Source organism: Streptomyces sp. NPDC030245, from assembly GCF_055572995.1.
In genome coordinates this window covers 57,672-112,160 of the sequence record NZ_JBVICF010000003.1, presented here as the reverse complement: position 1 = coordinate 112,160, position 54,489 = coordinate 57,672, and the positions used below count along the sequence as shown (strand labels likewise).

Annotated in this window: 33 protein-coding genes (1 of these 33 cut by a window edge); 8 read left to right on the top strand and 25 right to left on the bottom strand. The window is 70.7% G+C overall.

Annotated features, from left to right (window positions below; translation table 11 throughout):
* Positions 1-209 precede the first annotated feature (209 nt).
* From ACZ4Z4_RS09090 to ACZ4Z4_RS09055, 8 genes are all read right to left on the bottom strand, one after another.
* Positions 210-1,937, bottom strand: coding sequence for an ABC transporter ATP-binding protein (locus ACZ4Z4_RS09090; protein WP_468324392.1), 1,728 nt, complete (start codon positions 1,935-1,937; stop codon positions 210-212).
* The gene (locus ACZ4Z4_RS09085; RefSeq protein WP_468324389.1) at positions 1,927-12,894 is read right to left on the bottom strand and encodes an amino acid adenylation domain-containing protein; all 10,968 of its coding nucleotides are present in this window, start codon (positions 12,892-12,894) and stop codon (positions 1,927-1,929) included. Before ACZ4Z4_RS09085 ends, ACZ4Z4_RS09090 begins: the two co-directional genes overlap by 11 nt.
* Before the next feature lie 58 nt (positions 12,895-12,952).
* Complete coding sequence (locus tag ACZ4Z4_RS09080; RefSeq protein ID WP_468324386.1) at positions 12,953-14,755, bottom strand: ABC transporter ATP-binding protein; 1,803 nt, start codon at positions 14,753-14,755, stop codon at positions 12,953-12,955.
* A gap of 46 nt (positions 14,756-14,801) precedes the next feature.
* Positions 14,802-15,854 carry an iron-siderophore ABC transporter substrate-binding protein gene (locus ACZ4Z4_RS09075; RefSeq protein WP_468324383.1) on the bottom strand — a complete coding sequence of 351 codons (1,053 nt, stop codon included), beginning with the start codon at positions 15,852-15,854 and terminating at the stop codon, positions 14,802-14,804.
* 147 nt (positions 15,855-16,001) lie between these two features.
* Positions 16,002-16,826 carry an ABC transporter ATP-binding protein gene (locus ACZ4Z4_RS09070; RefSeq protein ID WP_468325731.1) on the bottom strand — a complete coding sequence of 275 codons (825 nt, stop codon included), beginning with the start codon at positions 16,824-16,826 and terminating at the stop codon, positions 16,002-16,004.
* Between the two features lie 173 nt (positions 16,827-16,999).
* Positions 17,000-18,070: a FecCD family ABC transporter permease gene (locus ACZ4Z4_RS09065; protein ID WP_468325728.1), complete on the bottom strand. Its 1,071-nt coding sequence runs from the start codon at positions 18,068-18,070 to the stop codon at positions 17,000-17,002.
* 62 nt (positions 18,071-18,132) lie between these two features.
* Positions 18,133-19,191, bottom strand: coding sequence for a FecCD family ABC transporter permease (locus ACZ4Z4_RS09060; RefSeq protein WP_468324380.1), 1,059 nt, complete (start codon positions 19,189-19,191; stop codon positions 18,133-18,135).
* 73 nt (positions 19,192-19,264) lie between these two features.
* Positions 19,265-20,629, bottom strand: coding sequence for a lysine N(6)-hydroxylase/L-ornithine N(5)-oxygenase family protein (locus tag ACZ4Z4_RS09055; RefSeq protein WP_468324378.1), 1,365 nt, complete (start codon positions 20,627-20,629; stop codon positions 19,265-19,267).
* Between the two features lie 259 nt (positions 20,630-20,888).
* On the opposite strand from ACZ4Z4_RS09055, the gene ACZ4Z4_RS09050 reads away from it, so the two are divergent.
* Positions 20,889-21,836, top strand: a complete 948-nt coding sequence (locus ACZ4Z4_RS09050) for a methionyl-tRNA formyltransferase (RefSeq protein WP_362992659.1) — start codon at positions 20,889-20,891, stop codon at positions 21,834-21,836.
* Positions 21,837-21,941: 105 nt separating this feature from the next.
* Here the strand turns inward: ACZ4Z4_RS09050 and ACZ4Z4_RS09045 are convergent, their stop codons facing one another.
* Positions 21,942-24,101 carry a RecQ family ATP-dependent DNA helicase gene (locus ACZ4Z4_RS09045; protein ID WP_468324375.1) on the bottom strand — a complete coding sequence of 720 codons (2,160 nt, stop codon included), beginning with the start codon at positions 24,099-24,101 and terminating at the stop codon, positions 21,942-21,944.
* A gap of 338 nt (positions 24,102-24,439) precedes the next feature.
* On the opposite strand from ACZ4Z4_RS09045, the gene ACZ4Z4_RS09040 reads away from it, so the two are divergent.
* On the top strand, positions 24,440-25,078 hold the full coding sequence (locus ACZ4Z4_RS09040; protein WP_468324373.1) for a hypothetical protein: 639 nt from the start codon (positions 24,440-24,442) through the stop codon (positions 25,076-25,078).
* A 252-nt stretch (positions 25,079-25,330) separates the two neighbouring features.
* Here ACZ4Z4_RS09040 and ACZ4Z4_RS09035 read toward each other — a convergent pair whose 3' ends face one another.
* The 3 genes from ACZ4Z4_RS09035 to ACZ4Z4_RS09025 all read right to left on the bottom strand — a co-directional run bounded on the left by ACZ4Z4_RS09035 (position 25,331) and on the right by ACZ4Z4_RS09025 (position 27,424).
* Entirely contained in the window at positions 25,331-25,960 is a 630-nt protein-coding gene (locus ACZ4Z4_RS09035; RefSeq protein WP_468324370.1) for a hypothetical protein, read from the bottom strand.
* Positions 25,961-26,039: 79 nt separating this feature from the next.
* A complete protein-coding gene (locus ACZ4Z4_RS09030) occupies positions 26,040-26,741 on the bottom strand; it encodes a ribonuclease HII (RefSeq protein WP_362992651.1) in 702 nt (233 codons plus the stop codon).
* Between the two features lie 68 nt (positions 26,742-26,809).
* On the bottom strand, positions 26,810-27,424 hold the full coding sequence (locus tag ACZ4Z4_RS09025; RefSeq protein WP_468325725.1) for a TetR/AcrR family transcriptional regulator: 615 nt from the start codon (positions 27,422-27,424) through the stop codon (positions 26,810-26,812).
* A 138-nt stretch (positions 27,425-27,562) separates the two neighbouring features.
* Here ACZ4Z4_RS09025 and ACZ4Z4_RS09020 point away from each other — a divergent pair, with 138 nt between their 5' ends.
* A complete protein-coding gene (locus ACZ4Z4_RS09020) occupies positions 27,563-29,122 on the top strand; it encodes an MFS transporter (RefSeq protein WP_468324367.1) in 1,560 nt (519 codons plus the stop codon).
* Positions 29,123-29,805: 683 nt separating this feature from the next.
* Here ACZ4Z4_RS09020 and ACZ4Z4_RS09015 read toward each other — a convergent pair.
* Genes ACZ4Z4_RS09015 through ACZ4Z4_RS09005 form a run of 3 tightly spaced genes read right to left on the bottom strand, consistent with a single transcriptional unit; the run spans position 29,806 to position 33,032 of the window.
* Positions 29,806-30,714, bottom strand: a complete 909-nt coding sequence (locus ACZ4Z4_RS09015) for an ADP-ribosylglycohydrolase family protein (protein ID WP_468324365.1) — start codon at positions 30,712-30,714, stop codon at positions 29,806-29,808.
* 13 nt (positions 30,715-30,727) lie between these two features.
* On the bottom strand, positions 30,728-31,387 hold the full coding sequence (locus ACZ4Z4_RS09010; RefSeq protein WP_468324362.1) for a histidine phosphatase family protein: 660 nt from the start codon (positions 31,385-31,387) through the stop codon (positions 30,728-30,730).
* 34 nt (positions 31,388-31,421) lie between these two features.
* Positions 31,422-33,032 (bottom strand): ABC-F family ATP-binding cassette domain-containing protein, encoded by a 1,611-nt coding sequence (locus tag ACZ4Z4_RS09005; RefSeq protein ID WP_468324359.1) that lies wholly within the window; start codon positions 33,030-33,032, stop codon positions 31,422-31,424.
* 284 nt (positions 33,033-33,316) lie between these two features.
* On the opposite strand from ACZ4Z4_RS09005, the gene ACZ4Z4_RS09000 reads away from it, so the two are divergent.
* Positions 33,317-34,024, top strand: coding sequence for a TetR/AcrR family transcriptional regulator (locus ACZ4Z4_RS09000; protein WP_468324357.1), 708 nt, complete (start codon positions 33,317-33,319; stop codon positions 34,022-34,024).
* A gap of 132 nt (positions 34,025-34,156) precedes the next feature.
* Here ACZ4Z4_RS09000 and ACZ4Z4_RS08995 read toward each other — a convergent pair whose 3' ends face one another.
* Complete coding sequence (locus tag ACZ4Z4_RS08995; RefSeq protein ID WP_468324354.1) at positions 34,157-34,762, bottom strand: YdbC family protein; 606 nt, start codon at positions 34,760-34,762, stop codon at positions 34,157-34,159.
* A 33-nt stretch (positions 34,763-34,795) separates the two neighbouring features.
* Positions 34,796-35,617 carry an arylamine N-acetyltransferase family protein gene (locus ACZ4Z4_RS08990; protein WP_468324351.1) on the bottom strand — a complete coding sequence of 274 codons (822 nt, stop codon included), beginning with the start codon at positions 35,615-35,617 and terminating at the stop codon, positions 34,796-34,798.
* A 120-nt stretch (positions 35,618-35,737) separates the two neighbouring features.
* On the opposite strand from ACZ4Z4_RS08990, the gene ACZ4Z4_RS08985 reads away from it, so the two are divergent.
* Positions 35,738-36,313: a TerD family protein gene (locus ACZ4Z4_RS08985; protein ID WP_468324349.1), complete on the top strand. Its 576-nt coding sequence runs from the start codon at positions 35,738-35,740 to the stop codon at positions 36,311-36,313.
* A 130-nt stretch (positions 36,314-36,443) separates the two neighbouring features.
* Here ACZ4Z4_RS08985 and ACZ4Z4_RS08980 read toward each other — a convergent pair whose 3' ends face one another.
* Positions 36,444-39,341 carry a vitamin B12-dependent ribonucleotide reductase gene (locus ACZ4Z4_RS08980; protein WP_468324347.1) on the bottom strand — a complete coding sequence of 966 codons (2,898 nt, stop codon included), beginning with the start codon at positions 39,339-39,341 and terminating at the stop codon, positions 36,444-36,446.
* Between the two features lie 137 nt (positions 39,342-39,478).
* Complete coding sequence (nrdR, locus tag ACZ4Z4_RS08975) at positions 39,479-40,024, bottom strand: transcriptional regulator NrdR (RefSeq protein ID WP_362992630.1); 546 nt, start codon at positions 40,022-40,024, stop codon at positions 39,479-39,481.
* A gap of 495 nt (positions 40,025-40,519) precedes the next feature.
* Here nrdR and lexA point away from each other — a divergent pair, with 495 nt between their 5' ends.
* Entirely contained in the window at positions 40,520-41,305 is a 786-nt protein-coding gene (gene lexA / locus ACZ4Z4_RS08970; protein ID WP_030778599.1) for a transcriptional repressor LexA, read from the top strand.
* Between the two features lie 155 nt (positions 41,306-41,460).
* On the opposite strand, the gene ACZ4Z4_RS08965 is transcribed toward lexA, so the two are convergent.
* From ACZ4Z4_RS08965 to ACZ4Z4_RS08945, 5 genes are all read right to left on the bottom strand, one after another.
* The gene (locus ACZ4Z4_RS08965) at positions 41,461-43,431 is read right to left on the bottom strand and encodes an ATP-dependent DNA helicase (protein ID WP_468324345.1); all 1,971 of its coding nucleotides are present in this window, start codon (positions 43,429-43,431) and stop codon (positions 41,461-41,463) included.
* Positions 43,432-43,471: 40 nt separating this feature from the next.
* The gene (locus ACZ4Z4_RS08960) at positions 43,472-45,418 is read right to left on the bottom strand and encodes an IucA/IucC family protein (protein ID WP_468324342.1); all 1,947 of its coding nucleotides are present in this window, start codon (positions 45,416-45,418) and stop codon (positions 43,472-43,474) included.
* Between the two features lie 57 nt (positions 45,419-45,475).
* Positions 45,476-46,189 (bottom strand): GNAT family N-acetyltransferase, encoded by a 714-nt coding sequence (locus tag ACZ4Z4_RS08955; RefSeq protein ID WP_468324339.1) that lies wholly within the window; start codon positions 46,187-46,189, stop codon positions 45,476-45,478.
* 36 nt (positions 46,190-46,225) lie between these two features.
* Positions 46,226-48,235 carry an IucA/IucC family protein gene (locus tag ACZ4Z4_RS08950; protein ID WP_468324336.1) on the bottom strand — a complete coding sequence of 670 codons (2,010 nt, stop codon included), beginning with the start codon at positions 48,233-48,235 and terminating at the stop codon, positions 46,226-46,228.
* Positions 48,236-48,334: 99 nt separating this feature from the next.
* A complete protein-coding gene (locus ACZ4Z4_RS08945) occupies positions 48,335-49,966 on the bottom strand; it encodes a diaminobutyrate--2-oxoglutarate transaminase family protein (protein ID WP_468324333.1) in 1,632 nt (543 codons plus the stop codon).
* 470 nt (positions 49,967-50,436) lie between these two features.
* On the opposite strand from ACZ4Z4_RS08945, the gene ACZ4Z4_RS08940 reads away from it, so the two are divergent.
* On the top strand, positions 50,437-51,666 hold the full coding sequence (locus ACZ4Z4_RS08940) for a trypsin-like serine peptidase (protein ID WP_468324330.1): 1,230 nt from the start codon (positions 50,437-50,439) through the stop codon (positions 51,664-51,666).
* 239 nt (positions 51,667-51,905) lie between these two features.
* Positions 51,906-53,117: a trypsin-like serine peptidase gene (locus ACZ4Z4_RS08935; RefSeq protein WP_468324327.1), complete on the top strand. Its 1,212-nt coding sequence runs from the start codon at positions 51,906-51,908 to the stop codon at positions 53,115-53,117.
* 111 nt (positions 53,118-53,228) lie between these two features.
* On the opposite strand, the gene hflX is transcribed toward ACZ4Z4_RS08935, so the two are convergent.
* A protein-coding gene (hflX, locus tag ACZ4Z4_RS08930) for a GTPase HflX (RefSeq protein WP_468324324.1) crosses the window boundary here: on the bottom strand, positions 53,229-54,489 show its 3' portion. 230 nt of this gene lie beyond the right edge of the window; the window shows 1,261 of its 1,491 coding nt (coding positions 231-1,491); the start codon falls outside the window, past its right edge; its stop codon occupies positions 53,229-53,231.

Sequence of the window (54,489 nt, the reverse complement as noted above, 5' to 3'; positions counted from 1 at the left end):
CCCGCGCCCCTGAAAGCGCGCCCCACCGCCGTTGCCCGCCTGCGGGCCCGTGGGGGTTGTTCGCGCAGTTCCCCGCGCCCCTGAAAGCGCGCCCCACCGCCGTTGCCCGCCTGCGGGCCGGTGGGGGTTGTTCGCGCAGTTCCCCGCGCCCCTAAAAGCACACCCCCCCTGCCGTCACCCCCCCCCGCAGGGCCAGAAGACGGCCCCCCCTAGCGCGCCACCGCCGCGCAATACGACTCGTTCGTCGCGAGTAGGTTTCTGTGGGTGTCTTCGGCTGTGATCGTGCCGTCCGTCAGGATCAGGACTCGGTCGGCGGCGTCCAGGAGGGCCGGGCTGCTGGTGATGACCAGGGTGGTGCGGCCCTTGCGGAGCTTTGCGATGTTGCGGGCGATGAGTTGTTCCGTGACCGCGTCGACGGCCGTCGTCGGGTTGTGCAGGACGAGGATGTCCGTGTCCGCGGCCAGGGCGCGGGCCAACGAGAGGCGTTGGCGCTGGCCGCCGGAGAGGTTCGCGCCGCGGTCGCGGACCGCGTAGTCGAGGCCCTCGCGGTGCAGGGCGACGACATCCGTGAGCATGGACGCCTCGACCGCCTCGGGCACCGAGACACTCGTGCCCGACGGGTCGATGTTCGTGCGCAGGGTGCCGGCGAAGATCTCCGCGTCGTACGGGTTGACCAGCATGTGCTCGCGGACCGCCTCGACGGAGAGCGCGGCGAGCTCCTGGCCGCTGACCCGCACCACTCCCTCGTACGCGTCCGGCGGCACGTTCACCGCGAGGATCGACGCCAGGTCGGCCACCGCGCGCGGCTGGTAGCCGGCGATCGCCACGAACTCGCCGGCCGCCACCGTGAACTTCAGGTCGCGCAGGGAGCCGTAGCGGACGTGGTCGATCTCAAGGTCGCCGCCTGCCGACGGGCGTTCGGGGCCGGGGGCGGTGACCGGGGGCGCCGAGAGGACGAGTGCCATGCGCTCCGCCGACGCCCGCGCGATCATCACGTACTTGGGCATCTCCGAGAACATCTTGAGGGGTTCCATGATGAACTGCGCCAGGCCGACGGCCATGACCAGTTCGCCGATGGTGATCCGGCCCTCGAAGGCCAGCCAGCCCGCCGTCAGGGTCACCGCGGCCGCGAGGACCGCGTTGAGGGCCTGCGCGGTGCCCGCGTACACGCCGTTCACCTTGGCGACGGTGATCGCCTGGTGCTTCGCCTCCGTGCTGACCGTCCGGTAGGAGCGGAACGCCGCGTGGTTGCCGCCGAAGCCGTGCAGCGGGCGCAGGCCGCTGATCAGGTCGGCGACCTTCGCCCCGGCCCGCGCCACCCGGGCCTGCTGTTCGCGCGTGCTGGAACCGATCCGCTTGGACAGCACGCTGAGGACGGAGAGGATCGCGACGGTTCCGACGATCACGAGCAGGCCGAGCCGGTAGTCGGCCATGCCCAGCGCGACCGCCGCGACGAGCACCGCGACCATCGAGCTGATGAGCAGCGGCACCACCTCGATGATGTCGGCGGTCTGGTCGGCGTCCTCGGTGGCGATGGTGAGGACTTCACCGGACTTGAGGTCGACGTCCCTGGCCACCGGCTGGAGGCCGCAGCCCGCGACCTTCACCCGCCAGCGGTGCGCCTCCGTCGTGTTGGCCTTCTGGAGGATGCGCATGCCGAACCGCCACGACAGCGAGACCGTCGTGATGATCACGGCCAGCGCGCCGATGGAGAGGGCGAGCGCGCCGAGCGTGCGGTCGTCCCGCATCGTGTGCTCGACGATCATGCCGAGCGCGATGGGGAAGGCCGTCTCACCCGCTTGGTAGAGGCCCATGAGGACGGTGCCCCAGACCATGGCGCCGATGTTGCGGCGCAGGGCGGTCCGGAGGATCTCGGATCCCGGGTGCGGCCGCTTCGCGGCGGGGCTGTTCGTGGGTGTCGGGGTTTCAGTCTTCATCGAGGTGGCGGGCAATCGCTTCCGGGGTTCGCAGGGTGAACAGGTCTCGGATCGTGATCACGGGACCGTACTCGCGGCGGAGCAGGCCGATGAGCCGTACCGCCAGCATGGAGTGTCCGCCGAGGGACACGAAATCGCTCACCGCGCTCACCTCGTCGTCGTCGAGGTCCAGGGCTTCGGCGAAGAACTCGCAGACCACCGTCTCCGTCTCGGTCTCGGGGCCGCGCTCCCCCGCCGTGGTCAGCGCGCCGAGGGGCTTGGCCTCCGGCAGCGCCTTGGTGTCGGCCTTCCCGTTCACGGTGAGCGGGATGCCGTCCACCTGGGCGTAGTGCGTGGGGCGCAGGAAGTCGGGCAGTCCGGTGCCGACCTCGGCGGCGACGGCGGCCAGGTCGGCGCCGTCGAGGACGAGGTAGGCGGCGAGGCGGTACGCCCCGTCGACCTGCGGGTCGGGCTGGGCGACCGCGGCGGCGAACCGCACCGCCGGGTGGGCGGCGAACGCGGCCTCGACCTCGCCCAGTTCGACCCGGTGGCCGCGGATCTTGACCTGCTGGTCGGTGCGGCCCAGGTAGGTGAGGTTCCCGTCGGGGCGGCGGGTCACCAGGTCCCCGGTGCGGTACATGCGCTCGCCCGGCGCGCCGAACGGGCAGGCGACGAAGCGGTGCGCGGTCTGCGCGGCCTGGCCGAGGTAGCCGCGGGCGATGCCGATGCCCGACACGTACAGCTCGCCGGGGACGCCGTCCGGCAGCGGCCGCAGCCAGGGGTCGAGGACGTACACGTCGGTGTTGTCGATGGCGACGCCCACCACCGGGTCCTGGCACTCGAAGGTGCCGACGCCGAGGGTGTTGATCGTGTACTCGGTGGGGCCGTAGAGGTTGTAGCCGACGGTCCCCTCGGTCTCGGCGAGCCGCTGCCACAGCGTCGGGGTGACGGCCTCGCCGCCGAGGAGGACCAGCGCCGGGCGCCGCTCCGGGTCGGCGAGCAGGCCTTCGGACACCAGCTGCTGGGCGTAGGTCGGCGTCACGTTGATGACGTCGATCGCGTGCTCCAGGCAGTACTCGACGAGGCCGGGCGCGTCGCGGCGCAGTTCCTCGTCGCAGATGTGCACCTCATGGCCGTCGGCGAGCCACAGCAGCTCCTCCCACGACATGTCGAAGGCGAACGACACGGTGTGCGCGATCCGGAAGGTCCGGTGTCCGTGCTCGGCGAGGACCGGCTCGAAGATCCGGCGCTGGTGGTTGATCAGCATGTTGGTGAGTCCGGCGTACTCGGTCACCACGCCCTTGGGCTTACCGGTCGAACCGGAGGTGTAGATCGTGTACGCCGGGTGGCGCAGCCGGTCCGGGTCGTCCGGCGCGAACGTCACGAACGGCGCGGCCTCGGGCAGCGGACGGTCCAGCTCGATCAGGTCGCCGGACCCGACGAGGCCGCCGGTCAGCCGGGGCGACACCGCGCTCACGGTGAGGATCACGTCCGGGCGGGCGTCCGCGACGATCGCCGCGATCCGCTCGTCGGGGTGGTCCAGTTCGAGGGGTACGTAGGCGGCGCCGACGCGCAGCACCGCGAACAGCGCCACGATCGAGTCGAGGGAGCGGGGGATCGCGAGGCCGACGGTCGTCTCGGGGCCGAGGCCCCGCCGGGCGAGCACCCCGGCCACCGCGCGGCTGCGGTCCCGGAGCTCGGCGAAGGTCATCGTCGCGCCGTGGGCGACCAGGGCGACCCGCTCGGGGTCACGGTCGGCCGCCCGGTCGAAGCGGTCGACGACGGTGTCCGTGCCGATGTCCGTGCGTTCGGCGGGCTCGGGGTGCCGGCCGAGGCCGGGCAGCGCGCCGACCGGGCCGGTGGCGCGGGCCAGGTCCTCCAGGACGCGGATGTAGTCGTCGAGGAGGCGGCGGGCGTCGTCGGTGCCGCCGTGGCGGTGCTCCAGCTTGACGGTGAGCCGGTCGCCGGGGGTGACGACCCAGGTGAAGGGGTAGTGGGTGGAGTCGTCGGCCTGCACGGACGTGATGCCGTGCCGGGCGTTCATCTCGGCGAACGCGTCCAAGTCCAGGAAGTTCTGGAGTACGAACAGGTTGTCGAAGAGCGTGTCGTGGCCGCTGGCGCGCTGGATCTCGCCCAACCCGAGGTGCTCGTGCTCCATCGCCTCGACGCGAGCCTCCTGGACGGCCGTCAGGTACTCGGCGACGGTCTGGTCCGGCCTGGCCTTCGTCCACTGCGGAACGGTGTTGAGCAGCACGCCGACGATGTCGGACAGGCCCTCGCCGTCGCGGCCGGAGACGGTCACGCCGAACACGGCGTCACCGCGGCCCGTGTGCGCGCCGAGCAGGAGGCCGAACGCGCCGGTCAGCACCGAGTTGAGCGTCACGCCGTGCGCCTTGGCCGCGTCCCGCAGCAGCTCCGACTGTTCGGCGGAGAGGGTGTGGACGAGCGCGGGCGGCAGGTCTTGCGAGAGGGTGGGGGCCGGTCCCGCGAGCAGGGTCGGGCCGGGGAGTCCGGCCAGGTGCTCCGCCCAGAAGCGTTCCGACACGCCCGCGTTCTCGGTGTTCCTGGCGTCGAGCGCCCTGGCGTACTCCTCGAAGCTCGGCGTGGCCGGGGCGTCGTCGAGCGGCTCGCCCGCGACGACGGCCTCGTAGGCGTCGAAGAGGTCCCGCAGCACGATCTCGCGGGACCAGCCGTCCCACAGCAGCAGGTGGTAGCTGAGCAGCAGGCCGTCGCGGCCGTCCGGCAGGCGGACCACCGTGAGGCGGATCAGCGGCGGCTCGGCCGGGTCGAAGCCGGTGTCGCGGTCGCGGGTGCGCAGGGCGTCGATGTCCGCCTCGTCGGTCACCTCGACCGTGCGGACGCCGACGCGGCGGCCCGCCTTGAGGACCTGGACGGGGTTGCCGTCGTCGTCGGTGGTGAAGCCGGCGCCGACGACCGGGTGCCGTGCAATGACGTGCGCCATCGCCTCGGCCAGCGCGTCCGTTTCCAGACGCCGGTCGAAGGTGAACCAGCTCTGCGCGACGTAGTGCCCGGCCTCGCCCGCCAGCTGCGCCTGGAAGAACAGGCCCCGCTGGAGGGGGGTGACCGGCGCGGTGCGCTCGGCGGTCGCGGAGGCGTCCGCGATCTGCTCCAGGGCGCGTCGCCAGTGCTCGGTGATCGCGTCGGGGACGCCGTCGGCGAGGGTGAAGGCCGCGTGCAGGCTGCCGGTGGCGTCGTCGACCCAGGCGTTGACCTCGACGGCGTACGGGCTGCCCTGGTCGCCGCCGGTGATGTGCACCGCCTGGGACTCGCTGCCCCGGCCGAGGTAGTTGAACAGGACCTGCGGGCGGCCGGTCAGCAGCGGCGCGGTCTGCGGGTTGAGATACCTCAGCCGGCCGTACGCGACGTGCCCGCGCTCGTCGGGCTGGCGCTCGGCGACCTCGCGCGCGGCGGCGACGGGGTCGGTGTGCGCGGTGAGGCGTACGGGCGCGATGGAGGTGAACCAGCCGACGGTACGGCTGTAGTCGTGCTGTTCGAGGACCGGGACGCGGCCGTGCCGCTCCAGCTCGACCGCGAGGTCGGTGGGTGTCTCCTGCACCTGGGTCAGCGCGGTGCGCAGCGCGCCGCACAGCAGCTCGGTGAGGCCGACGCCGAGCGCGGCGGGCGCGGTGCGGGTCACGCGGTCGCTGGTCCCTGGCGTGAGGACGACGGTGGTCTCGCGCAGGCCCGCGGCCGTGGGCGTCTCCGCCGACGGCAGCAGGCCGGGCGCCTGGAGCGTGGTGATCCAGTGCCCGAGGTCGTCGACCGCCTCGTCGGACCCGAGCGTGAGCGCCTCGGCGTACTCGGCGTAGGACGTGGTCGGCGGCGCGAGCTCCGCGCCGCGCAGGGCGGTGGCGAGGTCGTCGAGGAGGATCAGCCAGGACACCGCGTCGACGGCGAGGTGGTGCACGACGACGACCAGGGTGCGGCTCGCCGCCAGCCAGGAGAACGCGACGACGTCCCCGGACTCGGGGTCGAGCCGTCCGGCGGCCTCGTTCGCGGCGGCGGTCGCGTCGGTCGCGTCGCTGTGTACGACGGTGATCTCGCGCGCGGGTTCGGTGCGCAGCGTCCACACGCCGTGCGTCACGCGCAGCCGCAGCCGGAGCGCCGGGTGGGCGGCCACGACGGCGTTCGCGGCGCGCTCCGCGTCGGCGAACCCGGTGCCCTCGGGCGCCACCAGCGTCCGGGCCTGGGCGAACCGGTCGAGCGAGCCGCCCAGTTCGCGCTGGCGCAGGACGATCGGCGTCGGTGCGAGGGGGCCGTCCTCGCGGCGGGCGGGGGCGGCGGGCGCCGCGGCCTGCGGTGCGCTCGCTTCCAGGTGTTCGGCGAGCGCGCGGGGCGTCCTGAACAGGAACACGTCGCGCGGCGCGATGCGGAGGCCGAGCGCCCTGGCCCGGTTGATCACGGTGATGGCGACGATGCTGTCGCCGCCGGCGGCGAAGAAGTCGGTGTCGGCGTCCGCGGTGGTGCCACCGGGCAGCGTCTCCGAGAAGATGTCCACCAACTGGCCGAGTACCGAGGCGTCTTCGCCCGTGGTCGCGCCGTGTCCGGTGGCGGCGGTCTCCGGGGCGGCGGCCGCACGCGCGGCCAGCGCCTTGCGGTCCAGCTTGCCGTTGACCGTCAGCGGCAGGGCGTCGACCGGCAGGACCCGGCCCGGCACCATGTGCACGGGCAGCTTGGCGCCGAGCAGTTCCGTGAGGTCCTCGGGCGCGCTGCCCACGACGTGCGCGATCAGGTGGTCGCCGCTGTCCGCGACGGTGACGGCCACGTCGACGACGCCATCGAGCTCGCGGACCGCGGCCTCGACCTCGCCGAGCTCGATGCGGAACCCCTTGAGCTGCACCTGGTCGTCGGCGCGTCCGGCGAACTCCAGCTCGCCGTCGAGCGTCCGGCGGGCGAGGTCGCCCGTGTGGTACATGCGGGAGCCGTCGTCCGCGAACGGGTTGGCCACGAACCGGCCCGCGGTCAGGCCCGGCCTGCCCAGGTAGCCGAGCGACACCTGGTCACCGGCGACGTAGATGGCGCCGGTCCGGCCCGGCGGCACCGGCCGCAGCCGGTCGTCGAGGAGGTAGGTGACCAGGCCCGGGATCGGCCCGCCGATGGGGCTGACGTCCTCGCCGCGGGCGAAGTCGGCGTCGGTCAGGACGCGGTGGGTGACGTGGACGGTGGTCTCGGTGATGCCGTACATGTTGACCAGCTCGGGCGCCGCGGTGCCGTGCCGCTCGACCCAGCCGCGCAGTCGCCCGAGGTCGAGCGCCTCGCCGCCGAAGATGATCCGGCGCAGCGCGGGCAGCGGCTCGCCGGCGTGCCGGTCGGCCTCGATGAACTGGTAGAACGCCGACGGCGTCTGGTTGAGCACGGTGACGCCGCGCTCGCGGACAAGGCGAAGGAAGTCGACCGGGGAGCGGGTCAGGCCGTACTCGGGCACCAGCAGCTCACCGCCGTGCGCCAGCGCGCCCCACAGCTCCCAGACCGCGAAGTCGAAGGAGAAGGAGTGGAACTGGACCCACACGTCGTGCGGTCCGAAGTCCATGTCGGGCCGGGTGTTGGCGAGCAGCGTCACCACGCTGGAGTGCGGGACGACGACGCCCTTGGGGCGGCCGGTCGAGCCCGAGGTGTAGATGACGTACGCGGGATCGTGCCAGCCCGCGCCGGGCGCGGGCGCGGTGGTCTCCGCCTGCGGCTCTTCTCCTTGGACGAGGACGCGGGCCGGTATGCCCGTGCGGTCGAGGAGCGCGGTGAAGCGGTCCCGCTGCTCGCGGTCGACGAGCACGACCTGCGGGGCGGCGTCGGCGAGGATGTACTCCAGGCGCTCGTCCGGGTACGCGAGGTCCAGCGGTACGTAGGCGCCGCCCGCGGCGACGATCGCGACCAGGGCGACGACCTGCTCCACGGAGCGCGGCACGGCGACGGCGACGCGCTTGCCGGGGCCGACGCCTGCCGCGCGCAGCGCCGAGGCCAACTCTTCCTTGGCGGCGGCGAGTTCGCCGTACGTCAGGGACCGGGTGGTGCCGTCGAGTGCGCACTGGGTGACGGCGGTGGCCGCCGGATCGCGCCGGGCGGCGGCGTCGAACAGGCCGCCCAGGGTGGTGCGTTCGACGGCTGCGGGGCGGCGGGCGGCCGCGGGTGCCAGGTCGGCGACCGGGGCGTCGGGCCGGGTGAGCAGGCCGGTGAGGGCCGTGGTGAACGTGCGCAGGATCTCGCGGGCGGTGGTCTCGCCGAGGAGTTCGCCGTCGTAGATCAGGTTGAAGCGCGGGCGGCCGTCGGGCGTGCGCTCGACGACGAGCGTCAACGGGTAGTGCGGGGCACCTTCGTTGACGACGTCGGCGATGACGAGTTCGGCGTCGGCGCTGCGCAGGTCGGCCAGGTCGGTGGCGACGTCGAAGACGACGAGGGTGTCGAAGAGCGAGCCGACGCCCGCCTGGCGGCCGATGCGCGCGAGCGACACGTGCTGGTGGGGCAGGACGGCGCTCTGGTGCTCCCGCACCGACGCGAGGAGTTCGCGGGCCGTGGTCGTACCGCTCCAACGGGCGCGCACGGGAACGGTGTTGATGAACAAGCCCACCATGTCGCCGATGCCGGGCACGTCGGCGTCCCGGCCGGACACGGTGGAGCCGAAGACGACGTCGTCGCCGTGCAGGATGCCGCCGAGCGTCACCGCCCAGGCGCTGTGCACGGCCACGCTCAGGGGCACCCCGGCCGTCCGCACGGCCGCGTCGATGTCGTCCTCCGCCTCGACGGCGGTGTCGGCGAACCGGTCGGAGGGGGTGTGGCCCTCGGCGACCAGCGAGGGCCCGGGCAGCCCGGCGAGCTCCTCGCGCCACACCCGGTCGCTCTCGTCGTCGTCGCGCCCGGCGAGCCAGTGCACGTAGTCGGAGAAGCCGCCGATCGGGTACACGGTGCCCGGCGCGTGGTACTCGGCGAGGAGCGCGCGGAGCATCGGCGGGACCGACCAGCCGTCGGCGATGATGTGGTGCACGGTCTGCACCAGGACATTGCGGCCGTCGCCGGCGCGGACGAGCGTGTACCGCATCAGCGGCCCGGTGGCCAGGTCGAACCCGGCGCGGCGGTCCCGCTCGGCGAGGTCGCGTATCTCCTCGTCGGTGATGCCGGGGCGGTCCACGGTGGTGAAGGGCGCCTGGACGCCGTTCTCCAGGACGGAGACGACGCGGCCGTCGGCGAGGGCGGTGAACCGCGCGGCCAGGTTCGGGTACAGCGCGAGCAGCCGGGTCGCCGCGGCCGCGAGCCGGTCGGCGTCGACCTCGCCGTCCGGCGCGTCCAGCGTGAGGAGCTGCTGCTCGACGTACGCGCCCGCCGAGTCGTCGTCGAAGACCGAGTGGAAGTAGAGGCCTTCCTGCAACGGCGTCAGCGGCAGTACGTCCCGCAGCGCGGGGCCGTCCAGGGCGTCGACGTCGGCCTGGGTGAGCGGGACCAGCGGGAAGTCGCTGGGCGTGTGGCCGCCCTCGTCGAGTGCGGCGAGCCCGGCGAGGGCCACGCGGAAGTAGCCGCCGAGCGTCGCGATGTCCTCGTCGGTGAACATGCCGTCGGGCCAGGAGACGGTGGTGACCAGCTCGTACTCGCCGCCGGTGGCCGCCGGTTCGGCGATCGCGTTGAACTCCAGGGCGCGCGGCAGACACATGTCCGGGTCGCGCTTCTCGCCCAACTGGCCCGTGGTGCCCGCCAGTTGCCAGTCCCCGGCGGCGCCCGCGTCGAAGCGGCCCAGGTAGTTGAAGAGCACCTGCGGCGCGGGGATGTCGAATTCGGTGCCGGTGAGGTAGCGCAGGGCTCCGTACGAGATGCCGTTGCCCGGCACCCGCGCAAGGTCCTCCTTGACCGCCTTGAGGGCGGCGGCGAGGTACGCGGGGGCGGTGAGGTCGGGGGCGGTGCCGGGGTCCACGGTCACCGGGAACAGGGTGGTGAACCAGCCGACGGTGCGGGACAGGTCCGGCTCGAAGCCGGCGGAGTCCGCCACGAAGCCGGCCTCGCGGCCGTGGCCCTCCAGCTCGATGTGCGCGAACGTCTGGTCCTGTCCGAGGTCGCGGCGGAACCGGGCGAGGGCGACGGCGAGCGCGGTGAGGAGGACGTCGTTGACGCCCGCGTGGAACTTCGCGGGGAGCTCGCCGAGGAGCGCGGCGGTGATCTCGGGGCCGACCGTGAAGGTCTGGAGCCGCTCGCGGGCGACGGTGTCGGCGGCGGTCAGGGCGCGCCGGCCCACGGGCCGGTCCGGGCCGGGCAGGGGGCGCTGGAAGTACGCGAGGTCGGCGTCGAAGCCCGCGCGCTCCAGGAGCTGCGTCCAGCGGCGGAACGACGTGCCCACCGGGGGCAGTTCGACGCTCGCGCCCGAGGTGACCTGGCGCCACGCCGTGGCAAGGTCCTCCATCAGGACCCGCCAGGACACGCCGTCGACCACCACGTGGTGGGCGACCATGACCAGCTGGCGCGCCTCGCGGCGCCAGACGGCGCGCAGCATCACGCCGTTGTCGGGGTCGAGCCCGTCGGTGGCGAGCGCGACGCAGTCGTCGAGCGGCAGGTCGCTCTCCTGCCACGCCGGGGCGGCCGGGGCCGCGGCCGGTATGTCGAAGCTCCAGCGGTCGCCGCGGACCAGCTTGGCGCGCAGCATGTCGTGCCGTGCGAGGACGGCGCCGAGCATCCGGTCGAGCGCTTCGGCGGTCAGCTCCGCGGGGGTGTTCAGGACGACCGACTGCACGAAGCCGTCGATGGCGTCCGTGGTCTCGCCGAGCCACTGCACGATGGGCGATCCCACGACGGCGCCGGTGGCGACGTCGCCGTGGTCCACCGTGGACACGTCCTCGCGGCTCGCCACCGCGGCGAGCGCGCCCACGACGCTGTTGGTGAAGATCTGCCGCGCCGTGACGTAGAGACCGGCTTCGCGCAACGCGCTGAGCAGCGAGATCGTCAGGATGCTGTCGCCGCCGAGCTGGAAGAAGTCCTGGTCGACGCCGACCTCGTCGAGCTGAAGCACTGCCGCGACCGCCGCGCAGACCACGCGTTCGTTCTCGGTGGCGGGCGGGGTGACGGTGCCCTTCGGGGTGGTGGGTTCCGGCAGCGCGTTCCGGTCGAGCTTGCCGTTCGCCGTGAGCGGGAACGCGTCGAGGACGACGATGTGCGTGGGCACCATGTACTCGACCATGTGGTCGGTGGCCCACGCCTTGACCTCGTCGGCGCGCAGCCCCTCGTGGCCCGCGGCGGGGATGACGTAGCCCACGAGGTAGGTGCCGCCCGCCGTGTTCTTCTTGGCGACGACGCAGGTGTGGCGGACGCCGGGGTGTTCGGCGAGGCCGACCTCGACGTCCTCGATCTCCAGGCGCATGCCGCGGATCTTGATCTGGTTGTCGGCGCGGCCGAGGAAGTCGAGGGATCCGTCGGGCGCGAACCGCGCGAGGTCACCGGTCCGGTAGAGCCGGGACCCGTCCGAGGCGAAGGGGTTGGCGACGAACCGGGAGGCGGTCAGGCCGGGCGCGTTGACGTAGCCGCGTCCCAGGAGGAAGCCGCCGACGTACAGCTCGCCGCCGACGCCGACCGGGACGGGGCGCAGTTCGTCGTCGAGGACGTACAGCTGGGTGTTGGGGTTGGCCTTGCCGATCGACGTCGACAGGCGTTCGGCCTCGCCGCGGTAGATGACGTGCGAGACGCCGATCGTCGTCTCGGCCGGGCCGTAGCCGTGGTACATGGGGATGTCGAGCCGGTTGCGGAACCGCTCGTACAGCTCGGGGGTGAGCACCTCGCCGCCGCACCAGACGTGCCGCAGGCTGTCAAGCCTGCCGGAGTCGCCCGCCATCTCCAGGAGCACATCCAGCATGGACGAGACCAGGTACGTGAAGGTGACGCGCTGCTCGGCGATCACGCCGAGCAGGTGGTGCGGGTCGCGCTCGCCGCCGGTCCGCAGGACCACCACGCGGCCGCCGCAGACCAGCGGCAGGAAGATCTCGTTGATGGAGATGTCGAAGGAGAGCGGCGCCTTGAACAGCGACGCGTCGTCGGGGCCGAAGCCGAGGATCTCGTCGACCTGCCAGAGCAGGCGCTCACTGATCGCCTCATGGCGGATCATCGCGCCCTTGGGCCGCCCGGTCGAGCCGGAGGTGAAGATCACGTACGCGAGGGCGTTGCCCGGGACGGTGATCCCTGTCCCCTCGGTGGGGAGGGCGCCGAACCGCCAGTCGCCGAGGTCGACGGCGACGGCCTCCGGCTCCTGCGGGTCGTGCTCGCCCGAGGCGTTGAGCTGGAGGACGACGCGGGCGTCCTCGATGACGACGGACCGGCGTGCGGCGGGCCACTGCGGGTCGAGCGGCACGAACGCGCAGCCCGCCTGGAGCACGGCGAGCAGGCCGACGACCATGTCGGCGGAGCGGGCGAGTGAGATGCCGACGACCTGTTCGGCGGTGAGGCCGCGCGCGACGAGGTGGTGGGCCAGCTGGGCGGAGCGCTCGGCCGCCTCACGGTAGGTGAGGGAGCGGTGCTCGTCGACGATGGCGACGGCGTCCGGCCTGAGCCGCGCCTGCTCGCGGAACATCTCGACGATGGTCGGGCGGACCCGGTCGGCGTGGGTGTCGTTCCACTGGGCGAGGGCCTTGAGCCTGGCCGCCGGGGTGGACGGGCCGATGGTGCCGAGCGGCCGGTCGGGGAAGTCGGCGAGGTCGTCGAGCGCGAGCTGCGCGTCGGCCGGGTCGACGCCGTCGGGGACGGCGATGTACCGGCCGTCCGCGCCGGCGTCCGAACTGCCGGGCCCGCTGCCGCCGTTGTCGACCCAGCCGAGGACGTCGGCGAAGAGGGTGCCGGGGGTGAGCTCGATGCCTTCGGGGCTCCGGCCGGTGGCCCAGTACGCGAGGCCGATGGCACACGCCTCGGCGACGGTCCGGTCGGAGTAGTCGCCGGTGCGCCGACGTACGTCGGCCAGGCGGGCGGGGGAAAGCAGCACGAGGCCGGCGCTCGGTTCCATCATCGAAGACTCAGCGTCCCTTCCAGGTAATCGCAGTAAGGCTAACCTAAATTAGGCTTGCCTAACTACCCTCTCGCCAGGCCCGCCACAGGCGCGCGTACCGGCCGCCGAGCGCCACCAACTCGTCGTGCGTGCCCAGCTCCACCACACGCCCCGCGTCCAGCACGGCGATCCGGTCGGCCGCCATCGCCTGTGTCAGCCGGTGCGCCACGAACAGCGTGGTACGGCCCGCGCACGCGGCAAGCACGGCGCGCTCCAGCTCGGCGGCGCCCTCGCTGCCCGCCTCCGCGGTCGACTCGTCGAGCACCACCACCGGCGTGCGGCTCAACACGAGCCGGGCCAGGGCGATCTGGGCGATCTTGGTGACGTCCAACCGCTCGCCGCCCTCGCCGACCACGGTGTGCAGACCCTCGGGAAGGTGCTCCACCCACCCGTCGGCGCCCACCGTGCGCAGGGCGTCGAGCAGTTCGGCATCGGTCACCTCCGGCGCGGCGAGCCGCAGGTCGTCGGCGAGCGGACCGGAGAACACATGGGTCTCCTGCGTCAGGATGCTCACCAAGGCCCGCGCCCCCGCCTCGTCCAGGCCGCCGAGGTCGTGCTCCCCCACGCGCACCGAGCCGGCCTGCGGCGTCCCGATGCCCGCGATCAGCGCGGCAAGGGTCGACTTGCCCGCGCCCGTCGCGCCCACCAGGGCCAGCGAACCGCCCGCCGGAATCGTCAGGTCGACGTCCCGCAGCACCGGTTCGTCGGCGCCGGGATAGCTGAACGTCAGCCCCTCCACCGTCACCTGGTGCGGCACGGCGTCCGCCGCCTGCACCGCCGTGTCGCCCACCAGACGCTCGTCCCCGGACTCCCCGAGGACACCGACGAGACGGGTCAGGCTCGCGCCCGACTTCTGCGCCTCGTCGAAGGTGAACATGATGGCGCCGAGCGGCGTGAAGAGGCGGTGGAACATGAGCGGGGCCGCCGACACCTCGCCCAGGCTGGCGGCGTCGGCCTCCAACAGGGCGTATCCGACCACCAGGATGAGGACGAGCCCGATGAACTCGGCGCGGTTCTCCCGGCCCACGAACCGGCCGAAGAACCGGAACACGTCGATACCGAGATTGCGCACCCGCCACGACTCCTGCGTGACCTTCTCCCGGACCGAGTCCTCCAGGCGGTACGCCCGGACCGTGTCGATCCCGTTCAGGCCGCTGATCAGCGCCTGCGCGCGGTCCGCCTGCGCCACGCGCTGCTTGCGGTAGAGCGGGGCGGACCTGGGCAGGTACCAGCGCAGGGCCAGCGCGTACGCGGGCAGCGCGCCGGCGCCCGCGAGGCCGAGGCGCCAGTCGAGGCCGAACATGCCGACCGTGGCGATGAAGACCAGCACGCCCGCCGAGAACACCGTGGGGATGGCCGTCCGGATTCCCTTGGACAGCACGGCCACGTCGTCACCGACCCGGGAGAGCACGTCACCCCGGCCGACCTGCTCGATCCGCGCGCTCGGCATTCCGAGTACGGCGCGGACGGCGCCCTCGCGCAGCCGCGCGAGGAGGTCGGCACCGAGCCGGCCGATCAGATAGGTCGACGCCGCGGTGGCCGCCGCGCCGAGCAGCGCGGCGACCCCCATCAGGACCCCGACGGTGACCAGGACGGACCGCGGATCGCCCTCGACCACCCCGTCGACCACCCGGCCGAGCAGGAGTACCGGGAGGATCTGGAGCGCCGCCCCGGCCACCGTCGTGGCGACGGTGGCCGTGGTCAGCCAGGGCACTTCGCGGCAGTGCGCCGAGACCCACCTGGTGGCCTCACGTCCGGTCGCCGTGCGCAGTGTCGCCGGGGCGACGCCGTTGTCGGTGGTGGGTGTTTCGGTGGTGCTCACGCGGTGGCCAAGTCGGGACGGGGACGGGACGGGTTGAACGGCATCTCTATTCGACCGACTTGACGAGCTCGTCGATCGCGTACGGGAGGGAGAGCGCGGTGCCCTGCGACATCGCGGCGCCCACCGCCGGGCCCTCGCTGTCCAGCAGGTAGGACACGTTGCCCTTCTTCACGGCGTCCAGGTTGTTGAACAGCTTGAACTTCTTCAACGCCACCGTGTCCGCCTTGTCGTTGATGACGACGATGCGGTCCACGTCGATGAGGTCCGTGCGCTCGGGGGAGAGCTCGGTGGAGAACTTGCCGCCCGCGATCTTGTCGATCTTGGTCTGGTACTTGAAGCCCATGCCCGTCAGGAGCCGGCCGCGCACGTCGGTGGAGGTGAACGGGTTGATGGCGTCCTTGTACCAGGACAGCGCGACGGAAGTCTGCTTCGCGAACTTCGGGTGAGCCTTCTTGGCCTCGGTCAGCTTGTCCTCGACGCCCTGGACGATCTTCTTGCCCTCGTCCTCCTTGCCCAGCGCCTTGGAGATGTGCACCACGTTGTCCTGCCACGGGGCGCTGAAGAGCTCCTTCTCACCCTTGGTGCGGCCCACGGTCGGGGCGAGCTTGGAGAGCTTGTCGTAGGCGGCCTTGTCGATCTCGGAGTAGACCGCGATGATCAGGTCCGGCCGCAGCGAGGCGATCTTCTCGTAGTTCGGGCCGCTGTCGCCGTTCTTCATGACGACCTCGGGCTTGGTGTCGCCCCACTTGTCCTTCACCCAGGGCCACTGGGTGTTGATGTCGGGGGACTTGCCCTCCGGGTTCGGGTACTGGTCGACCATGCCGACCGGCTTGGTGCCGAGCGCCAGGACGGTCTGGTCGTCGGTGTAGCCGACGGTCACGACGCGCTTGGGAGCCTTGGTGATCTTCGTCGACCCGAACGCGTGGTCCACGGTGACCGGGAACGTGCCGCCGCCGGCGGCCGCCGGGGTCTCCTCGCCCGCCTTGTCTTCCGAGTCGGAACCGCATCCCGAGAGGAGGCCGACGCCGAGGGTCGCGGCGGTCAGTACGGCCGCCAGCCGCCGCCGTGGCGTCGTGAGCTTCGTTCGGTTGAGGAGCATCCGGATTCCCTTGCTTTCGCGCTGACCGCTGCGCCCCATGTCTAAGGGCAGCCAAACCTTAACCTGCGGAGATGAGGTTAGCCTAGCCTTACCCATGTATTGGACGGCGGGTACGCCGAGTTGCGCCCCGCACACCTCGAACTGACGTCAGTCGAGCTGTACGTGCGTACGACCGATCGGCACGATGAGCGGCCGGTCCCCCACCGGATCGTCGACGACCCTGGCACGCAGCCCGAACGCCTCGTGCAGCAGTTCCGCGGTGATCACGTCACGCGGGTGCCCCTGCGCAAGGATCGAACCGTCCTTCATCACCACGAGGTTGTCGCTGTACCGCGTGGCGAGGTTCAGGTCGTGCAGGACCATGACCACGGTGCGCCCCGACTCGTGCAGGTCGTCCACCAGGTCCAGCACGTCGATGGCGTGCGCCAGGTCCAGATAGGTGGTCGGCTCGTCGAGGAGCAGCAGGTCGGTGCCCTGGGCCAGGGTCATCGAGATCCAGACGCGCTGCCGCTGTCCGCCGGAGAGCGAGTCGACCGGCCGGTCGGCGAGGTCGGAGACCCCGGTCATGGCCAGCGCGCGCTCCACGACGCCCGCGTCGTCCGACGACCACTGGCGCAGCCAGCTCTGGTGCGGGTGGCGCCCCCGCGCGACCAGGTCGGCCACGGTCAGGCCCTCCGGCGCGACGGGCGTCTGCGGCAGCAGGCCGAGCTTCTTCGCCACGTCCCGGGTCCTGAGCTTGTCGATGTCCTTGCCGTCGAGCACGACGGAGCCCTTGACCGGCTTGAGCAGCCGCGTCAGGGTGCGCAACAGGGTCGATTTGCCGCAGCCGTTGGGGCCGATGATCGTGGTGATCACCCCGGGCGGGATGGTCACGTCGAGGCCGTCGATGACGGACCGGCCGCCGTAGCCGACCGAGACGCCCTTGGCGGCCAGCCGTGCGGTGCTGTCGGTGTCCGCGGCCTGCGACTCGATGTCCCCGACCTTCGGCTCGATCTCGGTGATGTACTGAGCGACCACAAGCCCCCCTAATATTAGGTTTGCCTCACCTTTGTACCAGCTCTTCGATCCGTACCCACCATCGAGTGCCCCGTGGTTACTTGAAGTGGCTGCTTGAAGTGGCCGCTTGAGGTGGTTACTTGACGTGGTTACTTGAGGTTCTTGAGGTTCGCCCGCACCAACAGGTAGACGAGGAAGGGGCCGCCGATCGCGGCGGTGACCACGCCGACGGGCAGGCTGTCCGGCAGCACCGCACGCGTCGCCAGGTCGGCGCCGATCAGCAGCACCGCTCCGGCCAGGCCGGACGCCACCATCGGCGGCGTCGGACGCCGCGTCAGACGCATCGCCACCTGTGGCGCCACCAGTGCGACGAACGGCACCGGGCCCGCCGCGCTCACCGCCACCGCGGCCAGCAGCACCGCGCACAGCAGCAGGACGGCGCGTACGCGCGTGTAACGGACGCCGAGTCCCGCGGCGACGTCGTCGCCGAGGTGCATCGGCTTGAACTGGAAGGCGGCGCAGGCCACCACGGCCAGGAGGGCGAGCGAGCACCAGAGCGCGATCCACACCTCGTCCCACGACCGGTTGTCCAGCGAACCGACCAGCCACGCCTGGGCGCGGGCCACATCCCTCATCTCGGCCGAGACGAGCAGCCAGGTCGTGATCGCCTCCATCACGGCGCTCACCGAGATGCCGATGAGGATCAGCCGGAAGCCGTCGACGCCGCGGCGCCACGCCAGGAAGTACACGAGCAGTCCGGTGCCGAGACCGCCGGCGAGCGCCGCCGCGGACAGGCCCACGGAGTCGACGACCGCCGCTGCGGTGCCGCCCGACACCGTCACCGAGAACACCGCGACCGCGCTGGCGCCCCCGGTGATCCCCAGGATGTCCGGGCTCGCCAAGGGGTTGCGCGCGACCGACTGGGTGATCGCGCCGGAGACGCCGAGCGCGATCCCCACGACGAGTCCGGCCAGCGCCCGCGGCATCCGCAGATCCATGATGACGAACTCGTCGACCTGCTCGCCGTTGCCGACGAGCGTGGCCATCACGCGCGACAGGCCGATGGAGAAGTCCCCGACGCTGATGGAGAGGCAGAACAGCAGGAAGGTCGCCGCCGCGAGGAGCAGCGTGACGAGGACGAGCCAGGGCCGCCAGACGAACGACATCCGCCCGAGCCGCACGCCCGGCGTCACGGAGGGCTTCACTTCCGTCGCGTCCACTTCTGTCGCGTTCGCTTCCGTCGCGTCGGCCTCTGTCGCGTTCATGTGCCCTCGCGTCCCGCTCATGCGTTCTTGAACTTCCCTCGCCACACCAGGACCGCGAAGAACGGCGCCCCGAGCAGCGCCACGACGACGCCCGCCTCCAACTCGCCGGGCCGCACCACCAGTCGCCCCACGATGTCGCAGACCAGCAGGACGACGGCGCCGAGCAGACCCGCGTACGGCACGAGCCAGCGGTAGTCGGGGCCGGTCCAGTACCGGGCCACGTGGGCCACCATGAGGCCGAGGAAAGCGATGGGGCCGCAGGCCGCCGTCGCCGCGCCCGCGAGCAGCGTGATGGCGAGGATGCCGACGGTCCGGCTGAACGCGATGTTCACGCCGAGTCCGCGCGCCACGTCCTCGCCCAGGTTGAGCAGGTTGAGGGCGGGCAGCGTCGTCATGGCGAGGACGAGGCCGACCGCGATGAACGCGGCCACCGGCCAGATGACGTCGAAGCCGACACCCGCCACGGAGCCCGCGTTCCAGAACCGCAGCGCGTTCAGGGACTTCTGGTCCGAGAGCGCGACCGCCGTCGTCATCGCCGCGAGGAACACCGTGATGCCCTGCCCGGCGAGTGCGAGCGTCAGGGGGTTGCCGGCCCCGCGGCCGATGCTCGCGAGGCCGAAGACGACGACACCCGCCACGGCCGCCCCGAGGAAGGCGAACCATACGTACTGGAACGGGTTGGAGAGCCCGAACACGGCGATCACCGACACCACGGCGAACGACGCGCCCGCGTTCACCCCCAGCAGGCCGGTGTCCGCGATCGGGTTGCGCGTGTACCCCTGGATCAGCGCCCCGCCGACACCGAGGGCGACGCCCGCGACCAGCGCGAGCACCGTCCGCGGCACCCGCACGGTCTGCACGATGAGCCGGATCTCGGTGAGCCGCTGGTCGGATTCCGGCGCCGCGAACAGCCCGTGCCACACCTCGGCGGGGCTCAGTGCGCGCGCGCCCACGGCCAGCGACACCGCCGCCGCGACCACCAGGACCACGGCGAGCAGGCCAAGGCCGAGAACCCGACGCCGTCGGGCCTCCGTTGCGCCCTTCGGCACGGGGCGCTCCAGTGCAGTCGTGCTCATGTCGACGTACGTTATCCCTTTGATCGGCCCGCGCCGCACGGCCGGGTGGGGCGCTCCCGGTGTGCGGGCGGCGCTAGCGGGCGGCGCTGCCGGTTTCGCCGGCGACCGGGCGGGCCTCGGCGGACGCAGACCCGGCCGCCTCGGTGCCCCGGGCGCGGACCGAGTCCAGGATCTCGCCGACGCGGATCGCGATGTTGGAGAGCAGCGACGAGGTGATGCCGTGCGTGTGCTCCGTGCCGCCCTGGAGGTAGATGCCGCAGCGCAGGTCGGGGTCGGTGGTGATGCGGTAGTCGCGCTCGACGCGGACGCGGCCCTGCTCGTCGCGGAGGCAGCGGTCGGCGACCTCGCCGAGGAGGCCGACGGGGTCGGCGGGGCTGTAGCCGGTGGCGAATACGACGACGTCGGCGTCGACGAGGTTCTCCTCGCCCGTGACGAGCGACTTCACCGCGGCCTGGACACCGTCGGCCGTCTCCTTGACGCCGGTGAGGCGGGAGACGTTGAGGAAGCGCAGCCGCTGGGTGCCGAGGACCTTCTCCTGGTACATCTGCCGGTACAGGTCGTCGATCAGGTCGATGTCCACCACGGAGTAGTTGGTGTTGCCGTGGTAGTCCATCAGCCGTCGCTTGACGTCCTCGGGCGCCTCGAAGTACTCGTCGACGGCGTCCGGGTCGAAGATCCGGTTGGCGAAGCTGCTGTCGTCGGCGGGGCTGTAACCGTAGCGGGAGAAGACGGCGCAGACCTCGGCCTCGGGGAAGCGGCGGTGCAGGTAGGCGACGTTCTCGGCGGCGCTCTGGCCGGCGCCCACGACGACGAAGCGGGAGGGCGATGTGCCCTCCAACTGCTCGACCTTGGTGAGCAGTTCGGAGTTGTGCCAGACGCGGTCGCCGCGCTCCACGCCCTCCGGCATGAGGGGGCGCAGGCCGGTGCCTATGACGAGGTTGCGGGCGCGGTGGACCGCGAGCCCCTCCGCCGAACGGACCGTCACGTCCAGGTACTCCACGACTCCGTCACGGACATGCGGCGTGACGCCGACGACCTCGTGGCCGTAGGAGACCATGTCGTCGACCTTGGCCGCGGACCACTCCAGGTAGTCGTGGAACTCAACCCGCAGCGGGAAGAGGTTCTTGTGGTTGATGAAGTCGGTCAGCCTCCCCTTGCTCTTCAGATAGCAGAGGAAGCTGAACTCGCTGGTGGGGTTCCGCTGTGTCACCAGGTCCTTGAGGAAGGACACCTGCATGGTCGCGTCGTCGATCAGCATGCCGCGGTGCCAGCCGAAGCTCGGCTGCTGCTCGAAGAAGTGAGCGGTGACCGTCTCCTCCCTGCCGACGCTTGCGTTGTGCTCGCTGAGCGCGATCGCCATCGCCACATTGGACGGGCCGAAGCCGATGCCAATGAGGTCGTGGACCAGTGGTGCGTCGCCAGGAAGAACCTGTGACATGTCACTCCCATCGTGCGGGGAAGCCGCCTGTCAGGCGTGGGGACGGTACAGATGGTGGGCACGTCGACAGAGCGACCCACTCGAACTTAGGTGAGCCTAAGCTAATCACACGCGACTGTCGACCGGGCAAAACGGGCAACCAGCCCTTTGATGCGGGTATCCGGCCCCGTCAACTGAGGCGCAAAGTAGACTCGTTGCATACTAAGGTAAGCCTTGCTTTACTTATCGTCAGTCGTTCCCTGCTCTGAGGAGGAACCCCATGCGGGTCGTCATGTTCGGTTACCAGACCTGGGGGCACCGCACCCTGCAAGCCCTCCTGGACTCCGAACACGACGTGGCACTGGTCGTGACGCACCCCAAGAGCGAGCACGCGTACGAGAAGATCTGGAGCGACTCCGTCGCCGACCTCGCCGAGGAGCACGGCGTACCGGTCCTGATCCGCAACCGCCCCGACGACGAGGAGCTGTTCGAGCGCCTCAAGGAGGCGGACGCGGACATCATCGTCGCCAACAACTGGCGCACCTGGATTCCCCCGCGCATCTTCGGCCTCCCCCGCCACGGCACGCTGAACGTCCACGACTCGCTGCTGCCGAAGTACGCGGGCTTCTCCCCGATCATCTGGGCGATGATCAACGGCGAGTCCGAAGTCGGCGTGACCGCGCACATGATGGACGACGAACTCGACGCCGGTGACATCGTCCGCCAGGAGTCCGTCCCGGTCGGCCCGAAGGACACCGCGACCGACCTCTTCCACAAGACGGTCGACCTGATCGCCCCGGTCACCATCGGCGCCCTCGACCTCATAGCGAGCGGCCAGACGGAGTTCACCAAGCAGGACCGCTCACAGGCGAGCTTCTTCCACAAGCGGTCCGCCGAGGACATCCGCATCGACTGGACCTGGCCGGCCGAGGACCTGGAGCGCCTGATCCGCGCCCAGTCCGCGCCGTACCCGAGCGCCTTCGCCTTCCACAAGGGCAAGCGACTGGAGATCGTCTCCGCGGTGGTCTCCGAGGGCCGTTACGGCGGTACGCCCGGACGCATCTTCTACCGCGAGGGCGAAGGCGTGGTCATCGTCGCCGGAGCCGACGCCCGGCACGGCCGCAACCACGGCCTGGCCATCACGCGCGTCCGCACCGAGGACGGCCGCGAGCTGCCCGCGACGGAGTACTTCACCTCCATGGGCGGCTACTTGACCAGCCGCCCCTGAGCCCCGGAGCCCCGCGCCCCGGAGCGCGGGAGCGCTGGAGCGCCGAATCGCTCCACCGAAGTGAAGTGAAGTGCTGAGTCCCCGGGCCGCTCCCGTCCCGGGGACTCAGCCCGCCGCGGCGAGGACCAGGGGCAGCACCTGCTCGGCGCCCGCGCGGCGCAGCAGGCGGGCGGCGACCGCGAGCGTCCAGCCGGAGTCGGTGTAGTCGTCCACCAACAGCACCGGTCCCGGTGCGTCCGCCAGGGCGGCGGCCAGCTCGCCCTCGACGCTGAAGGCACCGGACAGCGCCCGGAGCCGCTGGGCGGAATTGCTGCGGCGCGCCGCGTGCGCGCCGTCCGGGCTCGTGTACGTCAGCGTGCCCAGGAAGGGCAGTCGGCCGACGGACGCGATGCCCTGTGCGAGGGAGCCGCCGAGCTGCGGTCGGGTCAGGGACGGCACGGCCACGACACCCACCGGCCGGGCGGCGGCATCGGCGGCGTCCGACGCCCATCCCCCGGGCGAGCGCGCCCAGTCGGCGAGGACCGCCACCGCGGCGCGCAGGACGTCGTCGGGGACCGGGCCGTCCGGCGCGCCCTCCGCGAGGAGCGGGCGCAGGCGGTTGCCCCAGCCGATGTCCGAGAGCCGGCCGAGGGCGCGCCCGGTGGAGCACTGCTCCTTCGCCGGGATGCGGCCCTTGAGGTCGACGCCGAGCGCGGGCATGCCCGTCGGCCACATTCTGCGTGGCTCGATCTCGACGCCGGGGCGGTCCAGCTCCTTCGTCGCGCCCGTGAGCGCCTCCGCCGACACGGATGAATCGGTCCAGGGGCCCGCGCAGTTGTCGCAGCGTCCGCACGGCACCGCCCCCTCATCGTCCAGCTGGCGGCGGAGGAACTCCATGCGGCACTGGCCCGTGCTCACGTACTCCCGCATGGCCTGCTGCTCGGACTGACGCTGCCTGGCGACCCATGCGTACCGCTCGGCGTCGTAGACCCAGGGCTCGCCGGTGGAGATCCAGCCGCCCTTGACGCGCTTGACCGCGCCGTCCACGTCGAGCACCTTCAGCATGGTCTCCAGCCGGGTGCGACGCAGCTCGACCAAGGCCTCCAGAGCGGGCACGGACAGCGGCCGGCCTGCGTCGGCGAGGGCCGTGAGGGTCTGGCGGACCTGTGCCTCGGGCGGGAACGCCGTATCGGCGAAGTAGCGCCAGATGGCCTCGTCCTCCTTGCCGGGCAGCAGCAGCACGTCGGCGTGCTCGACGCCGCGGCCCGCACGGCCGACCTGCTGGTAGTACGCGATCGGGGAGGACGGCGACCCGAGGTGGACGACGAATCCGAGGTCCGGCTTGTCGAAGCCCATGCCGAGCGCCGAGGTGGCGACGAGCGCCTTGACCCGGTTCTCCTGGAGGTCGGTCTCGGCCTGGAGCCGGTCGGCGTTCTCCGTGCGGCCCGTGTACGAGGCCACCTTGAAGCCGCGCTGGCGCAGGAAGGCGGTGGCCTCCTCGGCCGCGGCGACCGTCAGTGCGTAGATGATGCCGGAGCCCGGCAGCTCGTCCAGGTGCTCGGCGAGCCAGGCCAGCCGGTGTGCCGCGTCCGGGAGTTGCACCACGCCGAGGCGCAGGCTCTCCCTGTCCAGCGGGCCGCGCAGCACCAGGGCCTCACCGGCGCCGGTGCCCAGCTGCTCGGCGACGTCCGCGGTGACGCGGGCGTTCGCCGTCGCGGTGGTGGCGAGGACCGGCACGCCGACCGGGAGCTCGGTCAGCATCGACCGCAGCCTGCGGTAGTCCGGCCGGAAGTCGTGCCCCCAGTCGGAGATGCAGTGCGCCTCGTCCACCACCAGGAGTCCGGTGGTGGAGGCGAGCTTGGGCAGGACCTGGTCGCGGAAGTCCACCGAGTTCAGCCGCTCCGGGCTGACGAGGAGGACGTCGGTCTCGCCGCGCTCCACCTCCCCGTAGATCGTGTCCCACTCCTCCGGGTTCGCCGAGTTGATGGTGCGGGCCTGGATGCCGGCGCGGGCCGCCGACTCGACCTGGTTGCGCATCAGCGCGAGCAGCGGCGAGATGATCACCGTCGGGCCCGCGCCGCGCCGCCGCAGCAGGGCGGTGGCCACGAAGTACACCGCCGACTTGCCCCAGCCGGTGCGCTGCACCACCAGGGCGCGCCGCCGCTCCCGCACCAGCGCCGCCACCGCCTGCCACTGGTCCTCGCGCAGCCGCGCCGAACCCCCGGGGTCGCCGACGAGCTCGGCGAGGATGGCGTCGGCTTCGGTGCGGAGCTCCAGGTTGTCCATGACTCCATGCAACCCGATGCCACTGACAATCGCCCAATCCGCCACGGCAGGCTCCGCGCGACGGGCATGCCGCCGCAGGCCGCGGGTGTGCGTTACCGCTGGTCCTTGCCGTGCGAGGAGGGCGCAAGCGTCGGAAGACCATGAACTGGGCAGGATATAAGCAGCGCATCATCCGATACCGGAACGCGGTCCCGATTGCTCGTTGCCGCCGACGACTGCGACGGGAAGAATCGAAGTCGCTCCCCCGTGCGGCTTCCCGTGGTCCGGTAGGGCTGTGCCGCGCTGCGCTCCCCCAGTCCGACCCCGCCCGCCACGGGCGCGTAGCCGAAGGGAGGACCGTGACCTTCGGATTCGCTTCGTCCCCTGCCGTACCGGTGCCGGAGCCCCCGGCCTCGGCCGAGTTGTACGCCGATTCCGACCACCGCCTGGCCCGGATGCTCGAACCCTCGGAGTGGTCGGCCGCGGGCATCCCGCTGCTGCGCAACCCACGGGAGGTCGTCAGCGGTCTGCACGCACGTCATCGGCCGACCCCGGCGACGGCCGTCGTGGCCGTGCTCGATCCGGACGAACGCCTGCGGGCCAGCGCCTCGTTCAGCCGGCGCGCGACCGTGACGGACGGCTGGGTCTTCCGGAACGCGCTGCTCACGCAGTTGCGCCGGGTCATCCCGCACGATCTGCGGCGCCGCACCCCGGTGCGGACCGCCGTGCTGCTCTACTGCCGTGACGGCGACGCCCGTTGGACCCAGGAGGACGGGGCCTGGATGTGGGGGCTGCGGGACGCCTGCACCCTGCACGGGCTGCGCTGCGGCGCGTACATCACGCTGACGCGTGACGGCTGGCAGGTGCTGGGCGAGGGGCGCGGCGGCCGCCGGCCGAGCGCCGGGTCGCAGCCCGAGGAGCTCGGCGAGGCCGAGCTGCCCGCGGCGCGTACCGGAGGCGCCGCCTCCGAGGTACTGCGGCGCGCGGCGGCACGCTGACGACGGGCTCCTGCCCGCCCCTGGCCGACGCATCTGCGCAGACTGCGACAGCGCACACGGAACCGAATGCACGGCACGGAAGCCGACGGCATACGTCGGCCACCGCACTGTGCTTTCGGCTGCCGTGCTCCTGCGCAGCCGTGCTTCGGCTCTGCCGTGTTCAGCTCAGCCGGTGCAGCTCAGCCGTGATCTCGCCGCGTCACCGCGCGAACGGCCACCGAACAGGCGGCGGCCACCGCGCGGTCGTCGGTGTCAGACGCCCGCGCCCAGCATCGCGTTGATCCGCTGCGGGTCGCCGCAGACGATCAGCAGGGTCTTCGCGCGCGTGAGCGCCGTCGGCAGCGCCGCGACCGCGGTCTCTTCGCTGCCGCCGTTGACGGCGACGACGACCACGGGCCGGGGCGCGGCACGGTGCAGCGCGGCGGCGTCGGCGTAGAAGACGTCGTCACCCGCGTCGTGCTGAGCCCAGTAGGCGGCTTCGCCGAAGGACAGCTCGTGCGCGGCCCACGGGTGCGGGTCACCGGTGCTGATCACCAGGACGTCGCCGGGGGCACGCCCGGAGTCGAGCAGGAGGTCGACGGCTTCCTCGGCCGCGTCCAGCGCGCCCTCGGCCGAGGCCGGGATCAGCTGGACCTGCGGAACCGAGGCCGAGGCGTCGGGGGCAGCCGGGGCGGGCGCCCCGGGCTTGGCGGCCGTGTCGCGCGGCGCGCGCTGCGCGGGCGGCATCGGCCGGACAGGACCCGGACGGCCGGGACGCGGCGGAGCCGCGGGACGCGGGCCGGGTACGGGGCGGGGGGTCGGCGCGGTGCGGCCGCTGGCCTGCGTGGCGCGGGGACCCTGGGCACTCTCGTGAATCTGAGGCTCCTCGGGAATGAGAGGCATGAAGTGTTGTCTATCAAACGCCGATGCGACTCGCGTCGGCGGGTGGCACATGAGTGCGATCGGAAGCGCCGGAAAAGCGTCAGAACTCAAAGCCGAGCTGACCCTCGATTTCCGGAACTTTTCCGTCCGCCCAGCTGCGGGCCTTCTTGAGGTGCCGCCACTGGGGCAACGCATCAAGATACGCCCACGAAAGCCGGTGGTACGGGGTGGGCCCCCGCTCCGCCAGCGCGGCCTTGTGCACCGGCGACGGATAGCCGGCGTTGGCCGCAAAACCGAAGTCTGCATGTTCGATGCCCAGTTCGGCCATCATTTTGTCGCGCTGAACCTTGGCGATCACCGAAGCCGCGGCGACAGCCACACAGGACTGGTCACCTTTGATCACCGTACGAACCTGCCAGGGAGTCCCGAGATAGTCGTGCTTCCCGTCGAGGATGACCGCGTCCGGGCGGAGCGGCAGCCCCTCCAGAGCGCGCACCGCGGCGAGCCGCAGCGCGGCCGTCATCCCCAGTTCGTCGATCTCCTCGTGCGAGGCGTGACCGAGGGCGTGCGCCGTGACCCAGCTCTCCAGCTCCGCGGCGAGCGCGGTGCGCCGCTTGGGAGTGATCAGCTTGGAGTCGGTGAGCCCTGCGGGCGGCCGGCGCAGTCCCGTGACCGCCGCACAGACGGTGACCGGTCCCGCCCACGCGCCGCGCCCGACCTCGTCGACACCGGCGACGATCTTCGCTCCGGTGGTGGCGCGCAAGGAGCGCTCGACGGTGTGGGTGGGTGCTTCGTACGGCATGGCGCCAATAGCCTACGCCGCCGGGGACCGCCCGCGACACCCAGGCCGCCCAAACGTCCCCGCACCGGTCAGGGACGCAGCAGCGGGACCATCACCCGGTCGATCAAGGCCTCGAACTCATCGTCCCGCCATTCACTTCCGCACACCTTCGAGCGGTACATGAACATGGCCGGAATGACATCACAGACGTACGCGTCGAGCCCCCCGGAACGTACCTCTCCGCGCTCGATTCCCCGCCGGATGACCTCCTTGATCAATTTCACGCTCGGCTCGACGACGCCTTCGAAGATCACGTCATGGAAGCGCTCGGCCGTTGCCGTGTCGCACTCGTGAAGCACGGCCCGCAGGGCGTGCCCGGGGCGCGAGAACATCGTCACCCGCACCCGCCTGCACAGCTCCAGCAGATCCTCCCGGACGCTGCCGAGGTCCGGGACGCTGTCGAGCCGCGGCAGCCCCGCCCGCAGCGCGTGCACGACCAGATCCTCCTTGGACGGCCAGCGGCGGTAGACGGCGGCCTTGCCGGTCTGCGCGCCCGCGGCCACTCCTTCCATCGTCAGCCCGCTCCAGCCGACCGTGCCGAGCTGCTCGAGGGCGGCATCCAGAATCGCCCGTTCCAGGACAGCACCCCGGCGGCGCGGGGAGACCGTTCGAGCGGGCACGGCCGCCCAGCGGGAAGTAGCCATCATTTTCTCTCCATTGAGCGCGCAAGGAAGGGTGAGTGCACGAGAAGGGTGAGTGAACGCTTGCGTTCACTCAAGGGGAGTCACTACCGTCGTAAGAACAGTGAACGGGGCCGTTCACTAAGGAACTTGTGGGGGATCATGACGACCACCTCTCAGCTGACGAAGAATCAAAATCCGGGGGCCGCACGCCGAGAGGGACACCCCGGCCTGGCTCTCACCGTCATCGCGGCCTGCCAACTCATGGTGGTCCTGGATGCCACGATTGTGAACATCGCGCTTCCGCATATCCAGGGAGCGCTCAACTTCTCGACGACCGACCTCACTTGGGTGGTCAGCGCGTACACCCTCACCTTCGGCGGGCTGCTGCTGCTCGGCGGCCGCGCCGGTGACATCCTGGGACGCCGCCGCGTCTTCATGGCCGGCATCCTCCTCTTCACGGCCGCCTCGCTCCTCGGCGGCTTCGCCCAGGAACCCTGGCAGTTGCTGGCCGCGCGGGCCCTCCAGGGCGTCGGCGGCGCCATCGCGTCGCCCACCTCGCTGGCACTCATCACGACGACTTTCCCCGAAGGCCCCGAGCGGAACCGCGCTTTCGGTGTCTTCGCCGCCGTCTCCGCGGGTGGCGGCGCCATCGGTCTGCTGGCGGGCGGCATGCTCACCGAGTGGCTCGACTGGCGCTGGGTGCTGTTCGTGAACGTGCCCATCGGCGTCCTGATAGCCATCCTCACCCCGCTCTACATCAACGAGTCCGAGCGGCACCCGGGCCGCTTCGACGTCCTCGGCGCGGCGACGTCGACACTCGGCATGGCCTCCTTGGTCTACGGATTCATCCGCGCGTCCGAGGAGGGCTGGCGCGACAGCCTCACCCTGGGCTCGTTCGCCGCGGCGGTGGTTCTGCTCCTGGCCTTCGTCTTCGTCGAGAAGCGCGCGAAGGAGCCGATCACACCCCTCCGGATGTTCGCCGACCGCAACCGCTCCGGCACCTACGTGATCATGCTCAGCCTCGCCGCCGCGATGTTCGGCATGTTCTTCTTCATCGTCCTCTTCGTGCAGAACATCCTGAACTACACGCCGATCGAGGCCGGCCTGGCCTTCCTGCCGGTCACCGTCGTCATCGCGATCGGGGCGGGCCTGTCGCAGAAGTTCCTGCCGGTGCTCGGCCCCAAGCCGTTCATGGTGACGGGTTCGATCATCGTCGCACTGGGACTCGGCTGGCAGACACTGATCGGCCCCGACAGCTCGTACGTCGGCGGCGTGCTCGGCCCGATGCTCCTCTTCGGCTTCGGCATGGGCCTGAACTTCGTCACGCTGACCCTGACCGCCGTCTCCGGAGTGGCCCTCCACGAAGCAGGCGCGGCATCCGGCCTCCTCAACGCCACCCAGCAGGTGGGCGGCTCGCTCGGCCTCTCCATCCTCACCACGGTCTTCGGCACGGCCAGCCGGGACGAGGCCAAGGAGCAGATGGCGGACTTCATGGCGCACGCCACCCCCGAGCAGAAGGCCGAGTTCGCCAAGACTCATGAGCTCCCCGCACCCTGGGGCCACGAGGTCCTGTCGGAGGGCATCTCGACCGCCTTCATACCGGCCGCCGCCATGGCCGTCCTCGCCCTGATCACCGCCGCACTGGTGATCCGCGTACGCAAGAGCGACCTCGACGCCCTCGCCGGCACAGCGAGCGCCGCGGGCCCCGCGGGCGGCTGAGGGGACGAGGCCACGGGTCCCGCGGGCGGCTGACGGGACGGGGCCACGGGTCCTGCGGGCGGCTGACAGGACGGAGCCGCGGGCGTCGGCGCACAAACCATGTGCCGCCGGCGCCCGCGCCCTGTCGCATGCATCGGACACGGGTGCCCTCCTCCCAGCCGGTGCACACGCACAGCACACGGCCCACCCACGCCCACGTTTGGCCGCAGAGTTCCGTCGGCACCGGCACCGGCACCGGCATCCACTCCACGCATGCAACCAAGATCAACTAGCGCGCCGCCTCAGAATAACCACAGACCGCTCAGGCGGTATCCGGGCGGTGCACGCCCGTCGGAGCGGGCCGGGGTGGGCGGGCTGGGCTGGTCGGCTAGGACGGGGCGGACCGGGGTGACTGGGGCGAGCCGAACCGGGGCGGACTGGGCGGCCGGGCCACGCCACGCCATGCCAGGCCATGCCAGGCCAGGCCAGGCCAGGCAGAATGGGCTGAGGCGGGCTGGCCTGACCAGGACCAGCCGGGGCCGGCTAAGGCGGGCCGACCGGGCCCCGTGGCTCGACTCTGACGGTGAGGCGATGGCGGGGTCCTGCGGCTTACGCCCACGCCTACTCCTACGCCCACCCAGCCTTACCGGGGTAGGGCGGGCCCCGCCACGCCTGCCCGGCGGCCCAACGTGCCCGACCGGAGGTCAGTCCACCTCGCCGGTGACCCAGGCGGGCAGCGCCTCGGTGCGTGACAGCCACTCCGCGGGCGGCGCTCCGCCCTCACCGCACGCGACCACGCCACCCACGATGGCGCAGGTCGTGTCCATGTCCCCGCCCACCTGAGCCGTGTCCCATATGGCCCGCTCGTACGCCCCGAGCCCACGAGCGGCCGACCACAACGCGAACGGCACCGTGTCATGCGCCGTCGTACGCCGACCGCAACCGAGCACCGCCGCGACGGTCCCGGCATCGCCGTAGTCGAGCATGTCCCGCGCCCGGCGCAACCCCGCCCCCACGGCGCTGCGGGGCACCAGGTCGATGACCCCGTCGAGGAGCTCCTTCGGCGTCGGCGGCCCGGTGGGAGCGGCCGTCAGCGCCGCGGCCGCCGCCACCGCCATCGCCCCGACGACCGCCTCACGGTGCTGATGCGTGGGGTACGCCGAGATCTCCGCCTGGTGCGTCGCCTGCTCCGGGTCGTCGGCGTACCAGGCGCCGAGCGGAGCGATCCGCATCGCCGCGCCGTTCCCCCAGGATCCCTGCCCCTTGAAGAGCGCGGAGGCCAGCTCCCGCCAGTCCCCGCCTTCCCGGACCTGCCTGAGCAGCCGGTTCACGGCAGGGCCGTATCCACGGTCGAAGTCGTGGTGCTCGGCGAACGACTGGGCGAGCGCGTCCTGGTCGATCCGACGGTGCCTGCTGAGGACGGCCAGCACGGAGCAGGCCATCTCCGTGTCGTCGGTCCATTGCCACGGGGCGTCGGGCAGCTCTCGGCGCTTCAGCAGCGGGTAGTGCGCGGGCACGAAGAACTGTGAGCCCAGCGCGTCCCCCACCGCCAGTCCGCGCAGGCTGGCCATGGCGCGCTCAAGGCGCCGGTCGGGAGAGGAGTCAGCGGTCATCGCCCTGCCCACTCTATCCGGTGACCCCGTACGGCTCCGGCTCGCGCCAGCGCTCGAACGGTCGGTCCAGCGTGTATTTGCCGTCGTCACCGAGCACCAACATCCTCATCTCTCCGTTGCCCGGGTTGGACAGTGACTCGAACTCCGCCACCGTCCAGTGGAACCAGCGCATGCAGAACAGTCGCATGGTCAAACCGTGCGTGACGAGCAGGACGTTGGGCGGGTGGTCCGGCGCCTCGAAGCTTCGGTAGAGGCTTTCCAGGAAAGCTCCCACCCTGTCGTAGACATCGGCTCCCGACTCTCCTTGCGCGAAGCGGTAGAAGAAGTGCCCGTACGCGTCGCGGTACGCCTTCTGCAGCTTTACGTCGTCCCGGTCCTGCCAGTTGCCCCAGTCCTGTTCCCGCAGCCTCGGCTCCTCCCGCACGCGCACCAGCTCGGGGTCGAGCCGGAACGCCTGCAAGGTCTCGTGGGTGCGGCGGTACGGCGAGACGTACACGCTGACCCGCTCACGACCGAGCAGTTCCCGCAGGTGTTTACCCGTGTCCGCCGCCTGGGACCACCCCGACTCGGTGAGCGCCAGCGCGTGGTCGGGCTCGCGCTCGTACACGGTGTCGTCGGCGTTCCCGGCCGACTCGCCGTGCCGGACCAGGATGATGCGCCGCGGGCGTGCCATAGGGAAACCCTAGATCGGGTCGTCGGCGGGCTGCTCAGTCGGGTAGCCGTCCGGCCTCCATCCGGCGTATTCGGCCCCTGAAGCGCCGGCGGAGGAGCCGGTCGTGGGAGACGACGACCAGCGCTCCCGTCCACTGGTCGAGCGCCGCCTCCAGCTCCTCGACCAGGCCGAGCGCCAGGTGGTTGGCGGGCTCGTCGAGCAGCAGCAGGTCGGCGGGCCTGGCGAGCAGCCGTGCGAGGGCCAGTCTCCGGCGCTGTCCGGCCGACAGGGAACCGACTGGTACGTGCAGGTCACGGGGTCGGAAGAGACCGTACGAGAGGATCAGGTCCCGCTGCTCCTCCTCGGTCAGTCCCAGGCCTTTGCCGAACACTTCGAGGACGGGCTCGGCGGGACGTCGTACCGGTATCTCCTGGGCGAGATAGCCGATCCGGCCTCTGCGGACGACGGAACCTTCATCCGGTTCGAGCACCCCCGCCATGGTGCGCAGCAGAGTGGACTTCCCCGCGCCGTTGCCTCCGTGGATCAGCAGTCGATCGCCGGCCGAGACAGTGAGCGACTGCACGGCCAGCCGCTCCCCCACCCGCACGTCCCGCAGGGTCACCAGGGACCCTTCGGCCGCTCCTGTCACGGGGCGTGCCGTGAAGCGCAGGGGTTCCGGAGGCCTGGGGACCGGGTTCTCCCGCAGTCTGCGGAGTCGTTCTTGCGCGTTCCGCACGCGTCCGGCGACCGAGGCCTGGACCCGTCCCCCGGCGCGGTCGTACGCCATTTTGTTGTTGTCCTTCATGCCTCGGCCACCGGCTACCGCGTGGGCTGTGGTCGCCATGAACTCCTGAAGTCCGCGCGTCTCCTCGCACCACTGCGCGTACTGCTGCTCCCAGCGCAGCCGGGCGGCTGCCCGTTCCGCCACGAGACCCTGATAGCCGCCGCCGTGGCGCACCACCGTCCGGCGGTCGGCGTCCACTTCGAGGATCGCGGTGGCCACGCGCTCCAAGAAGGTGCGGTCGTGCGAGACCGCGACCACGGTTCCGCGATGCGCGGACAGGGCGCTCTCCAGCCAGTCCAGGGCTCCCTCGTCCAGATGGTTGGTCGGTTCGTCCAAGAGCATGACCTCGGGTGCTGCCGCGAGGAGGCAGGCGAGGCCCAGCCGAGCCTGCTCACCGCCGGACAGACTGCCCAAAACCCTGTCCCGGCCGATGTGAGCGAGCCCCAGTCCGTGCATCGCCTTGTCCACGCGGGCGTCCGCCTCGTAGCCGCCGCGCAGTTCGAAGGCCGTGAGCAGGTCGCCGTACTCCCTCAGCCCTTTCTCCGTCGCGGAACCGAGGCCCGCTTCCAGGCCGCGCAACCGGCGTTCCATCGACCGCAGTTCGTCCAGCGCCGCGTCGATCGCGTCACCGACACAACGGTCGGCCGGGAGTTGGGGAGTCTGAGCGAGAAGCCCGGCGCCTCGCTCGGCGACGGTCACGACCTCGCCGTCGTCAGGCCGTTCGTCCCCGGACATCAGGTGCAGCAGGGTGGATTTTCCCGCGCCGTTCTCCCCCACGACGCCTATGCGCTCGCCCGGCCGGACCGCGAGCGACACCCCGTCCAGCAGCAGCCGATCCCCACGAGTCTTGGTCACGCCGTGCAGAGAGATCTGAGTAGGCAAGAGCACCCCCGATTCCGCATCCATCTCAGTCAAACGCAACGCGAGTTGCATTACGACGAGTGTGGCACACTGACCGTTCTAACGCAACGCGAGTTGTGATTAGTTTTCGCGCGAGAAGAACGAGAAGGGCTGAATCCATGGCGGACGAGCCTGTCGCGGCTGGTCAGAGCGGTGACGCACCGAGCGCTGGGCGTCGCGGCTCCGGTGGAACAGCACGGCGGAGCGGGGGCGGAACGGGCGGATCACGTCGCGGTGCGAGCGAGCAGCGCAGCTCGCCACGGCCCGTGAAGGCCGAAGCGGCCGCCCTCGCCACCAAGACAGAAGCGGGCGCGAAAGCGGCAGCGACGCCGCCCCGGGATGCGGAGGCAACCCCTCCGTCACCTGCCCCCGGCACCCGCCGCCCCGGCGGCCGCACGGCCCGCACCCGCGCCGCCGTCCGGGACGCCGTGCTGAGCGGTCTGACCGACCACGGCTACCCCGGGCTCACCGTCGAGTACATCGCCGATCACTCAGGCGTGCACAAGACCACGCTGTACCGGCGCTGGGGCGGCCTCGAAGGCATGGTCGCCGACGCCCTGGACATGGCGGGAGAGGACTCTTGGACCCCACCGGACACCGGAAGCCTTGAGGGCGACCTGCGTGAGCTCGCCCGCGAAGTGGTCGACTCCTTCTCCGACGACGCGGCTGCCGCAGCCCCCACCGCCTTCGTCGCGGCCTCCTTCCAGTCGGCACGCGCCGCCGATGCCCTGCATGCTTTCTACGCCGAGCGGTTCGGCCGCTGCGAGGCGGTCGTCGCCCGCGCCGTCGCGCGCGGCGACGCGCCTCCGGACACCGACGCGGCGGCACTCGTCCGCGCCGTCTCCGCCCCGCTGCTGCTCCGCGTGTTCATCACGCGCGAACCGGTCGACACGGCGCTCGCCGACCAGTGCGCGGCGGCAGCCGTCGCCGCCACCCGGGCGGGCGCGTTCGCCCGGCGATGCCCGCAGGAGTAGAGGAGCTACCGGGAAAACGGCACGGAAGCCGGAAGAGTTCCCGCGGAGACAGGTCAAGGCAGGCCGGGGAGGAGTCAGGAAAGGGCCAACTGAAGAGTCAGGGAAGGGCCATGTGAGGAATCAGGTGCGGGATCAGACCGTCCACGACGGCTCCAAATGCACGATGTCGCCCGCGAGCGCGGAGACATCGGCATCCGTCTGCGCCCGCAGCGAGAGACGCTCCACCCGCTCGGCGCGGTACTTGCCGTGCTCGGCCGCCGACAGCCACATGGACAGCACCAGGAACTCGTGGCCCGGCGCCTCGCCGAAAAGCCCGCGCACCATTCCCGGAGAGCCGGCCATCGCGGGGTTCCACACCTTCTCCTGCATCAGTGCGAAGTGCTCCACCCGCGCCTCCCGTACCCGGCAGTGCGCCACTCGCACCACGTCCACGTCCGTGAAACGCGGTTCGAACCCGGTCTTCACGTCGAAGCGGTGGTCGAAGAGCTTGGCCTGGAGGTTCTTGTAGGTGCCCGACTGCGCGGCCGCCAGGCGGTCGTGCGAGCGGGCCATGAAGGAGTCGTAGAAGGCTCGGCTCTCCCAGAAGGCGAAGACGTGAGCGACGCCCGGACGCCCCCGGCTCCACCCCCCGCCCTGCCCCCGGAACCCCGGCTCACCCAAAAGCCCCGCCCACTTTCGCTGCCCTCGTTCGAACCCCCGACGGTCCACCACGGTGCAGCGAGTCCACTTGACCAGCACCGCGCCATCGTACGGCGCGGAGTGCGGCCCGGGTCACGCTCCGGCGTAGTGCACCCGGATCAGCTCGGCTGCATCATCAGCGCCCAGCTCAATACCGAACTCCCGGTCGAGAACACCGATCAATTCGCCCACAGGAACGCTTCGTTCGTCCACGGAACCGTCCGAGTGCACCACCGTCAGCTGATCACCCACCAGCTTGCGGCGCACCTCTGGAGCCGCCTTCTGTACCACCGGGCGCCTGATGAACGACGACCTGGGGTGAGTCGACGTGTAATGGTTCATCACTACGTAGTCGACGGGAAGCCGCCGTTCCTGGGTGTAGGCGTAGAGGTCGAGCCACCCGTCAGAGTGCCATGTCCGCAGCGCCAGGACGCCCTCGGCCTCCTGTCGGAGTCCGAAACGCCACTCTCCTTGCTGCATTTCCACGCCGCCGCGCAGCGGGATCGGTTCGAGCAGCCCGTCGGCGCCGAATCCGACGTCGCAATGCCACGCTTCGCCGTCCACCTCGACCTTCAGGACCATGTGCGTCACCGCGCGCGTGGATGACGCCCCGACCCTGACCCGAGCCGCGAGCCCGGTGACGTCGAAGCCGATGCGTTCCAGAGCGGCGGCGAAGAGGAGGTTCTGCTCGTAGCAGTAACCACCCCGTCGGCTGTGCAGCAGCTTCTCCTCCAGTGCCGGCAGGTCCAGCGGCACCGGGCGGCCGAGCATCATCTCCAGGTTTTCGAAGGGGATCGCCGCCACGTGCTCTCTGTGGAGCACGCGCAGAGTGTCGAGGTCCGGCTTTGTCCCACCCGTGTGCCCGAGTCTCGCCAAGTAGGCCTTGATGTCGAGTTCTTCCCCGTTGAATGTCATGCGTCCATGATCTCCTTCGCCGGAACACGGGCCAACCGCGTTCGTCCTCGGTCCTGTCGCCCCCTCTGACCAGCGACGCTACGTCGTTGTCAGTCGCACGCCGTAGCGTGTGTGTCGGACATGCCTGGTGAATCCGTAGCGGCCAGGTCACGAGGAGGGGGAAGTCCAATGAGCAGTGTCAGTAAGGGAATCAAGAAGGTCGAAGTCGGACTCAAGTGGGATCCGAGCCCGGCGGGCACCCCGTCCAACGACCTCGACATCATCGCCGCGACGTACGCCGCGGACGCTCCGTACGGCGACCCCGTCTACCTCGTGCACTTCGACAGCCGCTCCCCCGACGGCACCATCACCCTGAACCGGGACAGCAGGACGGGTCAGGGCTTCGGTTTCGACGAGGTCATGACCCTGGAGCTGGACCGGCTCGCCCCCACGTTCACCCGGGTCGTCGTGGGGGTGGCCATACAGCAGAAAGCGGACCAGAAGGTCTTCGGCGACATCGGGAACACCGCGGTCCGGATCCGCGAGGGCTACACGGACCTGGCGCAGAGCGACCTCTCCAGTGTCTCCGGCTGCACGGCCGCGACCATCGCCGAGTTCACCCGGGACGAGTCCGGGGCGTGGTCGTTCCGCGAGGTCATCCGAGGCTTCGACGCTGATCCGACGGTGTTCGCCTCACTCATGGGCGGCGAGCACTGACCCGTCGGCGCCTGACCGCCCGGCCGCCTCGGGGGCCACGCCAAAGGGCGGTGGCGCCGAGACATCGGCTCCACCGTCCCTGGCGGTCAGATCACGTCCGGTACGAGCCCGGATGCACGACCCACTGGTGTCAGCTGCAACCGCTGGTCGAGCCGCAGCCCTCGCAGATGTAGCAGGAACCGGCGCGCTGCATCTTCGTACCGCAGGAGAAGCACAGCGGCGCGTCGGCCTGGATGCCCAGCTGCATCTCGACGAGCTCCGCGCTGGTGTGTGCCTGCTGCGGCGCGGCCTTGACGCCCTCGGCCTCCGCCTTCGGCGTGGCGACAACCTTCAGGGACTCGGTCTGCACCGGGGCGGACTGAGCCAGACCCTCGACGTCGACCTCGTCCTCCGTCGGCTCGTACGACCCGGTCTCCAGGTGCCGCTGACGCTCCTCGGCGGAGTGGATGCCGAGCGCGGACCGCGTCTCGAAGGGCAGGAAGTCCAGCGCCAGGCGGCGGAAGATGTAGTCGACGATCGACTGCGCCATCCGCACGTCCGGGTCGTCCGTCATACCGGCCGGCTCGAAGCGCATGTTCGTGAACTTGGAAACGTACGTCTCCAGGGGCACGCCGTACTGCAGGCCGACCGAGACGGCGATGGAGAAGGCGTCCATCATGCCCGCGAGGGTCGAACCCTGCTTGGACATCTTCAGGAAGACCTCGCCGAGACCGTCGTCCGGGTAGGAGTTGGCGGTCATGTAGCCCTCGGCGCCGCCCACCGTGAAGGAGGTGGTGATGCCGGGACGGCCCTTCGGGAGACGCTTGCGGACCGGGCGGTACTCGACCACCTTCTCGACCGCGGCACGGATCGTGTCCTCGGCCTTCTCGGTGATCTCGGCCTTCTCCGTCTCCTTCTTCTTGGCGGAGAGCGGCTGACCGACCTTGCAGTTGTCGCGGTAGATGGCGAGCGCCTTGACGCCCATCTTCCACGCCTCGAAGTAGACCTCTTCGACGTCCTCGACGGTGGCGGTCTCCGGGAGGTTGACCGTCTTGGAGAGGGCGCCCGAGATCCACGGCTGGATCGCGGCCATCATGCGGACGTGGCCCATCGCGGAGATGGAGCGCTCACCCATGGCGCAGTCGAAGACCTCGTAGTGCTCGGTCTTCAGACCCGGGGCGTCGATCACATTGCCGTGCTCGGCGATGTGGGCGACGATCGCCTCGATCTGCTCCTCCTGGTAGCCCAGGCGACGCAGGGCCTGCGGCACGGTGCCGTTGACGATCTGCATCGAGCCGCCGCCGACGAGCTTCTTGAACTTCACCAGGGCGAGGTCGGGCTCCAGGCCCGTGGTGTCGCAGGACATCGCGAGACCGATGGTGCCGGTCGGGGCGATGACGGACGCCTGCGAGTTACGGAAACCGTTCTTCTCACCGAGGCGGATCACGTCCTGCCAGGCCTCCGTGGCGGCGGCCCAGATCGGCGTGTCCAGGTCGTCCATGCGGACGGCCGAGGCGTTGGCGTCGGCGTGCTGCTTCATGACGCGCTTGTGCGGCGTCGCGTTGCGGGCGTAGCCGTCGTAGGGACCGACGACCGCGGCGAGCTCGGCGGAGCGCTTGTACGAGGTACCCGTCATCAGCGACGTGATGGCACCGGCGAGGGCGCGGCCGCCGTCGGAGTCGTACGCGTGACCGGTGGCCATCAGGAGGGCGCCGAGGTTGGCGTAGCCGATGCCCAGCTGACGGAAGGCGCGGGTGTTCTCGCCGATCTTCTGGGTCGGGAAGTCCGCGAAGCAGATCGAGATGTCCATCGCGGTGATGACCAGCTCGACGACCTTCGAGAAGCGCTCGACGTCGAAGGACTGGTTGCCCTTGCCGTCGTCCTTCAGGAACTTCATCAGGTTCAGCGAGGCGAGGTTGCAGGACGTGTTGTCCAGGTGCATGTACTCGCTGCACGGGTTCGAGCCGTTGATCCGGCCGGACTCCGGGCAGGTGTGCCAGGCGTTGATCGTGTCGTCGTACTGGATGCCGGGGTCGGCGCACGCCCAGGCGGCCTCGGCCATCTTACGGAAGAGCGACTTGGCGTCGACCTCCTCGATGACGTCACCGGTCATCCGGGCCCGCAGACCGAACTTGGAGCCCGACTCCACGGCCTTCATGAACTCGTCGTTCACACGGACCGAGTTGTTGGCGTTCTGGTACTGGACGGACGTGATGTCGTCGCCGCCCAGGTCCATGTCGAAGCCCGCGTCGCGCAGGGCGCGGATCTTCTCCTCTTCCTTCACCTTGGTCTCGATGAAGCCCTCGATGTCGGGGTGGTCGACATCGAGGATGACCATCTTGGCCGCGCGGCGCGTGGCGCCACCGGACTTGATGGTTCCGGCGGAGGCGTCGGCACCGCGCATGAAGGAGACGGGACCCGAGGCGTTGCCTCCGGAGGACAGCAGTTCCTTGGAGGACCGGATGCGGGAGAGGTTCAGGCCGGCGCCGGAGCCGCCCTTGAAGATCATGCCCTCTTCCTTGTACCAGTCGAGGATCGACTCCATGGAGTCGTCGACGGCCAGGATGAAGCAGGCGGAGACCTGCTGCGGCTGGGGCGTGCCGACGTTGAACCAGACCGGCGAGTTGAAGCTGAAGATCTGGTGCAGGAGGGCGTAGGCCAGCTCGTGCTCGAAGATCTCGGCGTCGGCGGGCGAGGCGAAGTAGTTGTAGTCCTCACCGGCCTTGCGGTAGGTCTTCACGATGCGGTCGATCAGCTGCTTGAGGCCGGTCTCGCGCTGCGGGGTACCGACAGCCCCGCGGAAGTACTTGCTGGTGACGATGTTGACCGCGTTCACCGACCAGAAGTCGGGGAACTCGACGCCACGCTGCTCGAAGTTGATCGAGCCGTCGCGCCAATTGGTCATGACGACGTCACGGCGCTCCCAGGCCACCTCGTCGTACGGATGCACGCCGGGCGTCGTGTGGATGCGCTCGATACGCAGACCCTTGCTGGCCTTGGATCCCTTGGTGCGGGAACCTCGTGCCGGGCCGCTCGTCGTCTCGGTCATGCCGCCTCCCTGTATCAGGCTAAAACGCCCTGAAGTGCCACGTTCTTCCCGTGGCACGGATGTGTGTCTGATGTTGCGGACATCGCAGAGGACGCCCTCAACAGGTCTGGTTCGCCGCCGGCCGGTCGGTAAGCCGGTCAGTCGGCGGCAGTGGCGGGCACGGGGACTTCGACAGTCCCTCCGGGCCCGCAGTCATTCACGACGCGCTCTCCGCCCGCGTCGCACGGCTCCGCCTGGAGCCGCTGTTCCCTCAGCTCCCCGATGGCAGCCTCGAAGTCCTCGAGCGAGTCGAAGGCCCGGTACACGGACGCGAAGCGCAGGTAGGCGACGAGGTCGAGCTCCTGCAACGGGCCGAGTATGGCAAGGCCCACGTCGTGAGTGGTCAGCTCGGCGCTTCCGGTGGCCCGCACCGCCTCTTCGACCCGCTGGCCGAGCAGGGCGAGGGCGTCCTCGGTCACCGGACGTCCCTGGCACGCCTTGCGGACGCCGTTGATCACCTTGGTGCGACTGAAGGGCTCCGTCACGCCGCTGCGCTTGACCACCATCAGTGAGCACGTCTCCACGGTCGTGAAACGACGGGAGCAGTCGGGGCACTGACGCCGCCTGCGGATCGACGTGCCGTCGTCGGTGGTGCGGCTGTCGACCACGCGGCTGTCGGGGTGCCTGCAGAAGGGGCAGTGCATAGAACTTCCAACCCTCCTTCACGGCACGACTCATAAGCCTCAATGGGCCCTCGGGGCCCTCGAAGCAGCCCCAAGCATAGGCGATCCCCGAGACCCTGAAAGACCAGGGACCACAACTTCTGGGCTGCTCCGGCAATCCAACCACTAGATCTGGGGTTTGCCTGCTTTTTCGGCACCGCGCGTGTCGTACCACCTCGAAAGACATCAACCGCGCGGGGCCGTCGCTCGCGCCGCTCGGGGCGGGGGCCGGTGCCGGGTTGACGGGGTGCCGAGTGGCAGTATGGGAGCCCCGCCGAGGGGCTCACGGTCCCGGCGGTGAAGCGTACCGTAATGAACCGAAATGCCGTTCGGCCCGAGCGCCAGCCATACACCCAAACACATGATCACGGCGGGTAATCTGCGTTTTTTCACTCGAACGTGTGTTTGGCGCAACCTTTCGAAAGCAACTACCGTTGGCTAGCTAGGGAGAGAACATCTCGAGAGGGGCCGACCGACGTGACCACCACCGCAGACAGCGCCACCATCACTGCCCAGGACCGCTCCCAGAGCCGACTCGAGCCGGTGCATGCCATGAATGACGCAGCCACGAACCAGGAGGGGCCCAAGCCCACTCGCTCCCTGCCGGGCCGACCTCCAGGCATCCGAGCCGACAGCTCGGGGCTCACCGACAGGCAGCGCCGGGTGATCGAGGTCATCAGGGACTCCGTGCAGCGGCGCGGGTACCCGCCGTCGATGCGGGAGATCGGGCAGGCCGTCGGCCTCTCCAGCACCTCCTCCGTCGCCCATCAGCTGATGGCTCTGGAGCGCAAGGGCTTCCTTCGCCGCGATCCGCACCGCCCTCGCGCGTACGAGGTGCGGGGCTCGGACCAGCCCAGCAGCCAGCCCACCGACACCACCGGCAAGCCCGCCGCGTCGTACGTACCGCTCGTCGGCCGTATCGCGGCCGGTGGCCCCATCCTCGCCGAGGAGTCGGTGGAGGACGTCTTCCCCCTCCCCCGCCAGCTCGTGGGTGACGGTGAGCTCTTCGTCCTGAAGGTCGTCGGTGACTCGATGATCGAAGCGGCGATCTGTGACGGCGACTGGGTCACGGTGCGCCGCCAGCCCGTCGCGGAGAACGGCGACATCGTGGCCGCCATGCTCGACGGCGAAGCGACGGTCAAGCGCTTCAAGCGCGAGGACGGCCACGTCTGGCTGCTGCCGCACAACTCCGCGTACCAGCCGATCCCCGGCGACGAGGCGACGATCCTCGGCAAGGTCGTGGCGGTGCTGCGGCGGGTGTGAGACCCCGCCCCTGACCGGGCCCCGGAACCAACTGCGCCGGTTCCGGGGCCCTGCTGCGTCCGGCGCCGGCCTCCCCCAGAGAGGCGAGCCTCGGAGAGCGCAGCCGCCCTGTGGCCGCAGCGCTCACCTGCGGCCGCAGCGCCCAGGGTCTCCGCCTACGCTCCGTCGGCCTTCGCCGCGGCGTCGATCGCGGCCAGGGAGCGACGTACCTGATTACGGTCCGTCGTGTACCAGAAGTCGGGCAGTGAGGCCCGCAGGTAGCTGCCGTAGCGGGCGGTGGCCAGCCGGGGGTCCAGGACGGCGACCACCCCGCGGTCTCCCGACGCCCGTACGAGACGTCCCGCTCCCTGCGCCATCAACAGCGCCGCATGCGTCGCCGCGACCGCCATGAAGCCATTGCCGCCGGCCTCGTCGACGGCCTTCTGGCGAGCGCTCATCAGGGGATCGTCGGGACGTGGGAACGGAATCTTGTCCATGATCACCAACTGGCAGCTGGGACCCGGCACGTCGACGCCCTGCCAGAGCGAGAGGGTCCCGAAGAGACACGTCTTCGAGTCCGCCGCGAAGCCCTTGATCAACTCACCGAGGGTCTCCTCACCCTGTAGGAGAATCGGCATGTCCAGCCGCTCCCGCAGCTCCTCCGCCGCGCCCTGAGCGGCCCGCATGGAGGAGAACAGGCCGAGGGTGCGGCCACCAGCCGCCTCGATCAGCTCGGCCAGCTCATCGAGCATGTCGCTACGGGTGCCTTCACGTCCCGGCCGGGCAAGGTGCTTGGCGACGTACAGAATGCCCTGCTTGCCGTAGTCGAAGGGCGAGCCGACGTCGAGGCCCTTCCAGACAGGGGCGTCCTCGGATTCGGTGCCCTCCGGTGAGAGGCCGAGCGAGGCCCCCACGCCGTTGAAATCGCCGCCCAGCTTGAGCGTGGCGGAGGTGAGGACCACCGAGCGGTCGGCGAAGAGCTTCTCCCTCAGGAGGCCCGACACGGACATGGGGGCCACACGCAGCGAGGCACCGAAGCGTTCATGGCGCTCGTACCAGACGACGTCGTACTCGGAGCCGTTCGTAATGCGCTCCGCCACGTCGTGGATCGACTCTACGGAGGCGAGCGCCTGCTTACGGACCGCGTCCTCGTCCTGGACCGACTTGTCACGGGTCGAACCGAGCGCCGTGATGACCCCCCGGGCGGCGTCCCGCAGGGCCATCAGCGCATAGCCGAGGTCCTCCGGGACCTCTTCCAGGCGACCCGGCAGAGCCAGCTCCATCAGGCGCTCGAACCCCTCCGACGCGGTCTGGAGCTGGTCCGCCACCTTTTCGTTGACGAGCTTCGCCGCTCGGCGCACGGCGCGGTTGACCTGCCCGGGGGTGAGCTCTCCCGTGGCCACGCCGGTGACGCGGGAGACCAGCTCGTGTGCCTCGTCCACGATGAGCACCTCGTGCTGGGGCAGCACGGGGGCGCCTTCGATGGCGTCGATGGCGAGCAGTGCGTGGTTCGTGACGACGACGTCGGAGAGCTTGGCGCGCTCGCGGGCCGCCTCGGCGAAGCACTCCGCCCCATAGGCGCACTTCGAAGCGCCCAGGCACTCCCGGGACGAGACGGAGACCTGGGACCACGCGCGGTCGGACACCCCGGGCGTCAGATCGTCGCGGTCGCCGGTCTCGGTCTCGTCCGCCCAGTCCCGCATCCTCAGGAGATCCTGGCCCAGCTTGCTGGTGGGGGCGGCCGCCTCGAACTGATCGAAAAGCCCCTCCTCCTCGTCCTGCGGCATGCCCTCATGAAGGCGGTGCAGGCACAGGTAGTTCGAGCGGCCCTTGAGCATCGCGAACTGGGGGCGGCGGCGGAGCAGTGGATGCAGCGCGTCCACCGTGCGCGGCAGGTCTCGCTCCACGAGCTGGCGCTGCAGGGCGAGGGTGGCCGTCGCGATCACCACGCGCTCACCGTGGGCCAGGGCCGGCACCAGATAGCCGAGGGATTTACCCGTGCCGGTGCCGGCCTGGACCAGCAGGTGTGAGCCGTCGTCGATCGCCTCGGCGACCGTCTCGGCCATGGACACCTGGCCAGGGCGTTCCGTGCCGCCGACAGCGGTGACGGCGGCGTGCAGGAGCTCGGGGAGGGAGGGCTTCGTCATAGCGCGACCACCCTACGGTGCCCCACTGACAATCCGCCGATCAAGGCTGGTGGAGAGGGTTGGGCACGGTTCCGTGCACGGCGGCGTGCGGGCGCTGGGGCCGGTCCCGGTATCCGTCGAGGTGGAGCCGGTTCCGGTTCAGGCAGAGTCGCTCGATACGGGGTGTGAGCAGGTCGAACATCTCGTACCGTTCCTTCAGCTCCGGGGCGCGTGCCTGGTGCCGGAGGATCTCCGCACGCACCAAGGACCAGAAGTCGTGCTCCGGGACGCCGAGTTGCTCCTCGCAGAGGGGCGCGAGATACCGGAAGACGCCGACGAAGAGACCCGAGTGGATGAACTGGGTGAGGAATGCGGGGGGCTCGGTGAGGAGTACGTCGCGGACGTCGTCCGGCATCGAGTCCTGCTCGGGAAGCGGCACCGCGCTCACATTGACGTCGTCGACGAAGTCCTTCACCGCCAGCCGCACGGGGACGTCCTTGTCGTCGAAGACGACGATGGTGTTCTCCCCGTGAGGGGAGAACACGGTGCCGTAGCGGTACAGGAAGTGCAGCAGGGGAGGCAGCAGAGCGGCGAAGAGCCGCCGCAGCCACACCTCGGGAGTCAGCCCCGAGCGCTCCACGAGCTCCGCGACGAACGCGCGTCCTTCGGGGTCGGTGTGCGTGAGCGAGGCGAGAGTGCGGGCGCGTTCATCGGGTGCCAGGTAGCGGCTGACCGGCTCGCGCCAGATGGCTCCGAGCAGTTCCCTGTACTGGTAGGGCACTTCCGGCAACTCGTCGTACAGAGGGTGCTCGACGGCCACCGACGCGACTTCACCCAGAAGGATCACGCCGCATTCGTCGCGCAGGAAGGGGTCCGCGTCACGCAGTGCGTGCATCCAGGCCGTGACGGCGGGCGCGGCGACCGTACGGCCTGTGGGGAGGCCTCGCCACACGAGCGTGTTGAGGACCGACAGCGGAAGCTTCACGGTGTGCCGGTCGGGGCGGGACGCGTTGAGGAACGTACGGATGGACTGCTGAGGAAGGCGCAGGTCACCGTCGCTGCAGAGCGGAACGATGGCATCCGCGGCGATGGACTGGGCGAAGAGCGGCAGCACGACCTCGTCCCACTGCCAGGGGTGCACGGGGAGGTAGAGGTACTCCTGCGGGTCGAGTCCGCGTGCGCGGAGTGCGTCCGCGAAGGATGTGCGGGTAGCGGTGGAGAGCTCGCGGGCGTACAGGCTCTGCGCGGTCTCCAGTCCCGTGACTCCCTTGTACACAGCGAGGCCGGTGTGGACGGCGATCCATGGGAGCGTCGTGGAGCGGCGGGCCTCGGGCGCCCATCGATCGGCGTCGCAGGCGGAGAATCCGATGCGTCCCTTGTTGAGGACGAGCCAGGGGTGGCCGGTCTGGTGCCCCTCGAGTTCCGCGTAGCCGAGGTCGGCGAGTCGGGCGGCGTTGAGCGCCGTGTGATCTATGCGGGTGTCGGCGCTCAGTGTGACGGTCAGCTCTCGGATGAGGTGCCCGAGTGTGGCACCGTCCAGGCCCAGGGTCCTGCGGGCCATGACCAGGAACCGCAGCGGGTCGCTGAAGGACCGGGCCGGCCCGTCGCCCTCGGCGAGGGTCAGGCCGGCCGGGTCCACCTGCCAACTGCCGTACGCGCCACGGCGCGCGCGGAAAGTGAGGCAGGCGCCCGGCCGCCGGGCCGACGTGGCGTGCTCCTCCGGTTCGGCCGGTTCGATGTGGAGCCGGTAGGTCCGAATCTCCCCGTCCGCTGCGGGCGCGGGCGCGGGTGCGGGTGCGGGTGCGTCTGCGGAGAGGGCCCCGGGTGCGTGCGCAGGCATGGCGGTGTGTACGGGTACGGGCCGGATGATCTCCTCGTACGCGAACTCTCCGATCATCTTGGCCAGCAGGCGGCGCCCGGCCTCACGCCATCTCTCCTGGGTCAGCTCGGGCGGGTCGTACAGCTCGGCGGAGAGGCTGGGAATCGGGCGGGGGGACGGATTCGGCACGGGAACCTCCAGGGAGGGAACCGGATCGAGGCGAGCGGAGTTCTCAGAGTGATCGGGTCAGAGCACGGCGCGCAGGGCCCGGTCACGGACCACGAGGGCCGCGCGTTTGTCGGGCAGTTCCACTTCGGCGAAGTAGCGGAAGCCGGCGCTCAAGAACGCGGATACGGAAGGGGTGTTGCGCAGGTCGGGTTCAGCTACGACGCGTGCGCATGCGGGGCGTCGGTCGAGCACCAGGTCAGCGACGGCTCTGAGCAGCGAAGTGCCCAGGCCACGACCTCGGTTGGCGACTCTGCCGATGAGGAGGTGGATCCCTGTGTCATGCGGGCGTGAGGGGTAATGACGGGCAAGCGGGTCGAGGTCCGCCCGGTAGATCTCCCAGTAACTCATCGGCATGCCGTCGAGCACGCCAAGGCAGGGGACGCTGCGTCCGTCTCCGTCGAGCTGCCGGCGCAGGTGGGCCTCGGTGACGGTCTCGGGCCCCGCCAGTTCCCAGAAGGCCGCCACGGCGGGGTCGTTCATCCATCGGCTGATCAGCGGGAGGTCGCGTTCGAGACGTACGGGTACGAGTTGGAAGACACCGGCGGCGGTGGTGACAGGCCCCCAGCCTCCGACGCCGTCCAGGAGATCGTCCTCCACCGCGGCGGCATCCCCGTCGCCCTCGGCCAGCAGGGCGACGAGCTCCTCGGGCAGGCGCAGGTCGAGGGTGTCCGTGCAGTCGGCGCCGGCAGCGGATTCGGTCCCGGCATCGGTGCTCGCATCGGTGGGAGGCACGTCGTCGCTCCTGTCAGCAGAGGTGGGGCATGTTCCTCAGGAATGAAGGGGGTTGGGGATGGTGACGTAGACGGACTGGGTGTCCACGGGGCCGACGAGCTCGTCGAGGCCGTGCAATCGGGTCAGCAGGTTGGCCTTGCAGCGCAGGACGGGTGAGTCCAGGAGTGTCGCGGGCAGCGAGGTGCGCAGCCTGCCGGGCCCTGTCGCGACATCGCCGAGGAAGCGGCGGAAGGCGGCGAGCAGGAGCCGTTCGTCCGCGAGCCGTTCGGCGCCGAGGGCTCCGATGAGGCCGAGGACGTTGTTGATGCCGAGGTAGTAGGCGAACCGCTCGTCCGTCACCTCGTCGGAGACGAAGGTGTCGCTGTCCTGACCGATGCCGGGAAGGCGTCGTTCCAGTTCGGCGCGGCGGGACTCACGGAAGTAGTAGCCCTGGTTGTCCCGGTAGCGGCCGCCCACGGGCCATCCGTCGGGGTCGAGCAGGAGGAGGGTGTTCTGCTGGTGCGCCTCCAGGGCGACGCCCGCTTCGCTGTCCAGCCACAGCACCGGGCGGACAACGGCCTCGAGGTAGCGGAGGAACCACTCGGCGGCCACGGCGCCCCGGGACCGGCCCGTTCGTCCGGCGAGCCGGGTGATGGTCTCGGAGAGTCGGGAGCGCATCGCCCGAGGTTCCTGGCAGGCGGGCGGCGCCGTCGGCCTGGGCGAAACGAGGCCGGCGATGCAGGTGGCGTCGTCACCGGGACGGAAGGGGTTGTGCCTGATCATGACGTCGAGCCCGAGGACCGGCGCGCCGTCGGGTCCGGTGACGGCGAGCCATGCCGGGTCTCGGACCACGTCGAAGCAAGGGTGGGCCGACTGCCACTCTTCGCCGAGGCCGCTGCGCAGCAGCCGGTGGACCTCGACGCCGCGGTGCAGTTCCTTGCGGAGATTCTCACGGCGGGAGTTGGTGATGCGCAGGCCGAGCGAGAGCTTCAGCATGGCGGCCGCGCCGGAGCGGTACAGGGTGCGTACGGAGGAGGTGGGGTGCCACGGGGCGCCATGAGGGCCGAGGTCCTGGAGGAGTCCGGCGTCGAGGAGCGCGGCGGCCGCGGGACGGTGCCGGAGCTCGCGGATCTGCCAGGGATGCACGGGCAGGGCGACGCGATCGTCCCTGAGCGGCAGGTCCGGACCTGCGAGGCGGGCGGTGAGCTGGTCAGCGGGGACGGCGCGGCCACGCTCGGTCCAGGCCGAGTCGGCAGCGAGTACGGAACGGTCGACGGCCAGCCAGTGCAGCGGGAAGGCGCCGCGCAACTCGGGTGAGTAGAGGCGGGATTCGGTGTCGGAGAGGCCCTCGCGGCTCTTGGGGGTCGGATGCAGGGGGTGACCGAGGAGCAGGGACTGTTCGGCGGCGAGGAACAGGTCGGGCTCGTCGTCGGTCCTGTTGCGGTGGTAGTCGGTCCTGCTGCGGTGGTAGGCGATGAACGTACTGGTGCGCCGGACCGAGTCGGCGACCCGGCCGACCAGGTCGGCACCGTCGCCCGACTCACCCGGCTCACCCTCACCCGGCTCACCTGACGCATCCGGCTCACCCGCCTCACCCGGCTCTGTCGGTCCGGTCCGCGGCGGCTCCGTGGTGCGGCGGGCCGTCTCGCGGCCGAGGAGGGCAGCGACGGTGACGGCGTCCACAGGTGGGGCGCTCGCCGGGCCGTCCTCGAGATAGGGGAGGCTGAAGCGGTGCCAGCCGGTGGCTGACCAGTAGTGCACGGGGACGAGGAGGGCCGTTCCGCTGGCCGGAAGAGGGATGCGCAGGACGCCGTGGTCGGGAGCGGGGATGTTGTTCTCCCTGACCCAGCAGCGCAAAAGGTTCTCGGCAGCTGCTGTCTGGGCGGCGACGTGCGGGTCGGGGTGCTCCAACAGGTCCGTGGACATGCCGCGCAGGCGTTCGGCGTCCTGGCCGCCGCCCTGCTGTCGGGGGACCGTGTTGGACTCCGCCACCAGTGGGGTGTGCGCGCCGCACGCACCCGGGGCGTGGGGTTGGGGGCGGCCTTCGGATGCGGGGGTGGCGTTCAAGAGGGCTTCCTTGTGAGGTTGTGAGGGGCTCCGTGTGGCAACGGGGCGGGTACGCGCTCGGCGGCTCGTGCCGACCGGAACGGCCCGGGTCCGTCTTGGCTATACGTGGTGGGCACGCGCCGCGGTGGCCAGCGCGTCGGCGAGGCGGTCGAGGATCGCGGTCGCCTGTTCGTCGGTGATGGTGAGGGGAGGCAGGAGTCGTACGACGCTGGAGTGGCGGCCGCCGAGTTCGACGATGAGGCCGCGGCGCAGGCATTCGCGCTGTACGGCCGCGGCCAGCTCCGGGGCTGGTGGGCGGGGCTGCGAGGCGGCGAAGGGGTCGTCCGGGGGCGGGCTGAGCCGGGCGGTGGCTGGCGAGGTGGGCGCGGCACCAGTCCGGGCGCCCGCCGACGGAGCCTCTGGACGTGCTTGCGGGGTGGGCGTGGTCGGCGATGGCAGCGTGCCCGACCCCGGCCTCCCCCTCGGTCCGGCCCCCGGCATCGGCCCACCCTGCTCCGGAATCGAACCTTCACCTGCTGTCGCGCCTGACACCGAGGCAGAACCCGGCACCCGCCCCGACGCCGACCCTGACCCCGGCGTGGACCCCGGTCCCCACTCCGAAGCCGGGCCCGGCCCTGGCTCCGCAGCCGGGTCCACCAGTTCCACGCCGATCATCAGCCCCCGGCCGCGGACCTCGCCGATGCAGGGGTGGTCGGCGGCCAGGGAGCGCAGTTGGGCGAGCATGCGGGAGCCGAGGGTGGCTGCGCGTTCGGCGAGGCCGTTCTCGCGGACGTACGCGAGGGTCGCCGCGCCCGCTGCCATGGCGAGCTGGTTGCCGCGGAAGGTGCCTGCGTGTGCGCCGGGCGGCCAGACGTCGAGGTCGTCGCGGTAGACCACGACGGCGAGAGGAAGGCTGCCGCCGATGGCCTTGGAGAGCACCATCACGTCGGGGACGACACCGCTGTGCTCGACGGCCCAGAAGGCTCCGGTGCGGCCGACGCCCGTCTGTACCTCGTCCGCGATGAGGGGGATGTCGCGCGCGGCGGTGATCTCGCGCATCCGGCGGATCCAGGCATCGGGGGCGGGCAGGACTCCGCCCTCGCCCTGCACCGGTTCGAGGATCATGCCGGCGGGTGTCGTCACGCCCGATTTTGGGTCGTCGAGGAGGTTCTCGGTCCACCGGGCGGAGAGCTCGGCGCCGCGCGCGCCGCCCAGACCGAACGGACAGCGGTACTCCTGCGGATAGGGCAGGCGCGCGACCCGTACGTCCGATGCGCCGCCGGATGCTTCGAGCGCCCCCGCCGTCATCCCGTGGTAGGCGCCGGTGAACGCGAGCAGGTGGGCGCGGCCGGTGGCGGCGCGGACCAGTTTCAGCGCCGCCTCCACCGCGTCCGTCCCCGCGGGGCCGCAGAACTGGATGCGTGCGCGCTCGGCGAGGCCTCGCGGCAGCGTGTGGAACAGCTCGGTGGTGAAGGCGTCCTTGACCGGTGTGGCCAGGTCGAGGATGTGCAGCGGCGCCCCGGAGTCGAGGACCTTCCGGATCGCTTCGAGCACCACGGGGTGGTTGTGGCCGAGGGCCAGGGTCCCGGCGCCCGAGAGGCAGTCGAGGTAGCGGTGCCCGTCGGCACCCTCGATCGTCAGGCCGCGCGCCCGCACCGGCACGATCGGCAGGGCGCGCGCGTAGGTGCGCGCCGCGGACTCGCGTGCCGACTGGCGGCGCAGGATCCCCTCTTGGCTCGCGGATTGCGCCATGGAGTGCGTTGCGGACTGCGTTGCGGAGTTCTCCGCGGACGTTGCCGCGGATACTGCCACGGGCGCAGGCTCGGTCACGGCCACGACTGTTGGTCCTCCCGCTGCGGACGAGCGCGTCCGTCCGATGCGGCTCGGTGGAGCTCATGTGGGCGGCTGCGCGGGCGAGTTGGCAGGGGGATGAACGCAAGCCGCGACTCCCCCGTACGTACCAACGACGCAGTCGCCGGGGGATCACGGGTAATCGGAAGATCCTTCCCGTGACGGAACCGTTGCCCTTCCGTCGGCCGTCCCCAACGGCACCGGCATAGTGTGGGGGCCGTTCATCAGCGACAGGTGCACCGCTCCCCCGAGCAAACCCGAGCAAAGCAGAGCAACACCGCCCAGGGGTGCCGCACCGGTGGCGACGGGTGTTCCACACCCGGATGTCCAGCACTTTTGGAACACTTTCGAGGCCCAGGGGGATTCTCACGATGCGACCCATACGTCCGCTCTTCACCGTTCGCAACAGGAGGAGCGTGCGCACCATGAGCTCCCCCGTGGCGGCTGTGGCGCTCGGTGCGGCGCTCGTACTGACCGCCACGGCCTGCGGTCCCACCGAGGACAACGCCGGCGGCGACTCGTCCGCGGCACAGCCCGGCGACAGCAACGGTGACGACAAGATCCGGATCCCGGACTCCTGGAAGGACAAGCTCAAGGAGAACGGGATCGATCTGGACGAGTGGAAGAACGGCGCCTGGAAGAACTGGAACAAGGACGACTGGCTGCGCGAGGCGGGTGACTTCGTCAACCCGATCATCGAGGACCTCTGGGACCCGGACCGGATGCGGGACGCCGACAAGAACCCCGACCGGAGCGTCGACGACAACGACATCTCCGGCGACCAGGGCGTCACCGACCCGACGCCCAAGCCTGTGCAGGCGGCCTCGGTGAAGGCGCCGTACCACGACCAGGCAGCCGAGTCCGGCAAGCTCTTCTTCGATGGCCCCAAGGGTTCGATGGTCTGCTCCGCGACCGTCGTGAAGGACCCGGCCCACCCGGGCAAGTCCAACATGGTGTGGACCGCCGGCCACTGCGTGCACGCGGGCGCCGAGGGCGGCTGGTACCGCAACATGATCTTCGTCCCCTCGTACAACAACAGCGGCAAGTCGGCCGAGGAGCTGAAGAACGCTCCGAAGGAAGAGGTCGCTCCGTACGGCGTCTGGTGGGGCGACTGGGCGCAGACTTCCGACCAGTGGATCGAGCAGGGCGGTCCGACGGGCGGCAAGGGCGCGCCGTACGACTTCGCGGTCATCCACGTGAAGCCGGAGAAGGGCAGCGAGGGCAAGTCCCTTGAGGAGACCGTCGGTTCGGCGCTTCCGGTGGACTTCGACGCCCCGGCGGTGCCCCAGATCGACACCATGACGGCGACCGGCTACCCGGCGGCGCCGCCGTACGACGGCCAGAAGCTGTTCCAGTGCGCCGACAAGCCCGGGCGGCTCTCGCTGAGCAAGCCCGACCCGACGATGTACCGCGTCGGCTGCACCATGACCGGCGGTTCGTCCGGTGGTGGCTGGGTCGCCGAGGGCCAGGACGGCAAGCCCGCTCTGGTGTCGAACACCTCCATCGGTCCGGTGACGGCGGGCTGGCTGGCCGGTCCGCGCCTCGGCAAGGAGGCCAAGGGCATCTACAGCGCGGTCAGCAAGAAGTTCGCCGGCCAGTAGGCACGCTCGCGGGGCGGGCCCGGGAACCGTGCCCGGCAGCCCGGCTCAGCAGGGAAGTACCGGAGAGATGCACGGCGGCGGGGCGCTGAAAACCTTCACGACCCCGCCGCTGTTCGTCCCCAACCGCACAGGCATAGTGAGGTGTCGCGTCACAGCGGGTGCCACGGAGCCCTGCGCCGACGCATGACAAGTACATGGCAATTACGGCATTCACACGTTTCAACGGGGGTACCAGCACCATGCGTTCCACTCGTGCGCCGTTCGTGCGCAGCCGCGCACGGCGGGTCGCGCTCGCCGCCACCGGGCTCGCGGCGACCTTGACGCTCACCGCGACGGCCTGCGGCCCGAGCGACGACAAGGCGAGCGACAAGCCGGGCACCGCCACGTCCCAGGGAGCCGACGGCTCCGACTCCGGTTCCGACACCAGGCTTCCCGACGGCCTCGCCGACAAGCTCAAGGACAACGGGATCGACCTGGACGACTGGAAGAACGGCGCCTGGAAGAACTGGGACAAGGACGACTGGGTGCGCGAGGCCAAGGACTTCGCCAACCCGGTCATCGAAGGGCTCTGGAAGCCCGAGCGGATGCAGAAGGCGAAGGACCCGAACAAGACGATCGCCGCGAAGGACGCGACCGCAGGTCAGGGCGCGAGCGACCCCGAGCCGACGCCGGTCCGGGCCAAGCCCGAGAAGACGCCGTACCACAAGAACGCCGCTCCGGTCGGCAAGATCTTCTTCGACTCCCCCGAGGGGTCGATGGTCTGCTCCGGCACGGTCGTGAAGGACCCGCGCAACCCCGGCAAGTCCAACCTCGTGTGGACCGCGGGCCACTGCGTGCACGCCGGTCAGAACGGCGGCTGGTACCGCAACATCGCCTTCGTGCCGTCCTACAACGACCTGGGCAAGTCCGAGACCCAGCTGCGCAACGCGGCCCCGCAGGAGATCGCCCCCTACGGCCAGTACTGGGCGGACTGGGTCTCGACCTCGAACGAGTGGATAAACGACGGGGGCCCGACGGGCGGCGCCGGTGCGACGTACGACTACGCCGTCATGCACGTGAAGCCGGAGCAGGGCGGCAAGTCCCTGGAGGAGACCGTCGGCAACGCGCTCGATGTCGACTTCTCGACCCCGGCCGCGCAGAGCGTGAGCTCGATGGGCGCCTGGGGCTACCCCGCCGCCCCGCCGTACAACGGCCTGCTCATGCACAAGTGCGCCGACAAGCCGGGCCGGCTCTCGCTGTCGCCCTCCCTGCCGACGATGTACCGCATCGGCTGCACCATGACCGGCGGTTCGTCCGGCGGCGGCTGGTTCCGGATGGTGGGCGGCAAGACGAAGCTCGTGTCGAACACCTCGATCGGCCCGGCCGAGAACACCTGGCTGGCCGGTCCGCAGCTCGGCAGGGGCGCCGAGCAGGTCTACGACATGATGAGCAAGAAGTACGGCGCTCAGTGACCGCACGCCGGACCTGCGCATCTACGCGGGTACGCATGTGACACGGCGAAGGCCCGCCCCCTGCGAGAGGGAGCGGGCCTTCGTCACGTGCTACCGCGTGAGGCGCTCGGCTCAGTGCTTGGCCAGCGCGTACGGAGCGAGCTCCGCCGCGAGCTCCTCGTGCACCTGCGCCTTGAGCAGCGTGCCCTCACCGGTGTGCTCCTCGGAGAGCACCTCGCCCTCGGCGTGCACCCGCGAGACGAGCTGGCCGTGCGTGTACGGAACGAGGGCCTCGATGTCGACCTCCGGCCGCGGCAGTTCGGTGTCGATGAGCGCGAGCAGCTCGTCGATTCCGGCGCCGGACCGCGCGGAGACCGCGATCGCATGCTTCTCGTTGCGCAGCAGGCGCTGGAGGACCAGCGGGTCCGCCGCGTCCGCCTTGTTGATCACCACGATCTCCGGCACGTCGGTGGCGCCCACGTCGCGGATCACCTCGCGCACCGCGGCGAGCTGCTCCTCCGGCACCGGATGCGAACCGTCCACCACGTGCAGGATCAGGTCCGAGTCGCCGACCTCCTCCATCGTGGAGCGGAAGGCCTCCACGAGGTGGTGCGGCAGGTGCCGGACGAACCCGACGGTGTCCGCCAGGGTGTAGACCCGGCCGCTCGGCGTCTCGGCCCGGCGCACGGTGGGGTCGAGGGTGGCGAACAGCGCGTTCTCCACCAGGACGCCCGCGCCGGTGAGGCGGTTGAGCAGCGAGGACTTGCCCGCGTTCGTATATCCGGCGATGGCTACCGAAGGCACCTTGTTGCGTCGGCGCTCCTGCCGCTTGATGTCGCGGCCCGTCTTCATCTCCGCGATCTCCCGGCGCATCTTCGCCATCTTCTCGCGGATCCGTCGCCGGTCCGTCTCGATCTTGGTCTCACCGGGGCCGCGGGTGGCCATGCCGCCACCACCGCCGCCACCCATCTGACGGGAGAGCGACTGACCCCAGCCTCGGAGCCTCGGCAGCATGTACTGCATCTGCGCGAGGGCGACCTGCGCCTTGCCCTCTCGGGACTTGGCGTGCTGGGCGAAGATGTCGAGGATCAGGGCGGTCCTGTCGACCACCTTGACCTTGACGACGTCTTCGAGGTGGATCAGCTGGCCGGGGCTCAGTTCACCGTCGCAGACGACGGTGTCGGCTCCGGTCTCGAGCACGATGTCGCGCAGCTCCAAGGCCTTGCCGGAGCCGATGTACGTCGCCGGGTCGGGCTTGTCGCGGCGCTGGACGACGCCGTCGAGCACGAGCGCACCCGCCGTCTCGGCGAGAGCGGCCAGCTCGGCGAGGGAGTTCTCCGCATCCTGGACCGTTCCCGAAGTCCACACTCCGACGAGCACCACTCGCTCCAGG

What these genes read in the sequence shown, in the direction of transcription:
- ACZ4Z4_RS09090 (WP_468324392.1), bottom strand. Translation starts at nt 1,937, where the DNA reads ATGAAGACTGAAACCCCGACACCCACGAACAGCCCCGCCGCGAAGCGG.
- ACZ4Z4_RS09085 (WP_468324389.1), bottom strand. Translation starts at nt 12,894, where the DNA reads ATGATGGAACCGAGCGCCGGCCTCGTGCTGCTTTCCCCCGCCCGCCTG.
- ACZ4Z4_RS09075 (WP_468324383.1), bottom strand. Translation starts at nt 15,854, where the DNA reads ATGCTCCTCAACCGAACGAAGCTCACGACGCCACGGCGGCGGCTGGCG.
- ACZ4Z4_RS09060 (WP_468324380.1), bottom strand. Translation starts at nt 19,191, where the DNA reads ATGAGCACGACTGCACTGGAGCGCCCCGTGCCGAAGGGCGCAACGGAG.
- ACZ4Z4_RS09055 (WP_468324378.1), bottom strand. Translation starts at nt 20,629, where the DNA reads ATGTCACAGGTTCTTCCTGGCGACGCACCACTGGTCCACGACCTCATT.
- ACZ4Z4_RS09050 (WP_362992659.1), top strand. Translation starts at nt 20,889, where the DNA reads ATGCGGGTCGTCATGTTCGGTTACCAGACCTGGGGGCACCGCACCCTG.
- ACZ4Z4_RS09045 (WP_468324375.1), bottom strand. Translation starts at nt 24,101, where the DNA reads ATGGACAACCTGGAGCTCCGCACCGAAGCCGACGCCATCCTCGCCGAG.
- ACZ4Z4_RS09035 (WP_468324370.1), bottom strand. Translation starts at nt 25,960, where the DNA reads ATGCCTCTCATTCCCGAGGAGCCTCAGATTCACGAGAGTGCCCAGGGT.
- ACZ4Z4_RS09030 (WP_362992651.1), bottom strand. Translation starts at nt 26,741, where the DNA reads ATGCCGTACGAAGCACCCACCCACACCGTCGAGCGCTCCTTGCGCGCC.
- ACZ4Z4_RS09025 (WP_468325725.1), bottom strand. Translation starts at nt 27,424, where the DNA reads ATGGCTACTTCCCGCTGGGCGGCCGTGCCCGCTCGAACGGTCTCCCCG.
- ACZ4Z4_RS09020 (WP_468324367.1), top strand. Translation starts at nt 27,563, where the DNA reads ATGACGACCACCTCTCAGCTGACGAAGAATCAAAATCCGGGGGCCGCA.
- ACZ4Z4_RS09015 (WP_468324365.1), bottom strand. Translation starts at nt 30,714, where the DNA reads ATGACCGCTGACTCCTCTCCCGACCGGCGCCTTGAGCGCGCCATGGCC.
- ACZ4Z4_RS09010 (WP_468324362.1), bottom strand. Translation starts at nt 31,387, where the DNA reads ATGGCACGCCCGCGGCGCATCATCCTGGTCCGGCACGGCGAGTCGGCC.
- ACZ4Z4_RS08990 (WP_468324351.1), bottom strand. Translation starts at nt 35,617, where the DNA reads ATGACATTCAACGGGGAAGAACTCGACATCAAGGCCTACTTGGCGAGA.
- ACZ4Z4_RS08985 (WP_468324349.1), top strand. Translation starts at nt 35,738, where the DNA reads ATGCCTGGTGAATCCGTAGCGGCCAGGTCACGAGGAGGGGGAAGTCCA.
- ACZ4Z4_RS08980 (WP_468324347.1), bottom strand. Translation starts at nt 39,341, where the DNA reads ATGACCGAGACGACGAGCGGCCCGGCACGAGGTTCCCGCACCAAGGGA.
- nrdR (WP_362992630.1), bottom strand. Translation starts at nt 40,024, where the DNA reads ATGCACTGCCCCTTCTGCAGGCACCCCGACAGCCGCGTGGTCGACAGC.
- ACZ4Z4_RS08965 (WP_468324345.1), bottom strand. Translation starts at nt 43,431, where the DNA reads ATGACGAAGCCCTCCCTCCCCGAGCTCCTGCACGCCGCCGTCACCGCT.
- ACZ4Z4_RS08945 (WP_468324333.1), bottom strand. Translation starts at nt 49,966, where the DNA reads ATGGCGCAATCCGCGAGCCAAGAGGGGATCCTGCGCCGCCAGTCGGCA.
- ACZ4Z4_RS08940 (WP_468324330.1), top strand. Translation starts at nt 50,437, where the DNA reads ATGCGACCCATACGTCCGCTCTTCACCGTTCGCAACAGGAGGAGCGTG.
- ACZ4Z4_RS08935 (WP_468324327.1), top strand. Translation starts at nt 51,906, where the DNA reads ATGCGTTCCACTCGTGCGCCGTTCGTGCGCAGCCGCGCACGGCGGGTC.